Below are 57,671 nucleotides of genomic sequence, written 5' to 3'. Positions count from 1 at the left end.
CCAGCTCCATGTCGTCGGCGGCCTCGACGGCCCGTACCGCCTCGGAACCGATCCGGCCCTTGGCACCGAGGACCGCCACGCGCAGCTTGCTCATGTCTGTTGCTTCCTTACGGGGTGGGTCAGGCGACGGCGTCGTGCAGGCGGGACGCCTGCTTGTCCTTGAGCGGGCCGATGACCGACAGGGAGGGCCGCCGTCCCAGGACGTCGCGGGCGACCGAGCGGACGTCGTCCGGGGTCACCGAGGCTATCCGGGCCAGCATGTCGTCGACCGACATCTGCTCGCCCCAGCACAGTTCGCTCTTGCCGATACGGTTCATCAGCGCGCCGGTGTCCTCGAGGCCGAGGACGGTGGAGCCCCGGAGCTGGCCGATGGCACGCTCGATCTCGTCGTCGGGGAGTCCGTGTTCGGCGACGTGGTCGAGTTCGTCGCGGCAGATCTTCAGCACGTCGTGCACCTGGGAGGGCCTGCAGCCCGCGTACACGCCGAACAGGCCGCAGTCGGCGAAGCCGGAGGTGTACGAGTACACGCTGTAGGCCAGTCCGCGCTTCTCCCGGACCTCCTGGAAGAGGCGGGACGACATGCCGCCGCCGAGGGCGGTGTTCAGCACTCCCAGGGCCCAGCGTCGCTCGTCGGTGCGGGACAGGCCCGGCATGCCGAGGACGATGTGCGCCTGTTCCGTCTTGCGGCCGATGAGCTCGACCCGGCCGGCGGTGCGCAGCGCGCGCGAGCCGCCGCGCGGGGCGATCGGGTCGGCGCCGGGGTTCTTGAGGGCGCCGGCCTTCTCGAAGGCGGCTCGGACCTGGCGTACGACCTTGTTGTGGTCGATGTTGCCGGCGCAGGCGACCACGAGGTGGGTCGGGTCGTAGTGCTTCTTGTAGAAGCGGCGGATGCGGTCGGCGGTGAGGGCGTTGACCGTGTCGACCGTGCCGAGGACGGGGCGGCCGAGGGGGTTGTCGCCGAACATGGTGTGCGCGAACAGGTCGTGCACGCAGTCGCCCGGGTCGTCCTCGGTCATCGCGATCTCTTCGAGGATGGCGCCGCGTTCGACGTCGACGTCCTCCTCCTGGATCAGCGAACCGGTCAGCATGTCGCACACCACGTCGATGGCGAGCGGCAGGTCGGTGTCGAGCACGCGCGCGTAGTAGCACGTGTACTCCTTGGCCGTGAACGCGTTCATCTCGCCGCCGACGGCGTCGATGGCGGAGGAGATGTCCAGGGCGGACCGGCGGGAGGTGCCCTTGAAGAGCAGGTGCTCCAGGTAGTGGGTGGCGCCGTTCAGGGCCGGGGTCTCGTCGCGGGAGCCGACGTGGGCCCAGATGCCGAAGGTCGCCGAGCGGACCGAGGGCAGCGTCTCGGTGACGATGCGCAGGCCGCCGGGGAGGGTGGTCCTGCGGACCGTACCGATGCCGTTCTCGCCCTTGATCAGGGTTTGGGTACGGGCGACGGCCCGCGCCTCCGAGGAGGTGCGGGCCGTCGCCTTGGCGCTACGGGACGTCACTTGTCGGCGTCGTCCTTCTTGTCGTTGTCGGAGGCGCCCTCTTCGCCCTCGATCACGGGGATCAGGGAGAGCTTGCCGCGGGAGTCGATCTCGGCGATCTCGACCTGGACCTTCTGGCCCACACCGAGGACGTCCTCGACGTTCTCCACGCGCTTGCCGCCGGCCAGCTTGCGGATCTGCGAGATGTGCAGCAGGCCGTCCTTGCCGGGGAGCAGGGAGACGAAGGCGCCGAACGTCGTCGTCTTCACGACCGTACCCAGATAGCGCTCGCCGACCTCGGGCATCGTCGGGTTGGCGATGCCGTTGATGGTCGTGCGGGCGGCCTCGGCGGAGGGGCCGTCGGCGGCGCCGATGTAGATGGTGCCGTCGTCCTCGATGGTGATCTCGGCGCCGGTGTCCTCCTGGATCTGGTTGATCATCTTGCCCTTGGGGCCGATGACCTCGCCGATCTTGTCGACGGGGATCTTCACGGTGATGATCCGCGGCGCGTTCGGGGACATCTCGTCCGGCGTGTCGATCGCTTCCATCATCACGTCGAGGATGTGGAGGCGGGCGTCACGGGCCTGCTTGAGGGCGGCGGCCAGGACGGAGGCCGGGATGCCGTCCAGCTTGGTGTCGAGCTGGAGGGCGGTGACGAACTCCTTGGTGCCGGCGACCTTGAAGTCCATGTCGCCGAAGGCGTCCTCCGCACCGAGGATGTCGGTGAGGGTGACGTAGTGCGTCTCGCCCTCGATCTCCTGGGAGATCAGGCCCATGGCGATACCGGCGACCGGGGCCTTCAGCGGCACACCGGCGTTCAGCAGCGACATGGTGGAGGCGCAGACCGAGCCCATGGACGTCGAACCGTTGGAGCCGAGGGCCTCGGACACCTGGCGGATCGCGTAGGGGAACTCCTCGCGCGTCGGCAGGACCGGGACCAGGGCGCGCTCGGCGAGGGCGCCGTGGCCGATCTCGCGGCGCTTGGGGGAGCCGACGCGGCCGGTCTCACCGGTGGAGTACGGCGGGAAGTTGTAGTTGTGCATGTAGCGCTTGCGGGTCACCGGGGAGAGGGTGTCCAGCTGCTGCTCCATACGGAGCATGTTGAGGGTGGTGACGCCCAGGATCTGGGTCTCGCCACGCTCGAACAGCGCCGAGCCGTGCACGCGCGGGATGGCCTCGACCTCGGCGGCCAGGGTGCGGATGTCGGTGACACCGCGGCCGTCGATGCGCTTCTTCTCCTTGATGACGCGCTCACGGACCAGGGACTTGGTCAGCGAGCGGTACGCGGCGGAGATCTCCTTCTCGCGGCCCTCGAACTCCGGCAGGAGCTTCTCGGCGGCGAGCGCCTTGACGCGGTCCAGCTCGGCCTCGCGCTCCTGCTTGCCGGCGATGGTCAGCGCGGAGGCCAGCTCCGGCTTGACGGCGCCGGTCAGCGCCTCGAGGACGTCGTCCTGGTAGTCCAGGAAGATCGGGAACTCACCGGTCGGCTTGGCGGCCTTGGCGGCGAGGTCGGCCTGGGCCCGGCAGAGCACCTTGATGAAGGGCTTCGCGGCCTCCAGACCGGCGGCGACGACCTCCTCGGTCGGCGCCTCGGCGCCGCCCTCGACCAGCTTGATGGTCTTCTCGGTGGCCTCGGCCTCGACCATCATGATCGCGACGTCGCCGTCCTCCAGGGTGCGGCCCGCGACGACCATGTCGAAGACGGCGTCCTCGAGCTCGGAGTGCGTCGGGAACGCCACCCACTGGCCGTTGATCAGCGCGACGCGGACGCCGCCGATCGGGCCGGAGAAGGGCAGGCCGGCCAGCTGCGTGGACGCGGAGGCGGCGTTGATCGCCACGACGTCGTACAGGTGGTCGGGGTTGAGCGCCATGATCGTGGCGACGACCTGGATCTCGTTGCGCAGGCCCTTCTTGAAGGACGGGCGCAGCGGGCGGTCGATGAGGCGGCAGGTGAGGATGGCGTCCTCGGAGGGCCGGCCCTCGCGGCGGAAGAAGGAACCGGGGATCCGGCCCGCCGCGTACATCCGCTCCTCGACGTCCACCGTGAGGGGGAAGAAGTCGAGCTGGTCCTTGGGGTTCTTGGAGGCGGTGGTGGCCGACAGCACCATGGTGTCGTCGTCCAGGTAGGCCACGGCGGAGCCGGCGGCCTGGCGGGCCAGGCGGCCCGTCTCGAAGCGGATGGTGCGGGTGCCGAAGGAGCCGTTGTCGATGACGGCCTCGGCGTAGTGGGTCTCGTTCTCCACTAGCGTTTTCTCCGTTACTTTGTCGTCTTTACGTCCCGCCTCGCCCGTGTGGCGGGGGGACGGGGGCGGAGAAGCGCTCCGCTGGTGCGGGCCGGTCTTCGATCGAAGCTCCCGGGGTTCACTCTCCCGGGGGCCACTACCGAGGACCGGCGGCGGCGAGGTGCGCTTCTCCTCGTGCGTCGTTCGTACCTATTGCGTTGTGCTACCACACTACAAAGGTGCGGTGACAGTCCGCACGTACAGCAAAGGGAGCGGTCCCCTTTTCCCGGGAACCGCTCCCTTCACGGCGTCTTACTTGGCGCCCGCCGCACCGCGGCGGATGCCCAGGCGGTCGACCAGCGCGCGGAAGCGCTGGATGTCCTTCTTGGCGAGGTACTGCAGCAGCCGGCGGCGCTGACCGACCAGGATGAGCAGACCACGGCGGGAGTGGTGGTCGTGCTTGTGGGTCTTGAGGTGCTCCGTCAGGTCGGAGATCCGACGGGAGAGCAGAGCGACCTGGACCTCGGGGGAGCCGGTGTCACCCTCCTTGGTACCGAACTCGGAGATGATCTGCTTCTTCACTGCGGCGTCGAGCGACACGCGTACTCCTCATAGTCTGTGAGTGGCCACCGAGCGCCCCCGGTCTTCGTCTCGGGGGGTCTTCCATGACTCGGAAGGCGGGGATCCGCTGGGCGCGGCCTCCAGGGCGAGATCGCTCCGGGGGTGCGTACACAAACGGCCGTCACTCAGCGTACCAGGCTGTAGCGGGGGCCTTCCCCCCGGTCCGCCGAACCCGCCGGACGGGACGTCGCAGGCCACTAGGGTGAGCGCTCGGACAGTTCGTACGTCGGGAAGGGGTCGCTGCGGCATGGCGGAGACGGCTGAGGAGATCAAGGCACGCAAGGAGCGGGAGAAGGACGAGCTCTACGCCCTCGACATCTCCGGCGTCGAGTGGCACGGCGCGCCGGGCACCGAGGAGCACGAGGAGCGGGTCGAGATCGCGTACCTGCCCGGCGGTGCCGTGGCCATGCGGTCCTCGCTCGACCCGGACACGGTGCTGCGGTACACGGAGGCGGAGTGGCGGGCCTTCGTGCTGGGGGCGCGGGACGGGGAGTTCGACCTGGAGCCGGCACCGGGCGACTGAGGGCTTGCCGCGGCCTCCGAGTGATGTGGAGATATGGCAACGGGCGGTACGCGTGCGTGCCGCCCGTTGGTCTGTGCGCCAACGGGCGGCTGTCCAGGGCGGGTTGATGGCGTCACACATGTGGTGGACTGGGCGGCCCGTCTGTTGACCGTTGCATGGAGGTTGAGCGAGTTTGCCCGCTTAAGCAGCGAAATTCGTACGCCTCTTGACCGCGACGCATGAGGCGGAACGGCCCGTGCCGAGGGGTGGGCGGGGCTGACGGGGTGGGGCTACTGGTGATTAGGCTGGTACCCGGCGCGACGCCAGAACCCGTGAACCGGGCCCCGGCGTCCTACGGGGAGGGCACATGGTCGCCCCCAGCACGCACGAGGGTGCTCGACCACACCAGGAGGAACTGTGAGCAGCGACCGGGACGGGACGCGCGGGGGCTGGGCGACACCCGGCGATGACCAGCCCGACGCGGAGTCCGCCATCGAGACGACGGGCGAGTTCACCATCGACTACGCGCCGCCGGCCTGGTACACGCAGAACGCTTCGGGGAGTTCGGAGTCGGGGGCGTCGTCCGCTTCGTCGCCCTCCGGTCCCTCTCCCTCCTCGCCCGCTTCGGCTCCTTCCTCCCATGGGCCCGTTCCGCCGCTGCCGGGGCTGACTCCGCCGCCGCACGCGGTGGGGGCCGCGGGGCCGTCGTCCCTTCCGGCGCAGCCGCCCGCGCCCGCGCCGGGGGCGCCCTTCGCTCCGCCCGCGCCCGCTCCTGCGCCGGGCGCCCCGTTCACGCCTCCGGCGCCCGCACCCGCCGCGCCGTTCACGCCGCCCGTGCCGCCGTCCGGGGGGCCGGTGGCCGTGCCGAGGCTTCCGGTGGGGAGCGGGTTCGAGCCGCAGCGGTCGGAAGCGGAGAAGGAGCCCGAGGAATCGGGTGCGGCTTCCCCTTCGGCCGTGCCGGACATCCCGGTCGGCGGGTTCCAGGCCGACAACGGTGACCTGGAGAGCGGTGCGACGATCCGCTTCTCCGCCGCCGCGCTGAAGCGGGAGATCGCGGAGCGCGAGGCGGAGGCGGAAGCCGAGGCGGGCGCGGAGGACGAGGCCGGAGCTGAGGCCGAGGCCGAGGCGGAGGTGCGGCTGGAGCCGTCCGACGGTGAGGACGGGACCGACGACGACGCCGAGGGCACCGCGGAGGTGTCCGACGCCGCGGTGGAGCCGTCGGACGCCGAGGAGGCGTCCGGTACGTCCGGCGAGCACGAAGTCGGCGAGGTCTCCGGCTCGGAGGACGTCACACCTGAGGACGCCGAGTCCTCGGTGACCGACGTGGAGGACGACGCCGCGCCGACGGAGCCGGAGGCCGAGACCGAGGACGCGGTGCCCTTTGAGGACGCACCGGTGACGGACGAGCCGACGGCTGCCGAGCCGGAGGACGCCGAGCCGGTGAACGACGCGGTGCCCGCCGACGCGGCTCCCGCGGAAACCCTCGAGGACAGCACGCCCCAGGATGCCGTCCCGGCCGCGCCCGACGCCCCGCCCGCCTGGACTCCCCCGGCGCCGCAGGACGTGCCCCCGGTGCCGTCGGCGTACCCCGCAGCCCCGGCGCCGGCCGGCCAGTGGCCCGCGCAGCCGCAGCAGGCGCCGCAGGCGCCCGCCCAGCCGGCGGACACGGGCGCGCGGCCTCAGCCCGCGGCAGCGCAGGACCAGCCGGCCGTCCCCGCCCAGCAGCCGCCGTTCCAGCCCCAGGCGCCGCAGCCCGCGCCCGCCGCCTGGAACCCGCCGCCCGCCCCACAGGCCGGTTACGGCTTCCCTCAGCCGGGCGCCGCGCCGACTCCCCCGGCCCAGCCCGCCGGTGCCCCCGGCGCGGTGAACCCGCAGGCCGGTTACGGCTTCCCGCAGCCCCCGGCGCAGCAGCCCGAGGGTGCTCCCGCTCCCGACGCGCACGCCGGCTACGGCTTCCCCCAGCCGGGTGCCGCGCCGACTCCCCCGGCCCAGCCCGCCGGTTACGGCTTCCCGCCCGCCGGTACCCCCGGCGCGGCGAATCCGCAGCCCGGCGCGGCAGCCCCCCAGCCCCCCACACAGCAGCCCGAGACCCCGGCACCCAGCGCCCCCGCCGGATACGGCTTCCCCCAGCAGCAGCCGGGTGCCACCCCAGCCCCTCCGGCCCAGCCCGCCGGTTACGGCTTCCCGCCCGCCGGTACTCCCGGCGCGGCGGCTCCCCAGCCCCCGGCGCAGCAGCCCGAGGGTGCTCCGGCTCCCGACGCGCACGCCGGGTACGGGCTTCCCCAGCCCGGCGCGGCGGTTCCGCAGCAGCAGCCCTTCGGGCAGCCCCAGCCCGGCCCGCAGGCCGGTTACGGCTTCCCGCAGCAGCAGCCGGGTGTGCCGCCGCAGCCCGTCGATCCGCGTACCGGGGCTGCCTGGCCGCAGCCCGTTCAGCACGACCAGCGGCAGCCGACCAACCCCGGTGCGGCGCCCCTCGGTTACACCGCCGCCGTGGAGTTGTCCTCGGATCGGCTGCTCAACAGCAAGAAGCAGAAGGCGAAGAGCAGCCGCCCCGCGGCCGGCGGTTCGCGTTTCAAGCTGGGCGGGAAGAAGGAGGAGGCCGAGCGGCAGCGGAAGCTGGAGCTGATCCGTACGCCGGTGCTGTCCTGCTACCGCATCGCCGTCATCAGCCTCAAGGGCGGCGTCGGCAAGACGACCACGACCACCGCCCTCGGCGCCACCCTCGCCACCGAGCGGCAGGACAAGATCCTCGCGATCGACGCCAACCCGGACGCCGGTACGCTCGGCCGCCGCGTGCGGCGCGAGACCGGGGCCACCATCCGTGACCTCGTCCAGGCGATCCCGTACCTCAACTCGTACATGGACATCCGGCGGTTCACCTCCCAGGCGCCGTCCGGTCTGGAGATCATCGCCAACGACGTCGACCCGGCCGTGTCCACGACGTTCAACGACGAGGACTACCGGCGCGCGATCGACGTGCTCGGCAAGCAGTACCCGGTCATCCTCACCGACTCCGGTACGGGTCTGCTCTACAGCGCCATGCGCGGCGTGCTGGACCTCGCCGACCAGCTCATCATCATCTCCACGCCGTCCGTGGACGGCGCGAGCAGTGCCAGTACGACGCTGGACTGGCTGTCCGCGCACGGGTACGCGGACCTCGTCTCGCGCTCCCTCACCGTGATCTCCGGGGTGCGCGAGACCGGCAAGATGATCAAGGTCGACGACATCGTGGCGCACTTCCGGACCCGGTGCCGGGGTGTGCTCGTCGTGCCGTTCGACGAGCATCTGGCCGCCGGTGCGGAGGTCGACCTCGACATGATGCGGCCGAAGGTGCGGGAGGCGTACTTCAACCTCGCGGCGCTGGTCGCCGAGGACTTCGTACGGCATCAGCAGTCGCACGGTCTGTGGACCTCCGACGGCAACCCGCCGCCGGTCGCCGCCCCGCCGCTGCCGGGTCAGCCCTTCCCCGGCCAGCCCGTTCCGGGTCAGCCCATGCCCGGTGGTCAGCCCATGCCCGGACAGCCCATGCCCGGTCAGGCCGCCCCCGGTCAGGCCGCCCCCGGTCAGGCGGTCCCCGGTCAGGCAGTCCCCGGTCAGCCGGGTCCGTACCCCCAGCAGCCGCAGCCCGGGCAGCCCCCGGCCCAGCCCGGTCACCCGTACCCGCAGGCCCCGGGCCAGCCCTATCCTCCTCACCCCGGCCGGCAGTAAGGCACCGCGACCGAGCGGCCCCTTTCGAGGGGCCGCTCTCGCGTGCGGGGCCGGAATCCGCCGTCAGGCCCTGGCCAGCAACGCGTCAGTGATCTGGACCATTGGACGCGCCATGTGCGCCAACTCGTTGTTTTCGCAGGCCACATGGGGTGCTCGCGCCGTTGACGCCCGCAGTGGTCGCTGATAGACACACTCATCACTCATCTGATCAACCCGCCCTTCCCGTGCGAGCGATGACGCGAGGTCAGCGACCATGGAAACGAACGATCAGTACGGCGGTCACCACCGCACCCCGGGCCGCACCCGGCTCGTCATGGCGGCCGGCGCCGCCGCGCTCACCCTCAGCGCCGGGCTCGCCACCCCGCTCAACCCGGCCCCGGAGCAGGCGCGGGCGGCCGACGACGGCACCAAGGTGCTGACCGTCGCGGTGGCGCAGAGCGTCGACTCGCTCAGCCCGTTCCTGGCGGTACGGCTGCTCAGTACGAGCATCCACCGGCTCACCTACGAGTACCTGACGAACTACGACCCCGAGGACAACCACGTCATCCCCGGCCTGGCCACCAAGTGGGAGTCGTCGCCGGACAAGCTGACCTGGACGTACACCATCCGCTCGGACTCCGCGTGGTCGGACGGCGAGCAGGCCACCGCCGAGGACGCGGCCTGGACGTTCAACACGATGATGACGGACCCCGGCGCGGCCACCGCGAACGGCAGCTACGTCGCCAACTTCGAGAAGGTGACCGCGCCGAGCCCCACCAAGCTGGTCATCGAGCTGAAGAAGCCGCAGGCCACGATGACGGCACTGGACGTGCCGATCGTGCCCAAGCACGTGTGGGAGAAGGTCGACGACTACACGAAGTTCAACAACGACAAGGACTTCCCCGTCGTCGGCAACGGGCCGTTCGTCCTCACCGACTACAAGGCGGACAGCTATGTGCGGCTGAAGGCCAACAAGGACTTCTGGCGCGGGTCGCCCAAGTTCGACGAGCTGGTCTTCCGCTACTACAAGGACCAGGACGCCGCGGTGTCGGCGCTGCGCAAGGGCGAGGTGTCGTTCGTCGCCGGGTCGCCGTCCCTGACGCCCGCCCAGACGGAGGCGCTGAAGAAGGAGAAGGACATCCGGGTCAACGACGCGCCCGGGCGCCGCTTCTACGCGCTGGCCACCAACCCGGGCGCCAGGGCGAAGAACGGCGAGAAGATGGGCGACGGACACCCCTCGCTGCTCGACCAGCGGGTGCGCAACGCGCTGTTCATGGCGGTGGACCGGAAGACCATCATCGACAAGGTGTTCCAGGGGCACGCCGTGGAGGGCGCCGGCTACATCCCGCCGCGCTTCTCGCAGTACTTCTGGGAGCCGTCGGCCGACCAGAAGCTGGCGTACGACCCGGCGGAGGCGGCCCGGCTGCTCGACCAGGCCGGCTACGAGAAGAACGGCGACGGCAAACGGGTCGGCGAGGACGGCAAGCCGATCGACTACCGCGTGCTGTGCCATGCCACCGACCCGAACGACAAGGCGATCGGCCAGTACCTCGAGGAGTGGTGGGGCGACCTCGGTATCGGGGTGACGCTCAACTGCCTGGACAACGTGACCGATCCCTGGCTCGCCGGTGAGTACGACCTCGCCTTCGACGGCTGGTCGGTCAACCCGGACCCCGACTTCGTGCTGTCCATCCACACCTGTGCGGCGCTCCCGGCGACCCCGGAGGTGACCGGCGCGACCGACAACTTCATCTGCGACAAGACGTACGACGAGCTGTACGCACGGCAGCTCGCCGAGTACGACGCCGGCAAGCGGGCGGACATCGTCAAGCAGATGCAGTCGCGGCTGTACGACCTCGGGTACATGAACATCATGGCGTACCCGAACGCGGTCGAGGCGTACCGCACGGACCAGATCGAGTCGATCACCACCATGCCGTCGAAGGCGGGCAACATCTACGGCCAGGACGGTTACTGGAGCTGGTGGTCGGCGGTACCGGCGGACTCCGGCGACGGGGGCGGTGACTCGTCGTCGACGGGTGTGGTCATCGGGATCGTCGCGGGTGTCGTCGTCCTCGCGGGCCTCGGGGTCTTCGCGGCCATGCGGCGACGGGCCACGGCCGAGGATCGCGAGTAGGCGGCGAACGGACACTCATGACCGCTGACGCGACATCCGCATCGGCAGGGGGCACGGGGGCCTCCGGTCCGCCGAGGAAGGACGGACCGGAGGCCGCCCACCGGCCACGCGGGCCACGCGGGCCACGCGGGCCACGCGGGCCACGCGACGGCCGTATCACCACCGCGTATCCGCGCTATGTGGCGGGCAAGCTCGCCGGCGCGGCCGTGTCCCTCCTCGCCGTCCTCGTCACCAGCTTCTTCCTCTTCCGGCTGATCCCCGGCGACCCGGTGAAGTTCATGACCGGCGGCCGTCAGGTGTCGGCCGAGCAACTGGCCGCGTACCGGGAGCAGTTCGGGCTGGACCTGCCGTTGTGGCAGCAGTTCACCGACTACTGCGGCAAGGCGCTCACCGGTGATCTGGGGACGTCGTACCAGTTCAACGCGCCGGTGGTCGACAAGATCACGGAGGCGCTGCCGAACACGCTGCTGCTCACCGGCACCGCCTTCGTCCTCTACACGGCGCTCGGAATCGTCCTGGGCACCCGGTCGGCGTGGCGGCACGGGCGGCTCGGCGACAAGCTCAACACCGGCCTGGCGCTGACGCTTTACTCCCTCCCCTCCTTCTGGCTGGGCCTGCTGCTGATCGTCACGCTGTCGGTGGGGATCGGGCCGCTGCCGGGGCTGTTCCCGACCGGTGGCATGGAGTTGGGCGGGGAGGAGGGCTTCGCGTACGTCGTGGACGTGGCGCACCATCTGGTGCTGCCGGTGGTGACGCTGGTGGCCGTGGATTACGGGCAGACGCTGCTGGTGACGCGGTCGGCGCTGCTGGACGAGATGGGCAGCGACTACCTGACCACCGCGCGGGCCAAGGGGCTGCGCGACGACCTCGTACGGCGCCGGCACGCGGTGCCCAACGCGCTGCTGCCGACCGTGACGCTGATCTTCATCAACCTCGGGCGGACGGTGGCCGGTGTGATCCTGGTGGAGACGGTCTTCTCCTGGCCGGGTCTGGGAGGGCTGTTCTACCAGGCACTGAGCGTGCCCGACCTGCCGTTGGTGCAGGGGCTGTTCTTCGTGTTCGCCGCGGCGGTGGTCGTGATGAACACGCTCGCCGATCTGATCTATCCGCTGTTCGATCCCCGGGTGGGCCGATGACGACCGAGAAGATGCCGACCGCGCGCCCCCGCGCCCTGGCGTGGCAGCGGCGCCGGGCCTCGGCCGCGCGGTTCTGGCGGCAGTACCGTACCCACCGGGCCGGTCTCTTCGGCCTCGCCACGCTCGCGCTGTTCGCACTGCTCGCCCTGGCCGCTCCGCTGATCGTCGGATCCGACGTGGCCGACGTGACCGGCGCGCCGGGCAGCCCGTTGGAGCGCCCGAGCGCGGAATTCCCCTTCGGGGCCGACCGGTTCGGGCGGAACCTGCTCGGTCTGGTGATCTGGGGCGCGCGGGTGTCGCTGCTGGTGGGGCTGCTGGCGGCCGTGCTGTCGGTGGCGATCGGCACGGTGATCGGGGTGACGGCGGGGCACTTCCGGGGCTGGTACGCGACGGTGGTGATGCGGATCACCGACTGGTTCCTGGTGATGCCGACGCTGGTGCTGGCGATCGCGCTGGCCACGGTGATGTCCCGCTCACTGCTGACGATCGTCGTGGCGATCGGGGTGACGACCTGGCCGACGACGGCCCGGCTGGTGCGGGCGCAGACGCTGGCGGTGGAGACCCGGCCGTACATCGAGCGGGCGCGGGCGCTCGGCGGCGGGCACTGGCACATCATGTCCCGGCATGTGCTGCCCAATGTGATGCCGCTGGTGCTGGCGCAGACGACGCTGATCATCTCCTCGGCGATCCTGGCGGAGGCGACACTGGCCTTCCTGGGACTGGGTGATCCGACGGTGGTGTCGTGGGGCGGGCTGCTGCAGGACGCCCGGGAGGCGGGTGCGGTCAGCGCCGGGCACTGGTGGTACCTGGTGCCGCCGGGCATCGCCATCGCCGCGGTGGCGCTGGCGTTCACACTGTGCGGACGGGCCGTGGAGTCCGTCCTCAACCCCAGGCTGGGGGTGTCCCGTTGAGTCTGCTCGACGTCAGAGGACTGACGGTCACGTACGCGGGCGGGGCGGCCGCCGTGCGCGGGGTGGATCTACGGCTGGACGCGGGCCGCAAGCTGGGGATCGCCGGGGAGTCGGGCTGCGGCAAGTCCACCCTGGCGCTGGCGCTGCTGCGGCTGCTCCCGGCCGGGACGCGGGTCGGCGGGGAGATCCTGCTGGACGGCGAGGACGTACTGGCCATGAAGTGGGGCCGGGTACGGGCGGTCCGCTGGGCCGGGGCGTCCATCGTGTTCCAGGGTGCGATGCACTCCCTCAACCCCGTGCGGCGCATCGGCGACCAGATCGCCGAGCCGATCCTGCTGCACCGGAAGGCCACCCCGGCCGGGGCGCGGAAGAAGACCGGGGAGCTGCTGGAGCACGTCGGTCTTCCGGCCGCCCGTGCGTCGGCGTACCCGCACGAGCTGTCCGGCGGTCAGCGGCAGCGCGTCATGATCGCCATGGCGCTGGCCTGCGACCCGCGGCTGATCATCGCCGACGAGCCGACGACCGCGCTGGACGTGATGATCCAGGCGCAGATCCTGCGGCTGATCGAACAGCTGGTCGCGGACCAGGACGTGGGGCTGATCATGATCAGCCATGACCTCGCGGTCCTCGCCGGCACCTGTGACCGGCTCGCGGTGATGTACGCGGGCCGGGTGGTCGAGGAGGGCCCGGCGGGAGGGGTGTACGAGGCCGCCCGCCACCCCTACGCCCAGGCGCTGTCGGCCGCGTTCCCGCGCATCGGCGACCCGGCGTCGCGCTTCGCGCCGCGTGGCCTGCCGGGCGATCCGCCGGACCCGGCGGCGCTGCCGTCCGGCTGCGCGTTCCATCCACGGTGCCCGGTGGCACTGGACTCCTGCGCCACGGAGGACCAGCCGCTGCGGAACGCGGGCCCGGACCGGCGGGCGGCGTGCGTACGGGTCACCACGGCGGCCGAACCGGCCGACGAACCGGATTCCCCGCGGGGCGCTCCGGCCGGCGGCTCGGGTGCGCGGCAGGACGCGGCGGACGGTGATCCGGACGCCCACCGGGACACGGCGGACGACACCCCGGATCCCCGGCCGGGCAAGGCAGCCCACGGCCCGGCCCCCCGGCCGGGCGAGACGACCGACGACTCCGGCACCCGGCACGGCACGACGACCGACGGACCCGACCCCCGGCACGGCACGACGACCGACGGACCCGGCCCCCGGCCGAACACCACAGCCGACGCATCGGACGCCCGGCGGAACGCGGCAGACGGTGATCCGGGGTCCCTGGAGGAAGCGAGGCCCTGTACCCCATGACCACTTCCACCACTCCCCTCCTCAGCGCCAAGGGTGTGCGCATCGCCTTCCCGGGGCGGCACGGGGCCCCGGACGCCCGGGCCGTGGACGGTGTCGACCTGGACGTCCGGCCCGGTGAGATCGTCGCCCTGGTCGGCGAGTCGGGCTGTGGCAAGACGACGCTGGCCCGCGCCCTGCTGGGTCTGGTCGAGCCGACCGCGGGCCGGGTCACCTTCGACGGGCGGCCGCTGGAGTACTCCGGCCGCTCCCTGAAGGCGTACCGCAGGCGCGTACAGCTGGTGCTGCAGGACCCGAGCGGCTCGCTCAACCCCCGGCACACGGTGTACGACGCGGTGGCCGAGGGGCTGCGCATCCACGGCCACGGCGGTGACGAGCGGGCCGCGGTCGCCGACGCCCTGTCCCGGGCCGGGCTGCGCCCGCCGGAGCGCTTCTTCCTGCGCTATCCGCACGAGCTGTCCGGCGGTCAGCGGCAGCGCGTGGTGATCGCGGGCGCGCTGGTACTGGAACCCGAACTCCTCGTCGCCGACGAACCGGTGGCCTCCCTCGACGCGTCGGTACGCGGGGAGGTCCTCGCCCTGCTGCTGCGGCTGCGCGCCGAACTGGGCCTGTCCGCGCTGGTGGTCACCCACGATCTGGGGCTGGCGTGGAACATCGCCGACCGGGTCGCGGTGATGTACCTGGGCCGGATCGTGGAGACCGGGGCGGTGGAGCGGGTCCTGACGGCCCCCCGGCATCCGTACACCCAAGCCCTGCTGTCGGTCCTCCCCGAGGCACCGGGCGAGCCGGTGGTCCTCACGGGCGAGCCCCCGGACCCGTCCCGCGTCCCGTCCGGCTGCCGGTTCCACGCCCGTTGCCAGATCCTGGCGGGCGGCGAGGCGGACCGGGCGGGGGTGGCGGAGGCGTGCCGGGGCCTGGATCCGGAGATCCTCGACGGGGGCGGCACGGCCCAGGTGGCGTGCCACTGGGCGCACGCCCGAAAGAGCTGACCGGACGGGCCCTACGGCTTCTCGGCCGCGGCCACGAGGGTCTTGCAGCGCTCGACGTCCTCGGCCATCTGCTCCAGCAGCGCCTCCAGCGTGTCGAACTTCGCCTGGCCGCGCACGAAGGCCAGGAAGTCGACGGCGACGTGGAGGCCGTACAGGTCGAGGCCGACGCGGTCGATGGCGTACGCCTCGACCGTGCGCTCGGTGCCGTCGAACTGGGGGTTGGTGCCGACGGAGATCGCGGCCGGCATGGCCTCGCCCTGGGCGTGCAGCCAGCCGGCGTAGACGCCGTCGGCGGGGATCGCGGTGTGCGGGAGGGTCTCGACGTTGGCCGTGGGGAAGCCCAGGTCGCGGCCGCGCTGGGCGCCCCGGACGACGACGCCCTCCACCCGGTGCGGGCGGCCCAGGATCTCGGCGGCGCCCTCGACCTCGCCCTCGGCGACCAGGCGGCGGGTGAGCGTGGAGGAGAACGGCTCGCCGCCGCCCGCCTCACCGCTGACGTACAGGTCGACGACCTCGACGTCGAAGTCGTAGACCCGGCCCTGTTCGGCGAGGAACTCCACGTTGCCCGCGGCCCTGTGGCCGAAGCGGAAGTTGGGGCCCTCGACGACCGCCTTGGCGTGCAGCTTGTCGACCAGCACCTTGACGACGAAGTCGGCGGCGGACAGCTTCGAGAACTCGGTGGTGAAGGGGAGGATCAGGACCGCGTCGACACCGAGGCCGGCCATGAGTTCGGCGCGCCGGTGGTGCGGGGCGAGCAGCGGGGGGTGGCTGCCGGGGCGGACGACCTCGCTGGGGTGCGGGTCGAAGGTGACGACGACGGCGGGGACGCCGAGCTCCCGGGCGCGGTCCACGGCATGCCGGATGATCAACTGGTGCCCACGGTGGACTCCGTCGTAGGAGCCGATGGTGACGACGCTGCGCCCCCAGTCCTGGGGGATGTCCTCCAAGCCACGCCAGCGCTGCACTGTGCCTGCTCCTTGTCGAAACCTTGTCGAACGAACCCGAGTCCGTGGACTTCTCTGCGCAGCTCTAAGGGTGCCATGCCGCGTGCCGGGGGCCCGCATCGGCATGGGGGCTGTGTGACGGGGTGCACGTGCCGGCCGGGCGGGGTCAGGCGGGGACGACCGCTCCGGCCAGGTTCTCGATGGTCCGGCGGGTGGCGGGCCCGATCAGCGCGGACCACTCGCGCGGGGCGTCCGTCAGCCAGCCGGCCACGGCGGCGGCGAAGCCCGGCACATGGCCGCCCAGGTCGGCCAGGCAGTGGTCGAAGCGGGCGGCGCCCTCCGTGGTGCGCGCGAGGAGCAGCCCGGTGCGGTGGACGAGGACGCGCGGCTCGGGGCCGGTGTTCCGGGCCGCGGCGCGCAGCACCGCCTCCAGGACGGCGGGGTCGGACTCGCGGGCGAGCAGGGTGTCCAGCAGTTCGCGGCGCAGCGGGCGGGAGGCCGGTGTGCCGGGGCCGGCGAGGATGCCGGCGAGGGCCACCCGCAGCGGTTGCGGGCCGCCGTCGAGCAGGCCGGTGAGCAGGGCCCTCAGTACGGCACGGGCGGCGGGGCCGCGCTCCAGCCGCCCGTCGGCGTACGCGGCCACCTGTCCCGTCAGCTCCGGCCGCCGCTCCACCGTCTCCCGTACGAGTGCGGCGACCCGGCGGGCCAGGGCGGGCGGGGCGGCGTCGGCGAGGGCGCGGAACGTCTCGCCCGCGCCGGTCCCGCCGAGCCTGGTGCGGAAGGCGTCGAGGACGGGCTCCGGGTGGGTGGCGAGGGCGGGGGTGAGCGCGCTCGGCGGGAGGTGGGGGTCGCCGGCCGCGAAGCGCTCCAGGGCCCGCGGGAGGTGGCGGTCCCTGCTGTTCGGGTCGCGGACGAGGAGGGCGAGGGCGCCGCCGTGCAGCTCGCGGTCGGCGGTGCGGACGAGGACGGCGAGCGCCGCGTACCTCAGCAGGGTGCGGTCGGTGTCGTCGCGCGCGTACGGCGCGACGAGCAGGCCGTAGGCGATGGCCGTGGCCCGGCGTGCGGGTCGTTCGTCCTTCGCCCACCGGTCGACGGCCCTGCACATCGCGGCGGGTTCCTCCTCCGTCAGCACGGTGAGCAGTTGGTCGGCCCGCCGGTGCGCGCTGTCGGCGAGCGCCTCCGTCAGCGCGTCCGGGGCCGCGTGCCGGTGGGTGTGCAGCAGCGCCTGCGCGGCGGTCGCCACGGTCGCGTGCGGAGTGGCGGGCAGCGGCCGCTCGTCCTCGAACCAGCGGATGAGGTACGGCAGTACGGCGACGGGGTCGGCGGCGAGCAGCCGGGCGGCGGCGTCGAGGAAGCGGGGCCCGTTCTCGCACGGGGGGCCGTCGGCGTGCACGAGCCGGCGCAGCAGTGCGCACCGCGTCTCCGGCGGCAGCCGGAGAGCGGCCCAGAAGGCGGGCCCCAGCTCCGGCGGCACGCTCCGCCGCTGCTCCCGCCAGGCCACGAGACGGTCGGCCAGCAGCCGCAGCACGTCCGTGTACGGCGTCGCGTCGGCCACGCGCGCGAGGGTCCCGCCGAGCAGCCGGGCGGCCCACCAGGAGCCGGGGTCGGCGTCGAGGGCGTGCACCAGATCCGTGAGCCGCGTGGAGAGCCGCCTGCTGCCGTGCCGCCGCGCGAGGAACAGCAGGGCCTCGACGACGACACCGACGCGGTGGTGCGGGACGGGGGTGCCGGCCGGAAGGACGGCTTCGCCGCCGGGGGCGGCCGGGAGGAGGTCGACGGTGGGCGGCACCGGGCGTCCGACTGCCACGCCGGCCCCACCGCCGTCGGCCGTCGCACCGCTGTGGTGGAAGAGGCAATCGTCAGCGGGCCGGTAGTCGGTGTCGGCGACGGCCCAGGGGTCGGGGCCGACAACGGTCCAGGGGTCGAAGGCGACAGCGGGCAGACCACGACGGCCACCGGCCGAACCGGCCCGGCGGCCGGACGGCGGGAGAGACCCCTCAGCGGCGTCCCGGCCTCCGGAAGCGGCGGCGGCCGGCCACGAGGTGCGCCCGTCAGGAGCGACCGGAGCGGCGGGAGCGGCGGGAGCAGTACGGTGCCCGTCCGCCGCACCGGGCCCACGGCCGGACGACGGAAGGGACCCCTCGGCGGCATCCCGGCCGCCGGGCGGCGGGACGTCGTCCTCGGCGGCGGCCGGCCACGGGGCGCGCTCGACAGGAGCGGTGCGGCACCCGTCCGCCACGCCAGTCCCAAGGCCGGACGACGGAAGGGGCTCCTCGGCGGCAGCAGGCCGCGGGGCGCGCCCGTCGGGGGCGACCGGAGTGGCGGGGGCGGTGTGGACCAGGGCGCGCAGGGCGTCGTCCACGTCGAGGTGGGTGCCGTGGAGCCAGTCGGCCAATTCCTCGTCCGCGAACCGGTAGCCGGTCGCCCCGGCCGGGACGAAGAGTTCCTCGGCGAGCACGGCCGAGGCCCAGCCGGTGCCGCCGCCGAGCCGGTCGGGGGCGGGCCCCCGGGGGAACACCACGTCGAACGTCTCCCGGTCCAGTCCGCCCGCGCCGAGGCTGCGCCGGGCGGCCTCGTGCACCTGTCCGGCGACCTTGGCGGCGAGCCGGCGTACGGCGGTGCCGCGGATCCCGTTCCCGTCGGCGAGGCGGACGGCGATCCGCAGGCACATCAGGTCCAGGTGGGCCGAGAAGACGTCGTCGCGGTCGACGGGGGCGTCGGGGGCGGTGTCGGCGAGGGCGGACCGGATGTCCGCGAGCATCCGCAGGGTCAGGGGGTGGCGGGCGTCGGCGTCGGCCACCGCGCCCTCGGGGACTCCGTGGCGGGCGCGCGCCCGGCGGGCCTCCTCGGCGGTGAGGTCACCGAGGACCACACAGGCGGGGAGCCCGTCGGGGCGGGGCGCACCGGCGTGCAGCAGCTCTTGCGGGAACCCCGCCTCCTCCCAGTACTCCGCGCGGCACGCGACCACCAGCCGGGCCCCCGTCGCCCGCAGCCACCGGACGGTCCCGGCGGTCCACTCGGCCGGCCTGTCGAGCAGGGTCTCCTCGGGGCCGTCGAGGAGGAGCAGCAGGGGGTGGCCGGCCGTGCGGGCGAGTCCGGCCAGGTGCTCCGGGCTCACATCACCGAGGGCGTCCGGAGGGGCCGGGAACGGGGCGCGGGAGGCCGCGACGACGACGGCGGCCCGGTCCAGTGCCCGGCGGGCGGCGTCCGCGACCGAGCCGTCGCCCGCGTCCAGGTCTGCACCACGCAGCCGGAGCGTGGGCCGGCCCGCGCGGTACCGGCGGGCGGCGAGCGCCGCGAGCTGCGTCGTACGACCGCTGCCGGGCGGCCCGACCAGCCCCAGCACGGCGGCCTCCCCCCGCTCGAACGCGGCGAACTCCGCGAGCACGGCGGACCGGTCGACGGGTCCCACGTCACCGCCAGACCCGCCCCACCCGCCCGAGGAAACCCCCGCACCCACAGCACCAGCCGACCCGTGCCGCTCGAACGCGGCGAACCCCGCGAGCACGGCGGACCGGTCGACGGGTCCCACGTCACCGCCGGACCCGCCCCGCCCGGCCAAGGAAACCCCCGCACCCACAACAGACCGGCCGACAGACCCCACGCCGCCAGCCGACCCGCCCCGCCCGCCCGAGCCGGCCGTGAGCTGCACCACCCCGGCAAGGTTGAGGTCGGCCCCGTGGGCCGGGACCGTCGCCGCGTTCTCGGCGAGCAGTGCGGCGAGCGGGCCCTCGGCGAGGGCCGGGGGAGGCAGCCGTACGGCGAAGCCCTCGGCGCGGTCGTCCGAGTGGAGCGCGGTGCCGAGGACACCGAGGACGGTGCCGGTGGTGGCGTCGAGGACCGGGCCGCCGGCGGCGCCGCCGCCGAGTCGCAGTGCGTCCCGGCCCGCGGTGCCGACCGCCAGTTCCAGGGCGTCGCCCAGTGCGTGCGCGCGGTCGGTGGCGGTGTAGGTCACGGGGCCCGTCCCCAGCACGCGCGCCTCCCGCCAGCCCGCGGCGGGGATCCGCACGTAGGTGCCGGGCCGGACGGCGCGTCGCGTGGTGACCGGCAGCGGTGCGACGCCGAGCCCCTCGCTGCGGACGAGGGCCAGGCCGAGCGCGGGCAGCGGGGTCACCGCGTCCGCGGTCACCACGCACCGGCGGCCGGCCGCCGCGTGCAGCACGAGCCGGGGCAGACCGTCGACCGCCTCGTGACCGGTGATCACCGTGCCGTGGTGGTCGGCCACGAAGCCGGTGCCGCGCGGCCGGCCGGCGAGGTCGTGCAGGCGGACCAGGACGTCGCACGGGTCCGGAGCGTCGTCCGGGGTCTCCCGTTCGTGACGGGGTTCGTACGCGTAGGGGGACGGCATCGTCGAACCTCCCGTCGCTCATCCGTGCCCTCGGCTGCGACAGTAGGGCCGGGATGATCAGCGGGACAGATCGCCCGGTGAACGCGCCCCCTTCCGCTCCCCCGGTTCACTCCGAGCGCCCGCGCTTACGGGTGAACAGACGGGGGTGGATGGATACACCCTAGGGGTGGGGGAACCGAGGGGGACCGTGGAGCGGCGGCATGTCCATCCCCGTGACGCCGCTCCACGGACGGATCCCCGGAAGGGCGTCAGCCGAAGACGGCCAGGCTCTTCGCCTTGCCCCGCTGCTCCTCGACGAGGGCCAGGAACCGGCGCTCGGGACCGAACACGGCCACCGCTCCGGAGCCGGCGTACTCCTCGGGCATCTCCAGGCGCACCCCGTTGGTGAGCAGCCTGGCCCGCCGGTCGTCGACGTCCCAGCGCGGGAACGCGGCCGTGGCGGCCTCGGCGATCGGCATCACCGTCAGCTCCTGCTGGAGCTGGTCCAGCGTCCTCGCGGAGTCCAGCTTGTACGGGCCGACGCGGGTGCGGCGCAGCGCGGTGAGGTGCCCGCCGACGCCCAGTCCCGCGCCCAGGTCGCGGGCGAGGGCGCGGATGTAGGTGCCGGAGGAGCAGACGACCGACACCACCAGGTCCAGCACGGGGGTGCCGTCCTCGGCGACCGCCTCCCGGACGTCGTACACGGAGAACGAGGAGACGGTGACCGGCCGGGCGGGGATGTCGAACTCCTCGCCCTCCCGGGCCCGCTTGTAGGAGCGCACCCCGTTGATCTTGATGGCGCTGACCCTGGACGGCACCTGCATGATGTCGCCGGTCAGCCCGGCGACGCCGGCGTCGATGCCCTCGCGGGTGACCGCGGAGGCGTCGGTGGAGGAGGTGATCTCCCCCTCCGCGTCGTCGGTGAGCGTGTTCTGCCCGAGCCGGATCGTGCCGAGGTACTCCTTCTCGGTCAGCGCGAGGTGGCCGAGGAGCTTGGTCGCCCGCTCGACGCCGAGGACGAGGACTCCCGTCGCCATCGGGTCGAGGGTGCCGGCGTGGCCGACGCGCCGGGTGCGCGCGATGCCGCGCATCTTGGCGACCACGTCGTGCGAAGTGAAGCCCGACGGCTTGTCGACGATGACAAGGCCGTCGGGCGTGGTGGGCTTCCGGTTCATTCGGCGGTGTCGTCCGTCTCGTCGTCTTCCGGCTTGCGGTACGGGTCGGCCTCGCCGGCGTACGTGGCGCCCGCGGACGCCTCGCGCACCTTCGCGTCGGACTGGCGCGCCCGGTCGAGGAGGTCCTCGATGTTGCGTGCCGTGTCCGGGAGCGCGTCCATGACGAAGGCCAGGGTCGGCGTGAACTTCACGCCGGCCGCCCGGCCCACCTCGGAGCGCAGGACGCCCTTGGCGCTCTCCAGGCCCGCCGCGGCGGCCTTGCGCTCCTCGTCGTCCCCGTACACCGTGTAGAAGACGGTCGCCTCCCTGAGGTCACCCGTGACCCGGGTGTCCGTGATGGTGACGTGCGAGCCGAGCCGCGGGTCCTTGATCCCGCGCTGCAGCTTCTGGGCCACCACCTCTCGGATGAGGTCCGCCAGCCTTTTCGCCCGCGCGTTGTCGGCCACTGGTCCGTCTCCCGTTCTTTCCTGTCTGCGTATCTCTGGGCTGTGATCGTCAGTCGTCTTCACCGTGGAAGCGCCGCCTGACGGACAGCAGTTCCACCTCCGGGCGCCCGGCGACCAGCCGCTCGCAGCGGTCCAGTACGTCGGTCAGGTGCCCCGCGTCGCCGGACACCATGGCCAGGCCGATGACCGCCCGGCGATGGAGGTTCGTGTGATCCACCTCGGCCGCGCTCACCGCGTACTTGCGCTGGAGCTCGGCGACGATCGGGCGGACGACGGAGCGCTTCTCCTTCAGCGAATGCACGTCGCCGAGGAGGAGGTCGAAGGACAGCGTCCCCACATACATGTGTGCAACCGGTTCACCCGCCGGTACGGGATCGATGGCCCCGCCATCCGTGGTGGGCAGGGACATCAGAACCGTACATCGAAGGGGGCGCGGCGATCGACGGATATTGCGCTCCGCCGGCCGCGCCGCGGTGCGTCCGCACACACGCGCCGGCCGGCGGGACCCGGGTGGGTCCCGCCGGCCGGTACACACCGTGGGGTGTTACACCCGCGGCTTCTCGCGCATCTCGTACGTCGCGATGACGTCGTCGACCTTGATGTCGTTGAAGTTTCCGAGGTTGATACCGCCCTCGTAGCCTTCGCGGATCTCGGTGACGTCGTCCTTGAAGCGACGCAGACCCTCGATGTTGAGGTTCTCCGCGATGACCTTGCCATCGCGCAGCAGGCGCGCCTTGGTGTTGCGCCTGACCTCGCCGGAGCGGATGAGCACACCCGCGATGTTGCCCAGCTTGGACGAGCGGAAGACCTCGCGGATCTCCGCCGTGCCGAGCTCGACCTCTTCGTACTCCGGCTTGAGCATGCCCTTGAGGGCCGCCTCGATCTCCTCGATCGCCTGGTAGATGACCGAGTAGTACCGGACGTCCACACCCTCGCGCTCGGCCATCTGCTGTGCCCGCCCGGCGGCGCGCACGTTGAAGCCGATCACGATGGCGTCGGAGCCCATCGCCAGGTCGATGTCGGACTCCGTGACCGCACCGACGCCGCGGTGCAGGACGCGGATGTCGACCTCTTCGCCGACGTCCAGCTGGAGCAGCGAGGACTCGAGCGCCTCGACGGAACCGGAAGCGTCACCCTTGATGATCAGGTTCAGCTGCTGGACCTCGCCGGCCTTGAGCACCTTGTCCAGGTCCTCCAGGGAGACGCGGCGCGTGCGCTTGGCGAACGCGGCGTTGCGCTCACGGGCGGCGCGCTTCTCGGCGATCTGACGGGCCGTACGGTCCTCGTCCACGACGATGAAGTTGTCGCCCGCACCCGGGACGTTGGTCAGACCCAGGACCTGGACCGGCGTCGACGGGCCCGCCTCGGCGACGTTGTTGCCGTTGTCGTCGAGCATGGCGCGCACGCGGCCGTAGGCGTCGCCCACCACCATCGTGTCGCCGACCCGCAGCGTGCCTCGCTGGACGAGGACGGTCGCCACGGCACCGCGGCCGCGGTCGAGCCGGGACTCGATCGAGATGCCCTGCGCGTCCTGCTCGGGGTTGGCCCGCAGGTCGAGCGAGGCGTCCGCGGTGAGGACGACGGCCTCGAGGAGGCTGTCGATGTGCAGACCCTGCTTGGCGGAGATGTCGACGAACATGGTGTCGCCGCCGTACTCCTCGGCCACCAGGCCGTACTCGGTCAGCTGACCGCGCACCTTGGTCGGGTCCGCGCCCTCGACGTCGATCTTGTTGACCGCGACGACGATCGGGACGTCGGCCGCCTTGGCGTGGTTGAGCGCCTCGACCGTCTGCGGCATGACGCCGTCGTTGGCCGCGACGACCAGGATCGCGATGTCGGTCGACTTCGCACCGCGGGCACGCATGGCGGTGAACGCCTCGTGACCCGGGGTGTCGATGAAGGTGATCTTGCGATCCTCTTCGTTGACCTCGGTCGTGACCTGGTAGGCACCGATGTGCTGGGTGATGCCGCCGGCCTCGCCCGCGATGACGTTCGTCTTGCGGATGGCGTCGAGGAGGCGGGTCTTTCCGTGGTCGACGTGACCCATGACGGTGACGACCGGCGGGCGGACCACCAGGTCCTCCTCGCCGCCCTCGTCCTCGCCGAACTCCAGGTCGAAGGACTCGAGCAGCTCGCGGTCCTCCTCCTCCGGGCTGACGATCTGAACGGTGTAGTTCATCTCGCCGGCGAGGAGCTGGAGCGTCTCGTCGGAGACGGACTGGGTCGCGGTGACCATCTCGCCGAGGTTCATCATGACCGCGACGAGCGACGCCGGGTTGGCGTTGATCTTCTCCGCGAAGTCGGTGAGCGAGGCACCGCGCGACAGGCGAATGGTCTCGCCGTTGCCGCGGGGCAGCATCACGCCGCCGACCGACGGGGCCTGCATGGCCTCGTACTCCTGGCGCCTCTGCCGCTTCGACTTGCGGCCACGACGCGCGGGACCGCCGGGACGGCCGAAGGCGCCCTGCGTGCCACCACGGCCACCGGGACCGCCGGGACGGCCACCGAAGCCGGGACGGCCACCGCCGCCGGCGAAGCCGCCACCGCCACCGGGACGACCGGCGAAGCCGCCGCCGCCACCGGGACGACCGGCACCGCCGCCGCCCGGACGGCCGGCGAAGCCGCCGCCACCGGGACGACCGCCGCCGCCGCCGGGACGACCCGCACCGCCCGGACCGCGGCCGCCGGGGCCGGGACGCGGGCCGGCAGCGGGACGCTGCGGCATCATGCCGGGGTTCGGACGCGGACCGCCGGGTCCGCCGCCGGGACGGGGACCGCCCTGCGGACGCGGCATCGAGCCCGGGGTCGGGCGCTGCCCGCCCGGAGCCTGCGGACGCGGACCGCCGCCCTGGCCACCGGGGGCCTGCGGACGGGGACCGGCACCGCCGGCACCGCCGGGACCGCCCGGGCCGGGACGCGCGCCCTGCGGGCGCGGAGCCTGCGGACGGGCCATGCCGGTGGAGCCACCGGAGGTGAAGGGGTTGTTACCGGGACGCGGACCGGCCGGGCGACCGCCCGGACGCGGTGCGCCGCCACCGGGACGCTGACCCTGACCGGCCGGACGGCCCTGGCCACCCTGGCCGCCCTGACCCGGACCACCCTGACCGGCGGGACGACCGCCGGGCTTGGGGGCACCGGGACGCGCGCCACCGGGCTTCGGACCGGACGGAGCCGGAGCCGGGGCCGCCGCCGCGGGCGGGGCCTGGAACTCCGGGGCCGCCGGAGCCGGACGCGGCGCGGGGCGCGGGCCCGGCGTCGGACGCGGACCGGGGGCGGCCGGCGCGGGCGCCGACGGGGCCGCCGGCGGCTGGGCCGCGGCGGGCTTGGGCGCGGCCGGCGGCTTCGGGGCGGCCGGACCCGGACGGGCCGCCTGCGCCGGGGACGGCGCGGCGGGCCTGGGGGCCGCCTTGCGGGGCGCGCCGGGCTTCGCGGCGGACTTGCCGTTGCCCCCGCCCTGCTGGAAGGCGTCGGTCAGCTTGCGTACTACGGGCGCTTCGATGGTCGAAGACGCCGAACGGACGAATTCACCGAGTTCCTGGAGCTTGGCCATGACGACCTTGCTCTCCACACCGAACTCCTTGGCGAGTTCGTAGACCCGGACCTTAGCCACTTCGCTCCTTTGAGGTCCGGGTTGCGTCCGGACCGTCGCTAGTTCATGGGCGTACTCATCGCGTACTCATCGAGTGCTCATCGCAATCTCGACCTGCTTTCGACTCGCGAGGTACCAGACCGCACGGGGGCTTCCGCGCGGCATGTTCTTGCGTGTTGCCTGTCCAGTCGGCGGTCAGCCGCTGCTCAGCAACCTTGTGCCTGCTCGACGTAGAGGCGCAACGCCTTTACGTCGAGCGGTCCCGGGACGCGGAGCGCCCGCGGGAACGCCCTGCGGCGCACCGCCTGGTCGAGACAGACCGGGACGGGATGCACATACGCACCCCGGCCGGGCAGCGTACCGCGAGGATCGGGGACGCACGCGTCCTCGATCACCACGATGCGCAGCAGCTCACTCTTGACCGCTCGCTCCCGGCACCCCACGCAGGTGCGCTCGGGGCATACGCCAGCACGTGTCCGGCCAGACACTCCTTAGTCTACCTCCCCGCGCCGACCTCACCCCTTTGGGGCAAGAATCGAACACTTGCCGCGCGCAAAGCTGTCGTGATCTCAGCGACCTGCGGCTTGGATCTATTCCCCGGCCCGTTCCTCGGCCCGTTCCCCGGTCTGTTCCGTGTCCGGCCGGATGTCGATCCGCCAGCCGGTCAGCCGGGCGGCGAGGCGGGCGTTCTGCCCCTCCTTGCCGATCGCCAGGGAGAGCTGGTAGTCCGGCACGATGACCCGGGCGGACCGGGCGGCCATGTCGACGATCTCCACCTTGGAGACCCGGGCCGGCGACAGCGCGTTCGCCACCATCTCGGCCGGGTCGTCGGACCAGTCGACGATGTCGATCTTCTCGCCGTTCAGCTCGCCCATGACGTTGCGCACCCGGCCGCCCATGGGGCCGATGCAGGCGCCCTTGGCGTTCAGGCCCGAGCGGGTGGAACGGACGGCGATCTTGGTGCGGTGGCCGGCCTCGCGGGCGATCGCGGAGATCTCGACGGACCCGTCGGCGATCTCCGGCACCTCCAGGGCGAAGAGCTTCTTCACCAGGTTGGGGTGGGTGCGCGACAGGGTGACGGACGGGCCGCGCACCCCCTTGGCCACCCGGACGACGTAGCTGCGCAGCCGCATGCCGTGCGGGTAGGTCTCGCCGGGCACCTGCTCCTGCACCGGCAGGATGGCCTCCAGCTTGCCGATGTCGACCAGCACGTTCTTCGGGTCGCGGCCCTGCTGGACCACACCGGTGACGATGTCGCCCTCGCGGCCGGCGTACTCGCCGAGCGTCGCGTCGTCCTCGGCGTCGCGCAGGCGCTGCAGGATGACCTGCTTGGCCGTGGTGGCGGCGATACGGCCGAAGCCGGACGGGGTGTCGTCGAACTCGCGGGCCTCCTGGCCCTCCTCGAGGTCCTCGGGGTCCTCCTTCGCCCACACGGTCACATGTCCGGTCTCCCGGTTGAGCTCCACGCGCGCGTGCCGGCGGCTTCCCTCGGTGCGGTGGTAGGCGATGAGGAGGGCCGATTCGATCGCTTCGACCAGCAGGCCGAGGGAGATCTCCTTCTCCCTCACCAAGAGCCGAAGTGCACTCATGTCGATGTCCACGATTACGCCTCCTCTTCCTTCTCGTTGTCCTTGCGGTTGAACTCGACCTGGACGCGCGCCCTGGTGATGTCGTCGAAGGCGAGTCTGCGCGTGGTGGCCTTGCGGCCCTTCACTCCGGGCACCTCGAGGTCGAGACCCTCGTCGTCGGCCTCGAGGATCCTGGCGACCAGTTCGCCGCCCTCGGCGAGCTGGAACCGGACCAGGCGGCCGGTGGCGCGCACGTAGTGCCGGTGCTCGGTGAGAGGGCGCTCCGCGCCCGGGGTGCCGACCTCGAGGGTGTACTCCGCACTGCCCATCGCGTCCGTCTCGTCGAGCTTCGCCGAGAGCGCGCGGCTCACATCGGCGATCCGGTCGAGGTCCGCTCCGGTGTCGGAGTCGACGACGACGCGCAGCACACGCTTGCGGCCGACCGCGTCCACGGCGATCTCTTCGAGATCCAGGCCCTGGGAGCTGACGAGCGGTTCCAGAAGTTCTCGAAGCCTCTCGCTCTGGGTGGTGCTCATCCGGGTGACTCCTCGGCCGCGTGTGCTGTTGTGGGACGGTGCGCGTGTCTGGTCAAAGGGTATCCGGTCGCGGAGGGTGTTGCTGTCCACCCGGTCACGGAGGGTGCCGCTGGGCGCTCCCGCGCGGGCGCACGGGTACGGTGATCACGGGCTCCGGCCCGCCCTTTTCCGTCGCCCCGTCCGTACGAGCTCCCGAGGACGTCTGCCGTGTCGTTCCCCCTGTCTCCGCGCGCCCGTTCGGGGCCGCGCAGAAGGAGTCTGCTCGCCGTCGCCCCGGCGGCCCTGCTGGTGGCGGGCTGCTCCGCCGGGTCCGAGGACCCCGGCGCCTCCGGCGGCAGCCGTCCCTCGGCCGCCGACCGGGCACGCGCGCGTGCGGCCCGGGACAGCAGGGAACTGGCCGAGCGGTACGACGCGGTCGTGGCCGCGCATCCGAAGCTGGCGGAGCGGCTGCGTCCGCTGCGCGCGGAGGTCGTACGGCACGCGGAGGCGTTCGAGGAGACGGCGGAGCCCTCGCCGTCCCCGTCGCCGTCGCTGTCGCCGTCGTCGTCCGGACCGGGCTCGCCCTCGGTCTCCGCGTCGGCCACCGTGCCCGCCGTGCCCGCGAAGGAGAAGGACGCCCTCGCCGAACTCGCCGCCGCCGAGCGGGAGCTCGCCGACCGGCGCGCGAAGGCGCTGCTCGACGCGCCGGGCGAGCCGGCCCGGCTGCTGGCCTCGGTGGCGGCGGCCGGGGCGGCGCATGTGTACCTGCTGACGGAGGGACGAGGGTGAGCGAGTCGCGCGAGGCGAAGGACCGGGAACTGCGGGCTCTCCAGGCCGCGCTGGCGGCGGAGCACGCGGCGGTGTACGGCTACGGGGTCGTCGGCGGGCGCATCGGCGAGGACCGGCGCACCGAGGCACGGACGGCGTACGACGCGCACCGGGCGCGCAGGGACGCGCTGGTGCGCGCGGTGAAGGACGCGGGGGGCGCGCCCGTCGCCGCCGCCGCGGGGTACGCGCTGCCGTTCCCGGTGCCGGACGCGGCGGCGGCGCTGCGGCTGGCGGCGGAGCTGGAGGACCGGGTGGCCGGGGTGTACGCCGATCTGGTGCGCGCGAGCGGCGGCGAGCGGCGGCGGGGGGCCGCCGAGGCGATGCGGGAGGCGGCGGTGCGGTCGGTGCGCTGGAGCGGCGAGAGCGTAGCCTTCCCTGGGCTCACCGAGCGGGGCGGTACGGCTTCGGGGTCCCCGGCGCCGACGGCGTGACGGGGCGGCGGGCCCCGCGTACAGCAGGAAGGGAACGACTCGCGCATGGTTTTCGAACCGCCGAAGCGTCTGGTGAGGGCGCTCGGTGAGACGGCGCCCGAGGGTGACGACTGGCTGGAGAGGCTGCCGGAGACGGCGCGCGAGGCCGTCGCACAGCGTGAGTTGACCGTGGAGCGGGTGCAGGTGCCGGGCGGGCGCAGCAGCCTGGTCGTGCTGGTGCGGACGGCCGACGGGACGCCCGCCGTGCTGAAGCTGGCGCCGCGCCGGGCGCGCCCGGAGAGCGAGCGGGCCGCGCTGGCCCACTGGGGCGGTCTGGGGGCGGTCCGGCTGCTGGAGCCGGCCGCGGGCGTGACCGAGGGGGTGCTGCTGCTGGAGCGGCTGCACCCGGATGTGTCGGTGCGGTCGTTGCCGGAGGCGAAGGCGTTGCTGGAGGCGGCGGGGACGCTGCGCCGGCTCTGGGTCGACCCGCCGGAGGAGCACGGCTTCGAGACGGTGGCCGAGCGCACGGAGCGGCAGGCGCGGGCGATGCGGGCGAGCGCGGCGGCCGACCCGGAGGTGGCTCCGCTGGTGGAGGCGGCGCTGACGGCCCGCGAGGAGCTGCTGGCGGCGCCGCCCGAGCACCGGCTGCTGCACGGGACGTTCCGGCAGAGCAAGGTGCTGTCCGGGGAGCGCACGCCGTGGCTGGCGGTGGGGCCGGACCCGGTGGTCGGCGAGCACGCGTTCGACCTGGCCCGGCTGGTCCGCGACCGCGTGGAGGACCTCATCGCCCAGACCTCCGGCGCCACGACGACCCGCCGCCGGGTGAAGCGCCTCGCGGAGTCCCTGGAGGTCGACCGCGAACGCCTGAGCGGCTGGACCCTGTTCCGCGCGGTGGAATCGGGCGTACGGGCCCGCCGCGTGGGCCGCGAACAGGACGCGGAACTCCTCCTGGAGTTCGCGAGCTGGCTCTGAGGGTCGCCGTCCGGACCTCGCCGAGGCCACGGGCCCCGGCCACCGCTCCCCCGCGCCCGGCTCCGCTCGAGCGGGGGCCTCACGCACGGGAGGGCCCCCGCCGCCGCGTTGTCGTCGACCGGCAAGGCTCCGCCCTGACGCCCTCCTCCGCATCGGGGCACTCCCCCGACTGTCCGAAGGGCGCGGGGAGGTGCCCCGCCACCGGACCCCGCTCGGCTCGGCGGCAGGGCACCGCTCGCCGGAGCCGACCTGGTCCGCACCACACCCCCCGGACCGGTTCTCGTTCTCGGTCCGGAGCCTCCGTCACACTTTTCCGTCGCGATCCGTCAGGTCGGTGTCAGCGAACAAGACAGTCCCAAGGAGACGGAAATGGAAACGCGTTCGATCACGGCGGAGATCCCGATGGCCCCGCGGATGACCGAGGACCCCGCGGAGCTCGTTCCCGAGCTGGCGGAGGTGTCGGCGGCGCTGTTCAAGGTCACCGGCAACGGGTCGGTGCCGCGCTCCACGATCAGCCTGGTCCAGCTGCGCGCCGGGCAGATCGCCGGCAGCACCTACCTGACCGTCCTGCACACGGGCTTCCTGCGGAAGGCCGGGCAGTCGGAGGAGCGGATCGCCTCGGTGGCGTCCTGGTGGGACTCGCCGTACTTCACCGGTGCCGAGCGCGCCGCGCTGGCCCTCGTGGAAGCCGTGCTCCAGCCGTCCGCGGACGGCGAGCGGGTCTCCGACGCGCTGTACGCCGAGGTGGCCGGGCACTACGAGCCGAAGGCGCTCGCCACCCTGGTGTTCGCGATCGGCCAGGTCAACTTCTTCACGGCCGTCGCGCTCGTCGCCAAGCCGGTGCCCGGCCGGTCGTTCACCGACCCGTGGAAGTGAGACGGGCCGGGTGAGATCCGGGGCCCGTGCGGCGGATGGCCGGCACGGGCCCCGTCACGCCGTCACGCCGTGAGGCGGGCGACGGCCTCGTCGACGGTGAGCTCCTCGCGTTCGCCCGTGCGGCGGTCCTTGAGCTCGACGACGCCTTCCGCCGCGCGGCGGCCGGCGACCAGGATCTGCGGGACGCCGATCAGCTCCGAGTCGGTGAACTTCACGCCCGGGGAGACGCCGGGGCGGTCGTCGACCAGGACGCGGAGGCCGGCGGCGGACAGCTTCTCGGAGACGTCGAGGGCCAGCTCGGTCTGGAGGGCCTTGCCGGCGGCGACCACGTGGACGTCGGCCGGGGCGACCTCGGCGGGCCAGCACAGACCCTTGTCGTCGGCGGTCTGCTCGGCGAGGGCCGCCACCGCGCGGGAGACGCCGATGCCGTAGGAGCCCATGGTGACGCGGACCGGCTTGCCGTTCTGGCCGAGGACGTCGAGCTTGAGGGCATCGGCGTACTTGCGGCCCAGCTGGAAGATGTGGCCGATCTCGATGGCGCGGTCCAGCCGCAGGCCCGTGCCGCACTTGGGGCAGGGGTCGCCCTCCTGGACCACCACGACGTCCACGTACGCGTCGACCTCGAAGTCGCGGCCCGCGACCACGTTCTTCGCGTGCGTGTCGGCCTTGTTGGCGCCCGTGATCCAGGCGGTGCCCGGGGCCACGCGCGGGTCGGCGATGTACGTCACCTTGCCCAGGCCCTGCGGACCGACGTAGCCGCGCACCAGGTCGGGGCGGGCGATGAAGTCGGCCTCGGTGACCATCTCCACCGCGGCCGGGGCGAAGTGCGCCTCGACCTTGTCCATGTCGACCTCGCGGTCACCGGGCACGCCCACGGCGACGATCTCACCGTCCACCTTGACCAGCAGGTTCTTCAGCGTGGCCGAGGCCTCGACGCCGAGCTGGGCGGCGAGGGTCTCGATGGTCGGGGTGTCGGGCGTGGGGATGTCCTCGGCGGCCGGGACACCGGCGGCGTCGACCGGCTTCAGCTCGTAGGCGATCGCCTCGGTGTTGGCGGCGAAGTCGCAGTTCGGGCAGTCCGCGAAGGTGTCCTCGCCGGCCTCGGCGGGGGCGAGGAACTCCTCGGACTTGGAGCCGCCCATGGCGCCGGCGGTGGCCGCGACGATGCGGTAGTCGAGGCCCAGGCGCTCGTAGACCTTCTGGTACGCCTGGCGGTGCAGGGCGTACGACTTCGCCAGGCCCTCGTCCTCCAGGTCGAAGGAGTACGAGTCCTTCATCAGGAACTCGCGGCCGCGCAGGATGCCGGCGCGGGGGCGGGCCTCGTCGCGGAACTTGGACTGGATCTGGTAGAGGATGACCGGCAGGTCCTTGTAGGAGGACGCCTGGTCCTTCACCATCAGCGTGAAGATCTCCTCGTGGGTGGGGCCGAGGAGGTAGTCGCCGCCCTTGCGGTCCTGGAGGCGGAACAGCTCGGGGCCGTACTCGTCCCAGCGGCCGGTCGCCTCGTAGGGCTCACGCGGCAGCAGCGCGGGGAGCAGCACCTCCTGGGCGCCGATGGCGTCCATCTCCTCGCGGACGATCCGCTCGACGTTGGCGAGGACCTTCTTGCCGAGGGGCAGCCAGGTCCAGATGCCGGCGGCGGTGCGGCGCACATAGCCGGCCCGGACGAGAAGCTTGTGGCTGAGGACCTCGGCGTCCGCCGGGTCGTCGCGCAGCGTCTTCGCCATCAACTGGGACATGCGCTGGACCGGTGCGTTCGCCATGGTTTCCGTACTCCTGCTGCGTCTGGGTGATGACAGGAGGTTAGCCGGGCGGGACGGGACGGCGGAAATCCATTGTCCCTATCGGCGGAGGAGGGGCAGCGGGGCGCCCATGACGGCGTACGGCTTGGGGGCGCCGGGGAAGAGGACCTGGCGGGCGAGGTCCTGGTAGCCGAGCGAGCGGTACAGCCGGCGGGCGGGGCTCTCGACGTCGATCGCGGAGAGGATCGAGCGGGGCTGCTCGGCGCCGTCGGTGATCGTGGTGATCAGGGCGCGGCCGATGCCGTGCTTCTGGTGCCGGGGGTGGACGTGCAGCTCGGTGATGACGAAGGAGTCGTCGAGCCAGTCGTCGTGGCCACGGGCGCGCAGATAGGGCTCGACGACGGTGGACCACCAGTGGGCGCGGTCGTTGGGCATGCCGTAGACGAAGCCGGCCAGCCGGCCCTTGACGGTGGCGCCGAAGGCCCGGGCGCCCGGGAGGGTCATGTGCCGCAGCACGATCTGCCGGCGTACGGCCACCTCGTCGGGGCCGAGCCCGAACGCCACCGCCTGCACCGCCAGCGCCTCGTCGACGTGGCCGGGGAGGTCGAGGGGACCGATCACGATGTCGTCGGGGTGGGGGCGGCCGTGACCGGGAAAGCGCACCATGCCGGGGAGACTACAGGGCGTGCCCGCTCAGAACAGCACGCTCATGAAGGCGCCGACCTCCTGGAAGCCCACCCTCTCGTACGTCCTGCGGGCGGGCGTGTTGAAGTCGTTGACGTAGAGGCTCGCCACGGGCGCTATCTCCGTCAGGGCGTAGCGCAGGACGGCCGCCATGCCGGGCGCGGCGACGCCCTTGCCCCGGTGTTCGGGGGCCACCCAGACGCCCTGGATCTGGCAGGCGCGGTCGGTCGCGGCGCCGATCTCGGCCTTGAAGACGACCTTGCCGTCGGTGCCGAAGCGGGCGAAGGCGCGGCCGGCGCCGACGAGCTCGGCGACCCGGGCCTGGTAGAGCAGGCCGCCGTCGCCGGCCAGCGGGGAGACGCCGACCTCCTCGGTGAACATCGCCACGCACGCCGGCATGACCGTCTCGAGTTCGTCCTTGCGGACGCGGCGGACGTAGGGGTCGGGGGCTATGAGGTCGGACAGGCGGTCGGTGACCATGAGGGGCTGGTGGGTGCGGACCTCGCGGGCGGGGCCCCACTGGGGTTCGAGCAGCCGCCAGAGCGCGGCGGTGGGCTCGGCCGGGCCGACGATCGAGGAGCAGCGGCGGCCGGCCCGCCGGGCACGGTCGGCGAAGGCGCGGACGGCCCGGGGGGTGGCGCAGATGGGCACCAGGTTGGCGCCCGCGTAGCACAGGGACGTCAGGACGCCCCCCTCGTACCAGCCCCACATCTCGCCGCCGAGCCGCCACGGGTCCAGGCCCGCGATCTGGACGCGGGCCGTCACGAAGGCGTTCGCGACCGGCTCGCGGTCGAGTACGGCGAGTGCGGCGGCCAGGTCACTCGGTTCGAGGACCCGGGATGTGGTCTGCGTCAACACGTGCGGGGCCTCACACACTGGGGTCTGCTGATTTCTCCGCACTGTACCTTCGCGAGCTGGGGACCGCCGCCCCCAGATCCCCGCTCCGGCCCGGAAAGGGCCTCGTCCTCACGTGCCGGACGGGCCGGATCACGCCGCCCGGCACGGGTGAGGACCCGTCAGCCCGCCACCGAGATCTGCGGTTCGCCCGAGGCCACGCCGTCCTTCTCCATCTCCTCGGCGATCTTCATCGCCTCCTCGATCAGCGTCTCCACGATCTTCGACTCGGGGACGGTCTTGATGACCTCGCCCTTCACGAAGATCTGCCCCTTGCCGTTGCCGGAGGCGACGCCGAGGTCGGCCTCGCGGGCCTCGCCGGGACCGTTGACGACACAGCCCATGACGGCCACCCGCAGCGGCACCTCCATGCCCTCCAGCCCGGCCGTGACCTCCTCGGCGAGCTTGTACACGTCGACCTGGGCGCGTCCGCAGGAGGGGCAGGAGACGATCTCCAGGCCGCGCTGGCGCAGGTTGAGCGACTCCAGGATCTGGATGCCGACCTTGATCTCCTCGACCGGCGGGGCCGACAGGGAGACGCGGATGGTGTCGCCGATGCCCTGGGAGAGCAGCGCGCCGAAGGCGACGGCCGACTTGATGGTGCCCTGGAAGGCGGGCCCGGCCTCGGTGACGCCGAGGTGGAGGGGGTAGTCGCACTGGGCGGCGAGCTGGCGGTAGGCCTCGACCATGACGACCGGGTCGTTGTGCTTGACGGAGATCTTGATGTCGCGGAAGTCGTGCTCCTCGAAGAGGGACGCCTCCCACAGGGCGGACTCGGCCAGCGCCTCGGGGGTCGCCTTGCCGTACTTCTGGAGCAGGCGCCGGTCCAGCGACCCGGCGTTCACGCCGATGCGGATCGGGGTGCCGTGGTCCTTCGCCGCCCTGGCGATCTCCTTGACCTTGTCGTCGAACTGCTTGATGTTGCCGGGGTTCACCCGGACCGCCGCGCAGCCGGCCTCGATGGCGGCGAAGACGTACTTGGGCTGGAAGTGGATGTCGGCGATCACCGGGATCTGCGACTTCTTCGCGATCACGGCCAGCGCGTCGGCGTCGTCCTGCGTGGGGCAGGCGACCCGGACGATCTGGCAGCCGGAGGCGGTGAGCTCGGCGATCTGCTGGAGGGTGGCGCCGATGTCGGACGTGCGCGTGGTCGTCATCGACTGCACGGACACGGGGGCGTCCCCGCCCACCGCCACGGATCCGACCTGGATCTGCCGGCTCTTCCGGCGCTCGGCGAGCTTGGTCGGAACGGACGGCATGCCGAGAGAAATCGCAGTCATCTGCTGTGCAACCCCAAGTCGTGGATCTAGGTCCGGCTCCCCGTGAGCAGCGGGCTCCGGGCTCCGAGATTACGGCAATGGCCAACGCCCGAGCACATCCCGCCCCTAAACCCACTCAAAGGGCGACGGCCCGGAACCAAAGGGTCCCAGGCCGTCGTGAACGGCGGGTGTCGCCTCCCGGGAGTTATGAGATGCGTACCGGATTCACCACGTCCGCGATCAGGACGAGGATGGTGAAGCAGACGAAGACCCCTGCCACCACGTACGCCACCGGCATCAGTTTCGCCACGTCGAACGGGCCCGGGTCGGGGCGGCGCAGCACCCTGGCGATGTTGCGGCGCAGCGACTCCCACAGGGCGCCCGCGATGTGCCCGCCGTCGAGCGGCAGCAGCGGGAGCATGTTGAACAGGAACAGGGAGAGGTTGAACATCCCGAGCATCATCACGAACATGGCCACCTGCTGCGAGGCCGGGATGTCGAGGGTGGCGATCTCACCGCCGACCCGGGCCGCGCCGACGACGCCCATCGGGGAGTCGGGTTCGCGGGGGCCGTCGCCGAAGGCCGCGTCCCACAGGGCGGGGATCTTGGACGGCAGGGCGGCGAGGGAGTCGACGGCGTCGCCGACCCGGTCGGTCATCCAGACCACGGAGTCGCCGAAGTCCTGTTTGACGACTCCGGTGGCCGCGCTGAAGCCGAGGAAGCCGGCCTTGACGTACTCACCCTCGACGTAGGCGCCGTTGGCGTCCTTCTTGGCGACCATGTTGGTCGCGATCTTCGCCTGGAGGGTGACCTCCCGGCCGTCGCGTTCGACGACGATCGGCACGCTCTTGCCGGCGCTGTCGCGGATGAGGTCGGAGAGGACGCCCCAGTCGTCGGTCCTGACCCCGGCGAAGGCGACGATCCTGTCGTCGGCCTTCATCCCCGCGGCGGCGGCCGGGGACTGGGGGTCGGACTTCTTGCAGTCGTCGCGGTTCTCGGTCTGCGCGATCACGCACTGCGAGACCGAGCTGACGGTGGTGGTCTGCTGCTGGATGCCGAAGCCCATCAGCACGGTGAGGAACAGCGCCACCGCGAGGATCAGGTTCATGAACGGGCCCGCGAACATCACGATGACCCGTTTCCACGGCTTGCGCGTGTAGAACAGGCGCTTCTCGTCGCCGGGCTCGAGCTCCTCGAAGGCTGCCGAGCGGGCGTCCTCGATCATGCCGCGCCACGGCGAGGTGGAACGGGCCTCGATGCGGCCGTCGGGGCCGGGCGGGAACATGCCGATCATGCGGATGTAGCCGCCGAACGGGATCGCCTTGACGCCGTACTCGGTCTCGCCCTTGTTCCGCGACCAGAGGGTCGGGCCGAAGCCGACCATGTACTGGGGCACGCGGATGCCGAACATCTTGGCCGTGGACAGATGGCCCAGCTCGTGCCACGCGATCGAGAACAGCAGGCCGGCCGCGAAGACGACTATGCCGAGGATGAACATCAGGGTCGTCATGCACGCGCCTCCGCGCTCGCCGTCCGGACTGTCAGTTCCCGGGCTCTCGTCCGCGCCCAGGTCTCAGCTTCGAGGACGTCCGACACGGTCAGTGAAGTTCCCGACGCGGGGGTGCCGTGTTCCTCGACCACCCGGGTGACGGTCTCCATGATCCCGTTGAAGGGCAGCGTGCCGGCGCGGAACGCCTCCACGCACTCCTCGTTCGCGGCATTGAACACCGCCGGGGCGGTTCCCGCGAGCTCGCCGACGCGCCGGGCGAGGTTCACCGAGGGGAACGCCTCGTCGTCGAGGGGGAAGAACTCCCAGGTGGACGCCTTGCTCCAGTCGAAGACCGGGGCGGCGTCGGGGACCCGTTCGGGCCAGCCGAGGCCGATGGCGATCGGCCCCCGCATGTCGGGGGGCGTCGCCTGGGCCAGTGTCGATCCGTCCGTGAACTCGACCATCGAGTGGACATACGACTGCGGGTGCACGACGACCTCAATGCGGTCGAAGGGAATGTCGTACAGCAGGTGCGCCTCGATGACCTCCAGGCCCTTGTTGACGAGGGTCGCGGAGTTGATCGTGATGACCGGCCCCATGGCCCAGGTGGGGTGCGCGAGGGCGTCCTCGACGGTGACGTCGGCGAGCTGCTCCTTGGTGCGGCCGCGGAAGGGGCCGCCGGAGGCGGTGACGACGAGCCTGCGGACGTCCGCGCGGGTGCCGGCGGCCAGCGCCTGGAAGAGGGCGGCGTGCTCGGAGTCGACCGGGATGATCTGACCGGGCTCGGCGAGGGCCTTGACCAGCGGGCCGCCGACGATGAGCGACTCCTTGTTGGCGAGCGCGAGGGTGCGGCCCGCCTCCAGGGCGGCGAGGGTCGGGGCGAGACCGATGGAGCCGGTGATGCCGTTGAGGACGGTGTGGCAGTCGGAGGCGGCGAGGTGGGTGGCCGCGTCCTTCCCGGCCAGGATCTCGGGCAGCGGCTCCCCCGCCCCGTACCGCGCGGACAGCGCCTCGCGCAGCGCCGGTACGACGTCCTCGCGGGCGACACCGACGGTACGCACCCGCAGCCGGTGGGCCTGCTCGGCGAGGAGGGCGACCCGGCCGCCGTTGGCGGACAGGCCGGTGACCCGGAAGCGGTCGGGGTTGCGCAGCACGAGGTCGATGGCCTGGGTGCCGATCGACCCGGTGGAGCCGAGGATCACCACGTCCTTCGGTCCGTCTCCCGCCACGGGGTCGTAGACGAGGTGCGGGTCGGCGAGGGGGGCTGGAGCGTCGGTCATGGACCCCATTGTGTCGGGTCACGCGCACGGTCCGGGCCCCGCCCCGGCGGGTCGGTCATATGTCCTTCCGCGCGGAGGGACCGGCCGGATTCCCCGGCCGGTCCCTCCCCGCGCCCCGGCGGGGCGGCTGACGTCCCGTGCACGGCCGGCGGACGAACCGCCGCTCGGCCGACGGCCGGATCCGCGGGCGGGACGTCGAAGGCTTGTGCGATCAGCAGGCCGTGGAAACGCGCGTCCGGGGCTCCACGCTCGATCTGCCCGATCCTCCGGGCGCCGCGCCCGGTCGTCCCGCCCGGTTCCTCCCGGCCGGGTTCCCGGGACTCCCGCACCTCGCGGATACGGCCGGCCGGTCGGGCGGGGGATCGGATCGCATGGGCTCCGTCCTGTCCGGTGGACACCTCCGGGGTGGCGTGCGGACCGCGGGCGAGAGGAACCGCGGGTCTCCCCCGTGTCAGCGGATCGGCCGATGGGCGTTCTCCCGTTCGGAGGGGCCCGGGGAGGCGTCGGCGATCCAGGGGCCGTCGTCCGAGGGGTCGATGATGCCCTGCTCCAGCCACTCGTACGTGCCGGAGAGGACGCCCTTGACGACCTTGCGGTCGATGTCGTCGGTGTTGGTCCACAGGCGGTCGAAGAGTTCCTCGACGCGGATGCGGGCCTGGCGGCAGAAGGCGTCGGCGAGCTGATAGGCCTCGCGGCCGTTCTCGCCCCGGCCGCGCAGGAGTTCCGCGCGGACGCAGGCGGCGCTCATGGCGAACAGTTCGGCGCCGATGTCGACGATCCGGCCCAGGAAGCCCTGCTTGGTCTCCATCCTCCCCTGCCAGCGGGACATGGCGTAGAAGGTGGAGCGGGCGAGCTTGCGGGAGGTGCGCTCGACGTAGCGCAGGTGCCCGGAGAGGTCGACGCCGTGCTTGAACCCGCCGTACGTGCCGGGGAGCTGTCCGGGTCCGGCGACGAGCTTCGGCAGCCACTTGGCGTAGAAGAGGCCCGCGCCCGCGCCCGCCTTCGCCTTGTCGCCGAGGGACTTCTCGGGGTCGATCAGGTCGCCGGCGACCGAGAGGTGGGCGTCGACGGCCTCGCGGGCGATCAGCAGGTGCATGATCTCCGTGGAGCCCTCGAAGATGCGGTTGATCCGCAGGTCGCGCAGCATCTGCTCGGCCGGGACCGCCCGCTCGCCGCGCGCCCGCAGGGACTCGGCGGTCTCGAAGCCGCGTCCGCCGCGGATCTGGACCAGTTCGTCGGCCATCAGCCAGGCCATCTCCGAGCCGTACAGCTTGGCGAGGGCGGCCTCGATGCGGATGTCGTTGCGGTCCTCGTCGGCCATCTGCGAGGAGAGGTCGACCACGGCCTCCAGGGCGAAGGTGGTCGCCGCGATGAACGCGATCTTGGAGCCGACGGCCTCGTGCAGCGCCACCGGCTTGCCCCACTGCTCCCGGGCCGCCGACCACTCGCGGGCGATCTTCAGACACCACTTCCCGGAGCCGACGCACATCGCGGGCAGGGACAGCCGGCCGGTGTTGAGCGTGGTCAGGGCGATCTTCAGGCCCTGGCCCTCCTCGCCGATGCGGTGGGCGGCGGGGACGCGGACCCGGTGGAAGCGGGTGACGCCGTTCTCCAGTCCGCGCAGGCCCATGAAGGCGTTGCGGTTCTCCACGGTGACGCCCTCGGAGGCCGCCTCCACCACGAACGCGGTGATGCCGCCCCGGTGGCCCTCGGACTTCGGCACCCGCGCCATGACCACGAGGAGGTCGGCGACCACGCCGTTGGTGGTCCACAGCTTCACTCCGTCGAGGACGTACTCGTCGCCCTCGGGTACGGCGGTGGTGGCCAGGCGTGCCGGGTCCGAGCCGACGTCGGGCTCGGTGAGCAGGAAGGCCGAGATGTCGGTGCGGGCGCAGCGCGGCAGGAACGTCTCCTTCTGCTCCCGCGTGCCGAAGATCTTCAGCGGCTGCGGTACGCCGATCGACTGGTGCGCGGAGAGCAGCGCGCCGATCGCCGGGTTGGCGGAGCCGACCAGGGCGAGGGCCTTGTTGTAGTAGACCTGGGTGAGGCCGAGGCCGCCGTACTTGGTGTCGATCTTCATGCCGAAGGCGCCGAGCTCCTTGAGCCCGGTGATCACGTCGTCGGGGATCAGGGCGTCGCGCTCGATCCGGGCGCCGTCGATCTTCGTCTCGCAGAAGTCGCGGAGCTTGGCGAGGAACTCCTCGCCGCGCTGGACGTGCTCGTCGGCGGGCAGGGGGTGGGGGTGGATCAGGTCGAGCCGGAAGCGGCCGAGGAACAGTTCCTTGGCGAAGCTGGGCTTGCGCCAGTCCTGTTCCCGGGCGGCCTCCGCCACCTGGCGGGCCTCACGTTCGGTGACGGTGGGTCGGGACGGGGACCGGGGTGTCTCGGGTGCTGCGGACATGAGGCTCACCTCGCCGCGAATGGGATGGTGTCATTACATTACTGACTGGTGCTACCCGATCGTATGTACCCGATTCGTAGCCGCCCCGCCACCCTTCGTGCGGCCGTACGGCCGACGCGCCCGCCCCCGGAGGGCGGGCGGGAGTGAGGGACAATTCCTCCGGCGCCCCCTTCGGTCCGGCCCGGCTCCCGAGGAACGGTCCGGCCCGGCTCCGGAGAAAGCTGTCGAAGCGCTTCGACAGCCTATGGACACCCGTCATCCTGTGAGGCTACTGTCGGATCACCCTCACCCACCCCCTGTACATCGAGCGCACTGTCGAAGCGCTTCACAAGCTTGGAGACTGGATGGTCACCCTCGCCGAGGTCGCCCAGCACGCCGGAGTCTCCGCGAGCACGGTGAGCTATGTCCTCAGCGGCAAGCGGTCCATCTCCGTGAACACCCGGCAGCGGGTCGAGCGGAGCATCCGCGAACTCGGGTACCACCCGAACGCCGGGGCCCGCGCCCTGGCCAGCAGCAGGTCCAACATCATCGCGCTGATGATCCCGCTGCGTACGGACATGTACGTGCCGGTGATGATGGAGATCGCCATCGCGGTGGCCACCACGGCCCGCACCCACGGGTACGACGTGCTGCTGCTCACCGGTGAGGAGGGCCCGGACGCGGTGCGCCGGGTCGCGGGCAGCGGACTCGCCGACGGCATGATCCTGATGGACGTCGAACTCGACGACGAGCGCCTCCCGCTGCTGCGGGAGACCGACCGGCCGGCGGTGCTGATCGGTCTCCCCGCCGACACCACCGGCCTGACCTGCGTCGACCTCGACTTCAAGGCCACCGGCGCGCTGTGCGTGGAGCACCTCGCCAAGCGGGGGCACCACGACATCGCCGTCATCGGCGAGGCACCGGCGGTCTACGAACGGCACACCGGCTTCGCCGAGCGCACCCTGGACGGGCTGCGCGGCCGGGCGCGGGAGCTGGGACTGCGGCTGCTGCACCGGCCCTGCGAGGGCGGGTACGACGCGATGGCCGTGACGCTCGCCCGGATCCTCGACGAACGCCCCGGCACCACGGGCTTCGTCGTGCAGAACGAGTCGGCGGTGGAACCGCTGCTCGCCCTGCTGCGGCAGCAGGGCCGGGCCGTGCCCGAGGACGTCTCGGTGGTCGCGATCTGCCCGGAGCAGGTCGCCGTGCAGGCCTCGGTGCGGCTGACGTCGGTCGCCGTCCCCGCGCAGGAGATGGGCCGGCTCGCCGTGGAACAGCTGGTCGCCAAGCTCGACGGGCGGGGCGGCGACGAGGTCGTGCTGATCGCGCCCGAACTGACCGTCCGCGCCAGCTCGGGCCCGGCACCCGCCCAGTAGCTCACCCGCCCGCTGTCACTCGCGGCGCCACAGCGCCGGAACGTTGGGCGGCTCCCAGCCGGCCATCGAGGTGTGGGCCTGCAGACAGCGGTACCCGGCGCCCCCGTAGGTGACCCGGTCGCCCGCCGCGTACGGGCGGCCGGGAGCCCAGCTTCCGCCCGGCGGGTCGGTGGGCGGGTCCGTCGGCGGATCCGTCGGGTCGCCCTCGACGTCGAGCACGAAGTCGAAGGTGGCTTCCTTGCCGCCGCCGACGTCGCGGACGTTCATCAGCAGCGCCGGGTCGTAGATCGTGTCCGTGTTGTTGCGGGGCTCGCCGGGGAAGTACAGCTGGGTGGTCAGGACGGGCTCACCGGGCGCCTGGGCCTTGACGTGGATGTGGCGGGTACGGCCCGGATAGAGACCGGGCACGATCGTCCGCAGGCTGAAGGCGCCGGAGGCGTCGGTGAACTGGTGCCCGCGGAAGGTGTACCCGACGTTGTCGTAAGCGCCCGCGTTGTCGGCCTGCCAGAAGTCGAGCAGGACCCCGCTCAGCGGGACACAGTTGCGGCCGAAGACGTAACCGCTGACGGTGAGCGGGGTGCCCGGGGTGCCCGGGGTCACGAGGTTGCCGCGCAACGGGGAGTTCGGCTTGAAGTAGGGACCCTCCATCTGGGGGATCGTGGGATCGTCGCCGTCGTCGCAGAACGGTGTCGGCGCGAGGTCCCGTCCCTGGGTGCCGGCGTCCCTGGCGAGCGCCACCGTGCCCGTCGCGAGCAACGGGACGGCGGCACCGGCGGCGACGGCCGCCCTGAGCAGGTTCTTGCGGCTGATCGGGCGGTCGGCGCCGGTACCGGGTTCATCGGGGGCGGATGGTGTCATGGCGGATTCCTCGGTCTCCTCGGTGGGGGCGGAAGGACGGGGCGTGCCTGACCTGGAGCGCGCCCGCGAACGCGGGGCGGGCGAACTGTGTCTCGCGGACGCGCTCCACTGTGATCGCCGAAAACGTAGTCGCGCCGGTCACCGCGCCGGAACTCCCGCTCCGGCCCCTGCACGGCGTTATGGCGGCCGGGCGTCGCCGGGAAGCACGAGGCCGCCCGCACCGTGCACCGGTGCGGGCGGCACAAAGACGCGGTGACTAGCCGCCCGACACCGTCAGGTTGTTGGTGCGGAAGTCCAGCCCGCCGGACGACGAGGTGATCTCGTAGCCGAACTGCACGTCACCGATGGTCTCGTTGCCCATCCAGCCCTTGGTGTCCTTGATCCACTTCAGGATCGGGAGGATGTTCACGGTGCCGGAGTTCGAGTCCGAGGTGCGCAGGAACGAGAAGACCTCGTTGTGTCCGTTGCTGCCCTTGTGGACGTTCCAGGTGTGGCCGCCGAGGCTCACGGTGCCCTGCGGGCTGCCGAGCGGGCCCACGGCGCCGTTGTGGTTGACCCAGAGCATGATCTCGTAGTCGTAGTCCGTGTCCCAGATGTCGTACGAGGTGTTGTACGCGCCCGAGGACGGGACGGTGACGTTGTAGCTGCTGGTGAGCGAGGAGAGGGAGGTGATCGACTTGTTGATCACCTTCTTGGCGTTCGGGTAGGACTTGATGCCGCCGGTGTCGGGGTGGTTCGCCCACACGCCCCAGTCGGTGCCGGAGTTGGCCCAGACGCACTGGGCGCCGGCGCCGGAACCCCAGATGTTGTTGTAGAGCGTGTAGCCGTTGAGGCCGGTGTTGCCCCACTGGTCGCAGGAGCTCCAGACGGCGGCGTGCGCGGGGGCGGAGGCGAGTCCGACCGTCGCGCCGAGCGCGAGGGCGGGCGCCAGCAGGACCTTGGTGATCCTGCTCAGGGTGCTTGTTGCCATGGCGTTCCTTCCATGGGTGGGGGGAATTGCGGGGGTCACCGCGTCTTCGGGGTGAGGACGCGGTCTTCTCCGGCGACGAGGTCGAGCGGTTCGACGCCGGCGGAAGTCCACAGGTCGATGCGGTGGGTACGGGTCGGCCGGACGACGGCGGTGACGGCGTCCGGGGACCAGGTGAGGTCGAGTTCGGCACCGAAGCGGGTGCGGATGCCGCGCAGTTCGCCGCTCGGGTACGCCGGGAGGGGTGCCGGCAGCAGGACCAGCCGGTCGGGGGTGGACTGGACGAGCGCCTCGATCAGCACGGCGGGCAGGGTGTGGGCGGCGTCGGCGTTGTAGACGTGGCGGTGCGGGTAGTGCGCGCTCATCAGGGAGGCGTGGAAGAAGTCGCCGTCGAGGACCTGGCCGAGCGCGTGGGTGACCCGCTCGCCGTCCCGGAGGCGGGCCGCGATCAGCGCGTGGTGCAGATGGCCGTGCGCGGAGTCGTTCTCGGCGCCCCGCAGTTCCAGGGCGCGGTGGGCGGCGGCGGCCAGGTCGGGGGTGTCGTAGGGGGTGATCTCGTCCAGTGGCCAGACGCCGTAGAGGTGGCTGAGGTGGCGGTGGTCGTAGGAGTCCTCCAGGCCGGGCCACGCCCATTCGGCGAGCGCCCCGTCGGCGTTGATCCGGTGCGGGGGCAGCCGGTCGGCGAGCGCCCGCCAGCGGTCGGCGTGCTCCGGGTGGTACGCGGCGGCGGTGCGCAGGGCGTGCCGGGCCGCGGAGAGGTCCATGGCCGCGTTGACGGTGCCCCAGCTCGCGTTGGCGGGCCGGTTCTCCGGCGAGTAGGAGGGAACGACGACCAGCCGCCCCTCGCTGTCGGTGCGGGTGAGGAAGTCCTCGTAGAACAGGGCGACCTCGGCGAGCGCGGCGGCGGTGTCCGGGTCGCGTTCGCCGCGGGTGTCGTCGTGGTCGACGAGGGGCTTGAGCAGCCAGTCGGCGCCGGCGGTCCACAGGTGCAGCGGGTACTCGCGGCTGAAGTGGTACGAGTGCCCCGACTCGCCGTCGCTGTGGGCGGGCGCGACGACGCCCCGGGTGCCGAAGACCGCGCGGGCGTTGTCCCGCCAGTCGGGCAACTGCCGCCGGATCAGGGCGGCCAGTGCCTCGGTGACCTCGGGGAGGGCCGCGGCGGCGGCGGAGGCGGTCTGGAGGTTGAGGTTGGCGTCGTTGGTGAAGGCGCCGGACCAGGCGGTGTCCCAGTCACCGGTCCACAGTCCGGTGAGGCGGGGCGGGAACAGGCCGCTGGAGGACAGCAGGTGGTAGCGGCCGGCCGCGAAGAGCCGTTCGAGCAGGGCGGCGCTGCGCGGCCGGGTGAGCAACTCCGAGCCCGGCAGGGCGCGTTCGTCCGGGCCGGCGGCCAGGTCCAGGGTGACGCGTTCGTAGGCGGTGCGGTGCGGGGGGAGGTGACGGGCGAGGAGGCCGTCGTACGAGGTCCCGGTGGCGTCGTCGAGCAGCTCGCGCAGGGCGCGGCCCTCGGCGACCACGTCGAGTTCCCCGGTGTGCCGCCGCACCCGGGTGAGCAGCAGCACCGACCGCGCGCCCTCGGTGCGCAGGCCCGGCGGGGCGAGCGCCGTCCGGCCGCCGGTGACGGCGACCAGGGTGACGCCGGTGCAGGCGAGGCCGCTGCCCGGGTAGCGGGCGCGCAGGCTGAGCAGGGCGCCCTCGGGGGTGAGGACGGCGCCGTGGCCGACGCCCAGGCCGGTGGGGGCGCTCGGGAGCCGGTGGTCCAGGGAGACGTCGAGGGTGAGTCCGGGGCCGGTGACGTGCTGGACGATCACGTCGTCGGCGCGGGAGACGAAGACCCGGCTGGTCCAGTCGGCACGGGTCGCCTCGACGACGCCGGTGGCGAAGTCGACCGTACGGCGGTATCCGTCCCGGCCTTGGTCCTGGTGGCCGTCCGGGCGGCGCAGGCGGACCTGGAAGGCCGGGTGGAAGGGCTGCACCCATTGGAGCCGGCGGCCGTCGGTGAAGCCCTCGGCGGCGGTCGGGTCGCCGGCGAGCAGCCGGTCCTGGAGGCCGGACAGTCCGTCGGCGAGCCGGGGCGGCAGCCGGTTCCGGTCGGCGTCCTCGCCCGGACGGACGAGGGTGTGATGGGTGACGACGGTCCGGTCGTCGTTCGGATCGCCGAACACGAGGGCGCCGTGATGGCCGTTGCCGCTCAGGAAGGCGTCCTCCCAGCGGGCGGCCGGGCGCGGCTCCCAGGTTCCGTGGACGGGCGTGGCGCTCATGGCTTCAGCACCGCCACGCCGTGGCGGCCGAGGGTGATCCGGTCGGTCACGGTGGTCTCCGTCAGCAGGTCGTGGTGGGTTCCCGGGACGTCCACGGTGACCGGCTCGCGGTCGTGGTTGAGCAGGAACAGCAGCTCACCGCGGCGGACCGCCTCGACTCCGTCCGGGAGCCCGTCGAGCACCGGCCGGACGCCCGCGCCGGTGGCGACGCGGGTCAGCAGGGCGCGCAGCGCCTCCGGTTCGGGGAGCGTCGAGACGTACCAGGCGCGGCCCTTGCGCAGCACGGCGGGCAGTCCGTCGAGTTCCCCGCCCTTGTAGGGGACGGTCTCGTCGGCGGTGCCGTCGGGCTCCAGTTCCTCGGACCACAGGGTGCCGCGCAGGCCGCCCTCGCAGTCGGCGGTCTCCCCCGCGTCCAGCGGCCACCACTCGTGCAGGGTGCGGATGCCGAACAGCTCGCGCAGCCGGGCGTCCATGGCGCCGGGCCGGACCCGGTCGTCCTGGTCGGCGACGCCGGTCAGGAAGCCGCAGACGAGGGTGCCGCCGCCGCGTACGTAGGCGAGGAGGTTGTCGACGGCCGCGTCCGTGAGGAGGTAGAGCTGCGGGACGACGACGAGCCGGTAGCCGGTCAGGTCGTGTTCGGGGTGGGCGAAGTCGGTGGCCAGGTGGGCCGCCCAGAGGGCGCGGTGCCAGGCGCTCAGGACCTGCGGGTAGTCGACCTCGTGGGAGGGACGGGCCTCCTGGTCGCCGGCCCACCAGGAGTGCCAGTCGTGCAGCACGGCGACGTCGGCGGTGACCTGGCCGCCGGTGGCGTGCGGGGCGATCCGGGCGAGGTCCGCGCCGAGCTGCTTGACCTCCTGGTACGTACGTCCCCGCTCGCCCGCGTGGCCGACCATCCCGGAGTGGAACTTCTCCGCGCCCTGCCGGGACTGGCGCCACTGGAAGTAGCAGACGGCGTCGGCGCCCCGGGCGACGGCCTGGAGGGACCACAGACGGTTGAGGCCGCGCGGCTTGGGGCGGTTCACCCGGCGCCAGTTGACCGCTCCGGCCGCCTGTTCCATGAGCATCCAGGGGCCGCGGGCCTGGGAGCGGGTCATGTCCTGCACCAGGGCGCCGCTCTGCGCGCCGAGGGGGTCGCGCGGGTCGGGGTAGAGGTCGACGGAGACGACGTCCTCCTCCTCCGCCCAGCGCCAGGCGTCCTGGCCGGCCCACAGCGGCATGAAGTTGGTGGTGACCGGGAGGTGCGGGGTGTGCCGGCGGACGATGTCGCGTTCGGCGGTGTAACACTCCAGGAGCATGTCGGACGTGAAGCGCTTGAAGTCCAGCACCTGGGTGGGGTTCTTCAGGTAGTGCGCGTGGCGGGGCGGCAGCACCTCGGCCCAGTCGCCGTAGCCCTGGCTCCAGAAGGCGGTGCCCCAGGCGGTGTTGAGGGCGTCGAGGGAGCCGTGGCGGTGGCGCAGCCAGTCGCGGAAGCGGGCGGCGGCCTCGTCGCCCCAGTCGTAGGTGCAGTACTCGTTGTTGATGTGCCACAGGGTGAGGGCCGGGTGGGTGGCGTAGCGGGCGGCCAGGTCCTCGGTGACGGCGGCGGCGTACCGGCGGTAGGTGGCGCTGGAGTGCGAGAAGTGCTGGCGTCCGCCCCACCACTCGGTCCGGCCCTCCGCGTCACGGGGCAGGGTGTCCGGGTGGAGGTGCCCCATCCAGGGCGGCGGGGAGGCGGTCGGGGTGGCGAGGACGACACCGATGCCGTTGTCGTGCATCAGGTCCATCAGCCGGTCCAGCCAGCCGAAGTCCCGCTCCCCGGGGCGGGGTTCGAGTTTCGACCAGGAGAAGACGCCGAGGGTGACGGAGTTGACGCCGGCCTCCTTCATCAGGCGGACGTCCTCGTGCCAGACCTCCTCGGGCCACTGCTCGGGGTTGTAGTCGCCGCCGTAGAGGAGGCGGCCGCGGGTGACGTCGCTCAGGTTCGGCATCAGACGGGCTCCCCGTACTGGATGCCGCGCCCGTTGGTGGCGAGGTAGACCCGGCCGTACACGCGCGGGTCGCCGGTGATGGTCTCGCCGGTCCAGCCCCACTGGTGGTCGTCGTCGTTGATCCGCGTCCAGGTCTTCGCCCCGTCGTCGGAGCGGTAGACGGCGGTGATCGCCTCGGTCGAGCCGACCTGGTAGACCGCCGGGTAGTCGGCGCCGTCGGCGGCCTTGCCGAAGCCGAGGGTGTAGGAGGCCCAGCAGCTCGCCACCTTGGCGAAGCTCTCGCCCCCGTCGATCGATCGGTACAACCCGTTCCACTTGGTGCTCAGCCACAGGTCGCCGGTGCGGCCGGGCGCCGCGACCAGCTTGAACTGGCTGTCCCCCGAGGGCAGCCCGGTCGCACGGGCGGTGAAGGAACGGCCCCCGTCGGTGCTGGCGAGCAGCGTTCCCGTGTCGGTGTCGTATGCGTAGAAGAGCGCCGGGTCGGCCGGGTCGGCGACCGGCGTGGCGCCCTTCGGGAAGGAGGGGATCTCGGACCAGGTGGTGCCGTCGTCCGCCGAGCGGTGGGCCGGGTACTTGGTGCCGTCCCAGTGCACGAAGGACCACAGGAGCACGCCGCCGTCGGCGTTGACCGCGATCGGTCCCGGTGCGTCCTTGGCGATGGGGGGCTGGGCCGCGAAGGGCGCCCAGGTCCGCCCGCCGTCGTGGGAGTACGCGCCGTTGCCGTGGTCGCCCCAGCCGGTCCGTACGACGTACTGCGGCCTGCGCGCGGCCTGCGCGAGGCCGGTCGCGGTGCCGAAGACGGGGTCGGTGGCCATGCCGCGCGACGGGGACGCCGTGAGCCGGTCGTGGTACAGCACGCCGATGTCGCCGCAGCCGCTGATCAGGTGCGCCTTCCCGGCCGGGGGCGAGATCAGCTGGCGGGCGGACGTCTCCTCCAGGCCGCGGATCTGCGGGGCCCAGTGCTTCAGGTCGCGGGTGCCGTAGAGGGTCGCGCCGGTGCCGTGGACGAGGTGCCGCGAGTCGTACGGGTCGAGGGCGAGCGCCTGGATCCACCAGCCGAACTTGGGCTTGTCCTCACCCCAGTTCAAATACGGCGTCTCGGACACGTCGAGGACGGCGGTGTCCTTCAGCGAGCGCCAGTTGCGACCGCCGTCGGTGGACCGGTACAGGGTGTCGACCGCCGCCCAGCGGTTGTTGGTGGAGACGACGACGGTGCCGGGACGGCGGGCGTCGATCGCGACCCCGCCGTAGCCGAAGGTGTCGGCGGAGCCGTCCTCAGTTGTTCCGCCCGGCTTCACCGGGGTGACCTCGCTCCACTCGCCACCGACGGTGCGCAGCTTGTGCACGCTGCCGTCGGACTGGCCGTTGGGGCCGGGCGCGTCGGCGTACGTCACGTACAGCTCGCGGGTGTGCCGGTCGTACGCGGCGCGGATCGGTACGCGTGCGGCGGTGCCGGACGGCTGTCCGGGGACCGCCTCCCAGGTGGTGCCGTCGGCCGTGCGGAAGAGGTTCGCACCGCCGCCGTCGCCCCAGCCGGCGTAGACGGTGCGCCCGGCGGCGACCAGGAGGGTGACGCCCTGGCCGGTGGCGGACGGGACGGCCGGGAATCCGCTCACCGGCGCCCAGGTGGCGCCCCGGTCGGTGGACTTGAGCAGCCCGTCGTGCCGGGTGCCGAGCCACAGGGTGTCGCTGTCGCGCGGGTCCACGAGGAGCCGCTCCCCCGCGCCCCGGCCGTCCTCGTTGGCGCCGAGCTTCACGGTGAGGTCGGTGCGCCGCCAGGTGGCGCCGCGGTCGTCCGAACGCAGTACGGCACCGTTGCTCCCCCACGACTGGGCGTAGGTGCCGCAGGCGAGGTACAGCCGGTCCGGGTGGGCGGGGTCGACCGCCATCGCCTCGACACCGAGCAGGTTCCAGTCGTCCCACCCGATGTGATCGAGGAGGGGGACCCAGCGGTCACGCCGGTCGTCCCAGCGGTAGGCACCCCCGATGTCGGTCCGGGCGTAGGCGAGCCCGCGCACACGAGGATGGAACAGCACACCGGTGATGAACCCGGTCCCGCCGATGACGACGTTGCGCCAGCGGTAGGAGGAGGACCCGGCGGCCTTCGCCTGGCCGGCGAGAACGGGAACACCGGCGACGGCGGCGACGGCCGCCGCTCCGGCAAGAACGGCACGCCGGCTCAAGGAGGACGCGAACATGACAGAACCTCGCCTATGAGGGGGGTGAGTGGAGAAACCTGAAGGGGCGCGGGGAACTGCGCGATCAACCACACGAAACCCGCGGCCGAACGACCACGCAGGTTCCCCCACTGCACAGGGCGCTAGCCCTTGACGGCACCGGTGAGCATGCCCTTCTTGAAGTGCTTCTGGACGAACGGCGACAACACGGCCACCGGCAACAACGCCATCACCATGACGGCCATCTGCACCGCAAGACCGGACAGCTCACCGGTCTTGATCGCCTGGCCGAGCCCGACCGGCGCCTCCTGCTTCTGCACGAGCTGGATCATGACGTTCTGCAGCGGCAGCATGTCCTGGTCGTTGAGGTACAGCGAGGCGTTGAACCAGGCACTCCAGTACCCGACGGCGTAGAACAGCGTGATCACCGCGACGACCGCGCGGGACAGCGGCAGCACGATCTGCCACAGGATGCGCAGGTCCCCGGCGCCGTCGATACGGGCGCTGTCGATCAGCTCCTGCGAGATGCCCATGAAGAAGCCGCGCAGCACCAGGACGTTGAAGACGCTGATCGCGCTGGGCAGGATCAGCGCGAGATAGCTGTCCGTCAGGCCCAGGGACTGCACCAGCAGATAGGTGGGGATGAGGCCGGCGCTGAAGAACATCGTGGCCAGCAGCACCATGAGGATCCAGCGGTGGCCGACGGAGCCGCTGCGGGACAGCCCGTAGGCGCACAGCACGGACACCGCCATCGAGAAGAGGGTGCCGACGAGGGTGACGCCGATGCTGACGATCGTGGCGCGGGTGACCTGGCCGCCGCTGAGCAGTTCCTGGTAGGCGATGAAGGTGATGTCCTTCGGGATCATCACCAGTCCGCCGGCCTCGTCGATGGTCTTCCGTGAGGACAGACTGGTGACGACGACGATCCACAGCGGGAACAGGATGGCCAGGCAGGCGAAGAGCAGGACCAGCCCCTTGCCGGCGAGTCCGGCCCGGCTGGGCGCTTCCTCCCACACCGGCCGGGGCGGAGCCGCCCACCGGCCGGGAGTCCGCGCGGGCTTGTCGATCACTGCGGTCACTTCTTGTACACCCCCTGCTCGCCCATGAGGTGGGCCACCTTGTTCGCTGCCAGGACCAGGCCGAGACTGATGACGCCCTTGACGAGACCGGCGGCGGCCGCGTAGCCGAAGTCCTGGTTGCGCACACCGTTCCACCACACGAAGGTGTCCAGGACCTCCGCGGCGCCCGGTCCCACGGCGCCTCGTTGCAGGAGGATCTGTTCGAACCCGACGGTCAGGGCGTCACCGACGCGCAGCACCAGCAGCAGGGCGATCACCGGCCGCAGCGCGGGCAGGGTGACGTGCCACATGCGGCGCCAGCGGTTGGCGCCGTCCATCGCGGCCGCCTCGTACAGGTCGGGGCTGACCGAGGCCAGCGCGGCGAGGAAGACGATGATCCCCCAGCCGGCGTCCTTCCACACGCTCTGCGCGGTGATCAGGAACTTGAAGGTCTCCGGGTCGGTCATGATGTCGAGCCCGTCGTACCCGTGCTGCCTCAGCAGCTGGGAGAGGAGCCCCGCACCGCCGAGCAGCTGCTGGAAGACGGCGACGACCAGCACCCACGAGAAGAAGTGCGGCAGGTAGAGGATGGCCTGCGAGATCGCCCGCACCCGGGGCCTGACCACGCTGTTGATGAGCAGCGCGAGCAGGATGGGGATCGGGAAGTACAGCACCAGCTGGAGGAAGAACAGCACCAGTGTGTTCTGGACCGAGTTCCAGAAGGCGGAGTCCTCGAAGATCCGCTGGAAGTTCTCCAGGCCCACCCAGGGGCTGTGCAGGATGGAGACGACCCCGTTGTCGCTGATGTAGGGGTCGTACTCCTGGAACGCGACGACGTTGCCGAGGATCGGCACATAGTTGAAGAGCAGTACCAGCAGGATGGCCGGCAGTGTCATCAGCAGCAGGACGCGGTCGCGTCTGAGCCTCACCCGGAGGCTGAGCTTCCCGGCGGCTGGCTTCTTCGTGGCCCCGGTGGCGCCGCCGTGCGCCACCGGGGGGTTCTCCTTCGCTTCGGCCTCGGTGTCGGTCCGAGGCACCGTGCTGTGGGACACGGCGGTTCTCCTTGCCTCGGTACCTGGTCAGCCGGCCGCCGAGCCGTTCTCGTCGAGGATCTTCCGGTACCAGTCGCGGAGCTTGTCCCCGCCCTTGCTCTTCCAGTCGGAGACGGCCTGCTGCACGTCGCTGATCTTCTTGCGGCCGCGGACGACGTCGTCCTCCAGCTGCTCGAAGTCGTTGGAGAGGTTGGTCCAGCGGGCGGGCTCGGTGATCTGCATGCCGTAGAAGGACGACTTCTTGGTGAAGGCGCCCATCCGCTGCTGCCACTCCACCTGGCCCTTGGCGACCTCGGGGAAGTCGGGGTGGGCGATGGTCGCGGCGGGGCTCGCGACCATCACGTAGGCGTTCATCACGTCGATGTTGCCCTGGTCGGTCTTGGTGGGCACGCCGTCCTTGACGGTGTAGTGGGTGCCCTCCACGCCGTAGTTGGTGGCCATGTACTCCTTGGTGCCGTACGGCGCGGCGGTGACGTTGGCGACGGCCAGCACGTCACGGATCACGGCCTCGGACGCCTTCTTGTTGACGAAGGCGAAGATGCCGGCCGGGTTCTGCGCCCACAGCGTGGGGTCGCCGCCGTCGTGGCCGAAGATGTCCATGCCCCAGATCTTGAACTCGGGGTTCTGGACGGCCTGTTCGGCGGTGCGGCTCCACCACTGCGAGGAGTCCTGGTTGTAGACGAGGAACTCACCGGCGGCGAACTTGGGCCCGGGGTCGGCGGCGTTGCTCTTGCCCAGCCTGGCGTCGGGGTGCACCACGTCGGCGGCGAACAGCTTGCGCGTCCACTCCAGGGCCTCGAGGTACTCCTCGGTCTCGATGCGGTAGATCAGCTTGCCGTCGACCTCGTTCCAGCCGAGCGACTTCTCGTTGCCGGAGAGCACGCCGAAGGCGTTGAAGGCGGTCCACTTCATGTCCAGGCAGGCCCAGCGCTTGGCCTTGGCGTTGGTGGCGTCCTTGGCCAGTGCCATGAACTCGTCGCACGAGCGGGGGACTTCGTAGCCCTCCTTCTCGAAGATGTCCTGGCGGTAGAGCGGGACGATGCCGGTGACGTACGAGGACGGCATGGGCAGGCCGCGCAGCTTGCCGCCGAAGATGGCACGCTGCCAGGCGTCGGTGGGGATCGCCGCGAGGTTCGGGTACTCCTTGACGGCGTCGCCGGACAGGTACGGGCCGAGGTCGGCGAACTTGCCGATGATGGCGCTGGGGATCTTGCCCGTCATGTTCCAGCCGGGCACGACCACCACGTCGGGCACCTCGCTGGAGGCGAGGACCGCGCCGAGCTTCTGGTCGTAGGTGTTGCCGTCCTGGTTCTGCCAGACCACGTCGACGCCGATGAGGTCGTTCATCGACGTGTAGTAGGCGTTGCCGTCCTTGGGCGGGGAGCCCCAGAACGGCGACATGATGGTGACCTTGCCGCCCTTGCCGAGCTTCTTCGGCACCGACGTCTTCAGGCCCGCGAGGTCGAGCTTGCTGGTGAAGCCGACCGCGGAACCGTTCTTGCTGGGGATGTCGGGCGTGACCACATTGCTCGCCACGTACGCCGGGAGGATCTTCTTGGCGTCCTTGCTCGACGTGGTGCCGTCCCGCGAACCTCCGTCGGACCCACCGCACGCGGCGAGCAGCGGCATTCCTCCCGCCACCGCTGCGGTGGCGACCGCCGTGGAGGCGAGGAAGCTTCTCCGGCTCGGTCCGGAGGAGCTGGGGGCGGCGTTCGGCGTCATTGCGTCAACCCTTCATGGCGCACCAGGACACCCGGCGGTGGCCGTCGGCTGCGGTGTCTTCAGTGGAACTGGCTGAGCCGAAGCGGTGGTTCGGCGGAAGGTGCGCCGGAGTGGCGGGCCTCACAGTCGAAGCGCTTCGATGTTGCTGCGAGGTTAAGTGAACACCCAGGGGCACACAAGAGTCGCATCGAAGATTCCTCGGATGTATGCGCGATTGCGATAGAGGCATACTGCCCATGGATCATCCACGAGGCGTCCGATCCGTGCCCTCGGATCCCTTGACACCCACCCCCACCTCGAATGAGCATCGAAGCGCTTCGAAAGCGCCTCGCCGCTCCATCCCGAGGGGAACTCCACGTGACCGCACAAACGCCGCCTACGCCGCCTTTCCGCGATACGGCTCTGCCGTTCGCGAAGCGCATCGACGACCTTCTGTCGCGGCTCACCCTCGACGAGAAGATCGGATTTCTGCACCAGTTCGCGCCGGCCGTCGAGCGCCTGGACGTCGCCGCCTTCCGCACCGGCCAGGAGGCCCTGCACGGTGTCGCCTGGATGGGCCCGGCGACCGTGTTCCCCCAGGCCGTCGGCCTCGGCGCCACCTGGAACCAGGAACTGGTGCGCCGGGTGGGCGAGGCGGTGTCCCGCGAGACCCGCGCGATGCGCGCCCGTGACGAGCGCGTCGGCCTCAACGTCTGGGCCCCGACCGTCAATCTGCTGCGCCACCCGCTGTGGGGCCGCAACGAGGAGGGCTACTCGGAGGACCCGAAGCTCACCTCGGCGATCGCCACCGCCTACACCCACGGCCTGCGCGGCGACCACCCGGTCCACTGGCGCACGGCCCCCGTCCTCAAGCACTGGCTGGCGCACAACAACGAGACGGAGCGCGACACCACGTCCAGCTCCGTCCGCCCGCGCGTGCTGCACGAGTACGACCTGCGCGCCTTCCGCGACGCCGTCGAGGCGGGCGCGGTGGCGGGCGTGATGCCGGCGTACAACCTGGTCAACGGCCGCCCGAACCACGTCTCCCCGTATCTGCGCGAGCAGTTGCGCGCCTGGACCGAAGAGGACCTGCTGGTCTGCTCGGACGCCGGTGCGCCGTCCAACCTGGTCGACTCCGAGCACTACTTCGACACCCACGAGGAGGCCACCGCGGCGGCCCTGCGGGCCGGTGTCGACAGCTTCACCGACCACGGCACCGACGGCTCGAAGATCATCGGACGTGTCCGGGGCGCGCTGGAGCGGGGCCTGCTGACGGAGGCCGACATCGACACGGCCGTACGCCGCCAGCTCTCGGTGCGGTTCCGGCTCGGCGAGTTCGACCCGGGCGCGGACCCGTACGCCGGGGAGCAGCCCTTCGACACCCCGGAGCACCGGGCGCTCGCCCGGGAGGCCGCCGAGCAGGCGATCGTCCTGCTGAAGAACGACGGCCCGCTGCCGCTCGCCCCGGACACCCGGATCGCGGTCGTCGGGCTGCTCGCCGACGAGTGCAAGCTCGACTGGTACAGCGGCAGCCTCATCCACCGCTCCACCCCGCTGGAGGGCCTCTACGAGCGCTTCGGCGCCGAGCGCGTGGAGTTCGCCGAGGGCATGGACCGGGTGCTGCTGAAGACCTCCGCCGGTACGTTTCTGCACGTTCCGCCGGCCCCCGAGGCGCCCGAGACGGCGCGCGGCGCCGAGGGCGCCCTGGACCCGGCGCTGCTCGCGGGCCGCACCGACCTGCCGCCGCTGACCGCCGGGGCGGACGGCACCGAACTCGCCCTGGCCGACTGGGGCGAGGGCGTGCTCACCCTGCGGGCGCCCGACGGCCGCTATCTCTCGGTCGCCGAGGACGGGTACGTGCGCGCCTCCGCCGACCAGCCGGGCGGCTGGATCGTGCAGGAGACGTTCCGGCTGGAACCGCACGGTGACGGTCACCTCCTCAGGCATGTGGGGACAGGGCGCCATGTGCAGGTCGCCGCCGACGGCGTGAAGGTTGCCGAGGAGGATCCCGAGGTCTTCGAGCTGGTCGTCGTCGAGCGCGGGCAGGACGCGGTCACGCGCGCCGCGGCCGGCGCCGACGTGGTCGTGGTGGTCGCCGGCAACGATCCGCACATCAACGGGCGCGAGACCGAGGACCGTACGACGCTGCGGCTGCCCGCCCAGCAGGAGCGGCTGCTGCGGGCGGCCCGCGCCGCCAACCCGAACACGGTACTGGTGCTGACCTCCGCCTATCCGTACGCGGTGGACGCGGCGGACCTCCCGGCGCTGCTGTGGACCGCGCACGGCGGTCAGGCCGCGGGCACCGCGCTGGCCCGGGTGCTCGCCGGTGACGTCTCCCCCGCCGGCCGGCTGCCGCAGACCTGGTACGCCGACGACGCCGACCTGCCGGACCTCCTCGACTACGACGTGATCGGCGGCCGGCAGACCTATCTGTACTTCGAGGGCACGCCGCTGTTCCCCTTCGGGCACGGCCTGTCGTACGCGGACTTCTCCTACGGGGAGCCGACGGCGGACGTCGACGGGTCGGCGGTGCGGGTCTCCTTCACCGTCACCAACACCGGTGAGGTCACCGCCGACGAGGTGCCCCAGCTCTACACCCGTGCCGTGGACCCCTCGGTGCCGCGTCCGCGCCGTGAGCTGCTGGCGCACCGGAGGGTGACGCTGGCGCCCGGGGAGACGGCCGAGCTGTCCTTCGTGCTGCCGCTGTCCGCCTTCGCGTTCTGGGACGTGGCGGTGGGCCGGTGGCGGGTGGAGCCGGGGGCGTACGAACTGCTGGCCGGTGCGTCCAGCGAGGACGTGCGGGCACGGACCACGGTCACCCTGGACGGCGAGCCGGCCGTCCCGCGTCCCGTCCTCGAACACGGCCTGGACGCGGCCGACTTCGACGAGCAGAGCGGTATCGAGATCGTCGACCGCACGAAGGCGGCGGGCGACGCGGTCACCCCCGTGGCCGGGAAGGAGGGCGAACTCCTCTTCCGGCGCTGCGACTTCGGCGGCGGGGTGACGGAGCTGACCGTGGAGGTGTCCGGCGAGGGCACGGCCGAGGTCTCGCTCGACGGCGGGCCGGTGCTCGCCGGGCTGTCGCCGGAGGCGGCCACGTCCGGCCCGTACGACTACACCACGCTCCGCGCGTCCTTCGCCGTCGCCGACGGCGTGCACGACGTGCGGCTCCGGCTGCGCGGCCCGCTGCGGCTCGCGCGGGTCGGCTTCTCCGGTTGAGGGTCCGGACGCGGCCGACACGATGAAGGGGCCCGGCACCGAGGGCATCGGTGCCGGGCCCCGGTGCTTCGTTTCCGGAGGGCCGCTTCCGGAGGGCCGCTCCGGGAGCGCGGTCCCGAGCCGGGAATCCCCCCTTCGGGGAGGAGGGAAGTCAATATGATGCCGGGGTCGGTTTTAACGGAGGGGAGATCTTTTTCATGTCCGGCAGCAACCCCGTACCCGGTGGGTTCGGGCCGCCGTCACAGCCCCCGCAGCAGCCGGGTCCCGGTTACGGCTATCCGCAGTCCGGCCCGTCCTACGGTTACCCCTCGGGTCCCGCTCCGCAGGGCATGCCCCCCGCGCCCTATCCGCAGGCGCCCGGCTACATGATGCCCATGCAGCCGAGCAACGGCATGGGGACCACCGGGCTGGTGCTGGGCATCATCGGCCTGGTCTGCAGCCTCACCTTCTTCCTGTGGTTCTTCGGTGTGATCCTGGGCATCCTGGCGATCGTCTTCGGCGCCGTCGGCCGGGGGAAGGCGAACCGCGGCGAGGCCACCAACAAGGGCTCGGCGACCGCCGGACTCATCTGCGGCATCGTGGCCACGGTGATCCTGCCGCTGCTCGGCATCCTGCTCTTCGCCAGCGTCATGGGAGGCATCGGCGCGGCGTCCTGAACGCCTGCCCTGGCGGAGGGCCC

The 57,671-nt window shown here is 72.2% G+C and carries 42 protein-coding genes (1 of these 42 only partly in view); 14 read left to right on the top strand and 28 right to left on the bottom strand.

Annotated features, from left to right (window positions below; genetic code table 11):
• The 4 genes from dapB to rpsO all read right to left on the bottom strand — a co-directional run.
• Positions 1-94, bottom strand: the 5' portion of a protein-coding gene (gene dapB, locus ACZ62B_RS22250) for a 4-hydroxy-tetrahydrodipicolinate reductase (protein ID WP_469691804.1). 659 nt of this gene lie to the left of the window's left edge; the window shows 94 of its 753 coding nt (coding positions 1-94); it begins with the start codon at positions 92-94; its stop codon lies off the left edge, out of view.
• Between the two features lie 25 nt (positions 95-119).
• Positions 120-1,499, bottom strand: coding sequence for a M16 family metallopeptidase (locus tag ACZ62B_RS22245; protein WP_382054021.1), 1,380 nt, complete (start codon positions 1,497-1,499; stop codon positions 120-122).
• Positions 1,496-3,721, bottom strand: coding sequence for a polyribonucleotide nucleotidyltransferase (locus ACZ62B_RS22240; RefSeq protein WP_073936935.1), 2,226 nt, complete (start codon positions 3,719-3,721; stop codon positions 1,496-1,498). Before ACZ62B_RS22240 ends, ACZ62B_RS22245 begins: the two co-directional genes overlap by 4 nt.
• A 291-nt stretch (positions 3,722-4,012) precedes the next feature.
• Positions 4,013-4,300, bottom strand: coding sequence for a 30S ribosomal protein S15 (gene rpsO, locus ACZ62B_RS22235; protein ID WP_004924725.1), 288 nt, complete (start codon positions 4,298-4,300; stop codon positions 4,013-4,015).
• Between the two features lie 268 nt (positions 4,301-4,568).
• Here rpsO and ACZ62B_RS22230 point away from each other — a divergent pair, with 268 nt between their 5' ends.
• The 7 genes from ACZ62B_RS22230 to ACZ62B_RS22200 all read left to right on the top strand — a co-directional run bounded on the left by ACZ62B_RS22230 (position 4,569) and on the right by ACZ62B_RS22200 (position 14,981).
• Entirely contained in the window at positions 4,569-4,844 is a 276-nt protein-coding gene (locus ACZ62B_RS22230) for a DUF397 domain-containing protein (RefSeq protein ID WP_469691802.1), read from the top strand.
• A 396-nt stretch (positions 4,845-5,240) separates the two neighbouring features.
• The gene (locus ACZ62B_RS22225; RefSeq protein WP_469691800.1) at positions 5,241-8,531 is read left to right on the top strand and encodes an SCO5717 family growth-regulating ATPase; all 3,291 of its coding nucleotides are present in this window, start codon (positions 5,241-5,243) and stop codon (positions 8,529-8,531) included.
• A gap of 253 nt (positions 8,532-8,784) precedes the next feature.
• A complete protein-coding gene (locus tag ACZ62B_RS22220) occupies positions 8,785-10,647 on the top strand; it encodes an ABC transporter substrate-binding protein (protein ID WP_344564166.1) in 1,863 nt (620 codons plus the stop codon).
• A 17-nt stretch (positions 10,648-10,664) separates the two neighbouring features.
• Positions 10,665-11,783 (top strand): ABC transporter permease, encoded by a 1,119-nt coding sequence (locus ACZ62B_RS22215; RefSeq protein ID WP_469691797.1) that lies wholly within the window; start codon positions 10,665-10,667, stop codon positions 11,781-11,783.
• On the top strand, positions 11,780-12,694 hold the full coding sequence (locus tag ACZ62B_RS22210; protein WP_469691796.1) for an ABC transporter permease: 915 nt from the start codon (positions 11,780-11,782) through the stop codon (positions 12,692-12,694). The genes ACZ62B_RS22215 and ACZ62B_RS22210 overlap by 4 nt, the downstream gene beginning before the upstream one ends.
• Positions 12,691-13,995: an ABC transporter ATP-binding protein gene (locus ACZ62B_RS22205; protein WP_469691794.1), complete on the top strand. Its 1,305-nt coding sequence runs from the start codon at positions 12,691-12,693 to the stop codon at positions 13,993-13,995. Before ACZ62B_RS22210 ends, ACZ62B_RS22205 begins: the two co-directional genes overlap by 4 nt.
• Positions 13,992-14,981, top strand: coding sequence for an oligopeptide/dipeptide ABC transporter ATP-binding protein (locus tag ACZ62B_RS22200; protein ID WP_468879538.1), 990 nt, complete (start codon positions 13,992-13,994; stop codon positions 14,979-14,981). Before ACZ62B_RS22205 ends, ACZ62B_RS22200 begins: the two co-directional genes overlap by 4 nt.
• An 11-nt stretch (positions 14,982-14,992) precedes the next feature.
• Here ACZ62B_RS22200 and ACZ62B_RS22195 read toward each other — a convergent pair whose 3' ends face one another.
• The 9 genes from ACZ62B_RS22195 to rimP form a co-directional block, all read right to left on the bottom strand.
• Entirely contained in the window at positions 14,993-15,946 is a 954-nt protein-coding gene (locus ACZ62B_RS22195; protein ID WP_344564158.1) for a bifunctional riboflavin kinase/FAD synthetase, read from the bottom strand.
• A 145-nt stretch (positions 15,947-16,091) separates the two neighbouring features.
• Positions 16,092-20,273 (bottom strand): serine protease, encoded by a 4,182-nt coding sequence (locus ACZ62B_RS22190; protein WP_469691793.1) that lies wholly within the window; start codon positions 20,271-20,273, stop codon positions 16,092-16,094.
• A 248-nt stretch (positions 20,274-20,521) separates the two neighbouring features.
• The gene (gene truB / locus ACZ62B_RS22185) at positions 20,522-21,427 is read right to left on the bottom strand and encodes a tRNA pseudouridine(55) synthase TruB (RefSeq protein WP_344564152.1); all 906 of its coding nucleotides are present in this window, start codon (positions 21,425-21,427) and stop codon (positions 20,522-20,524) included.
• Positions 21,424-21,873 (bottom strand): 30S ribosome-binding factor RbfA, encoded by a 450-nt coding sequence (rbfA, locus tag ACZ62B_RS22180; protein ID WP_073936958.1) that lies wholly within the window; start codon positions 21,871-21,873, stop codon positions 21,424-21,426. The genes truB and rbfA overlap by 4 nt, the downstream gene beginning before the upstream one ends.
• Positions 21,874-21,922: 49 nt before the next feature.
• The gene (locus ACZ62B_RS22175) at positions 21,923-22,216 is read right to left on the bottom strand and encodes a DUF503 domain-containing protein (protein ID WP_344564220.1); all 294 of its coding nucleotides are present in this window, start codon (positions 22,214-22,216) and stop codon (positions 21,923-21,925) included.
• A 201-nt stretch (positions 22,217-22,417) separates the two neighbouring features.
• On the bottom strand, positions 22,418-25,483 hold the full coding sequence (gene infB / locus ACZ62B_RS22170) for a translation initiation factor IF-2 (RefSeq protein WP_469691791.1): 3,066 nt from the start codon (positions 25,481-25,483) through the stop codon (positions 22,418-22,420).
• A gap of 185 nt (positions 25,484-25,668) precedes the next feature.
• On the bottom strand, positions 25,669-25,950 hold the full coding sequence (locus tag ACZ62B_RS22165) for a YlxR family protein (RefSeq protein ID WP_073936961.1): 282 nt from the start codon (positions 25,948-25,950) through the stop codon (positions 25,669-25,671).
• Positions 25,951-26,052: 102 nt separating this feature from the next.
• Positions 26,053-27,063, bottom strand: coding sequence for a transcription termination factor NusA (nusA, locus tag ACZ62B_RS22160; RefSeq protein WP_344566150.1), 1,011 nt, complete (start codon positions 27,061-27,063; stop codon positions 26,053-26,055).
• Between the two features lie 2 nt (positions 27,064-27,065).
• A complete protein-coding gene (gene rimP, locus ACZ62B_RS22155) occupies positions 27,066-27,566 on the bottom strand; it encodes a ribosome maturation factor RimP (RefSeq protein ID WP_344566152.1) in 501 nt (166 codons plus the stop codon).
• Between the two features lie 207 nt (positions 27,567-27,773).
• Between rimP and ACZ62B_RS22150 the strand changes: the two genes are divergently transcribed.
• The 4 genes from ACZ62B_RS22150 to ACZ62B_RS22135 all read left to right on the top strand — a co-directional run bounded on the left by ACZ62B_RS22150 (position 27,774) and on the right by ACZ62B_RS22135 (position 30,631).
• Positions 27,774-28,334, top strand: a complete 561-nt coding sequence (locus ACZ62B_RS22150) for a hypothetical protein (protein WP_469691789.1) — start codon at positions 27,774-27,776, stop codon at positions 28,332-28,334.
• Entirely contained in the window at positions 28,331-28,804 is a 474-nt protein-coding gene (locus ACZ62B_RS22145) for a ferritin-like domain-containing protein (protein WP_469691787.1), read from the top strand. The genes ACZ62B_RS22150 and ACZ62B_RS22145 overlap by 4 nt, the downstream gene beginning before the upstream one ends.
• Before the next feature lie 45 nt (positions 28,805-28,849).
• Complete coding sequence (locus ACZ62B_RS22140) at positions 28,850-29,755, top strand: aminoglycoside phosphotransferase family protein (RefSeq protein WP_344566165.1); 906 nt, start codon at positions 28,850-28,852, stop codon at positions 29,753-29,755.
• Positions 29,756-30,124: 369 nt separating this feature from the next.
• Positions 30,125-30,631: a carboxymuconolactone decarboxylase family protein gene (locus ACZ62B_RS22135; protein ID WP_344566167.1), complete on the top strand. Its 507-nt coding sequence runs from the start codon at positions 30,125-30,127 to the stop codon at positions 30,629-30,631.
• Positions 30,632-30,693: 62 nt separating this feature from the next.
• On the opposite strand, the gene ACZ62B_RS22130 is transcribed toward ACZ62B_RS22135, so the two are convergent.
• From ACZ62B_RS22130 to ACZ62B_RS22100, 7 genes are all read right to left on the bottom strand, one after another.
• Entirely contained in the window at positions 30,694-32,394 is a 1,701-nt protein-coding gene (locus tag ACZ62B_RS22130) for a proline--tRNA ligase (RefSeq protein ID WP_344566169.1), read from the bottom strand.
• A gap of 78 nt (positions 32,395-32,472) precedes the next feature.
• Positions 32,473-33,039, bottom strand: a complete 567-nt coding sequence (locus ACZ62B_RS22125) for a GNAT family N-acetyltransferase (RefSeq protein ID WP_344566171.1) — start codon at positions 33,037-33,039, stop codon at positions 32,473-32,475.
• A 27-nt stretch (positions 33,040-33,066) separates the two neighbouring features.
• The gene (locus tag ACZ62B_RS22120) at positions 33,067-33,915 is read right to left on the bottom strand and encodes a GNAT family N-acetyltransferase (protein WP_344566173.1); all 849 of its coding nucleotides are present in this window, start codon (positions 33,913-33,915) and stop codon (positions 33,067-33,069) included.
• Between the two features lie 158 nt (positions 33,916-34,073).
• Positions 34,074-35,231 carry a flavodoxin-dependent (E)-4-hydroxy-3-methylbut-2-enyl-diphosphate synthase gene (gene ispG / locus ACZ62B_RS22115; RefSeq protein WP_344566175.1) on the bottom strand — a complete coding sequence of 386 codons (1,158 nt, stop codon included), beginning with the start codon at positions 35,229-35,231 and terminating at the stop codon, positions 34,074-34,076.
• A 184-nt stretch (positions 35,232-35,415) separates the two neighbouring features.
• Positions 35,416-36,708 (bottom strand): M50 family metallopeptidase, encoded by a 1,293-nt coding sequence (locus ACZ62B_RS22110; protein WP_344566227.1) that lies wholly within the window; start codon positions 36,706-36,708, stop codon positions 35,416-35,418.
• Positions 36,709-36,716: 8 nt separating this feature from the next.
• Positions 36,717-37,979, bottom strand: a complete 1,263-nt coding sequence (gene dxr, locus ACZ62B_RS22105; RefSeq protein WP_344566177.1) for a 1-deoxy-D-xylulose-5-phosphate reductoisomerase — start codon at positions 37,977-37,979, stop codon at positions 36,717-36,719.
• Positions 37,980-38,430: 451 nt separating this feature from the next.
• Positions 38,431-40,380: an acyl-CoA dehydrogenase family protein gene (locus tag ACZ62B_RS22100; protein ID WP_344566179.1), complete on the bottom strand. Its 1,950-nt coding sequence runs from the start codon at positions 40,378-40,380 to the stop codon at positions 38,431-38,433.
• Positions 40,381-40,724: 344 nt separating this feature from the next.
• Between ACZ62B_RS22100 and ACZ62B_RS22095 the strand changes: the two genes are divergently transcribed.
• Entirely contained in the window at positions 40,725-41,735 is a 1,011-nt protein-coding gene (locus ACZ62B_RS22095) for a LacI family DNA-binding transcriptional regulator (protein ID WP_344566181.1), read from the top strand.
• 15 nt (positions 41,736-41,750) lie between these two features.
• Here ACZ62B_RS22095 and ACZ62B_RS22090 read toward each other — a convergent pair whose 3' ends face one another.
• The 8 genes from ACZ62B_RS22090 to ACZ62B_RS22055 all read right to left on the bottom strand — a co-directional run bounded on the left by ACZ62B_RS22090 (position 41,751) and on the right by ACZ62B_RS22055 (position 53,794).
• Positions 41,751-42,593: a dioxygenase family protein gene (locus ACZ62B_RS22090; RefSeq protein WP_344566183.1), complete on the bottom strand. Its 843-nt coding sequence runs from the start codon at positions 42,591-42,593 to the stop codon at positions 41,751-41,753.
• A gap of 256 nt (positions 42,594-42,849) precedes the next feature.
• Entirely contained in the window at positions 42,850-43,563 is a 714-nt protein-coding gene (locus tag ACZ62B_RS22085; protein ID WP_468719570.1) for a glycoside hydrolase family 12 protein, read from the bottom strand.
• A 35-nt stretch (positions 43,564-43,598) separates the two neighbouring features.
• Positions 43,599-45,818: a glycosyl hydrolase family 95 catalytic domain-containing protein gene (locus ACZ62B_RS22080; RefSeq protein WP_468719572.1), complete on the bottom strand. Its 2,220-nt coding sequence runs from the start codon at positions 45,816-45,818 to the stop codon at positions 43,599-43,601.
• The gene (locus ACZ62B_RS22075) at positions 45,815-47,785 is read right to left on the bottom strand and encodes a beta-galactosidase (RefSeq protein WP_469691781.1); all 1,971 of its coding nucleotides are present in this window, start codon (positions 47,783-47,785) and stop codon (positions 45,815-45,817) included. The genes ACZ62B_RS22080 and ACZ62B_RS22075 overlap by 4 nt, the downstream gene beginning before the upstream one ends.
• Positions 47,785-49,983: a WD40/YVTN/BNR-like repeat-containing protein gene (locus ACZ62B_RS22070; RefSeq protein WP_469691779.1), complete on the bottom strand. Its 2,199-nt coding sequence runs from the start codon at positions 49,981-49,983 to the stop codon at positions 47,785-47,787. The genes ACZ62B_RS22075 and ACZ62B_RS22070 overlap by 1 nt, the downstream gene beginning before the upstream one ends.
• A gap of 122 nt (positions 49,984-50,105) precedes the next feature.
• Positions 50,106-51,041, bottom strand: coding sequence for a carbohydrate ABC transporter permease (locus tag ACZ62B_RS22065; protein ID WP_344566191.1), 936 nt, complete (start codon positions 51,039-51,041; stop codon positions 50,106-50,108).
• Entirely contained in the window at positions 51,038-52,072 is a 1,035-nt protein-coding gene (locus ACZ62B_RS22060) for an ABC transporter permease (protein WP_344566192.1), read from the bottom strand. Before ACZ62B_RS22060 ends, ACZ62B_RS22065 begins: the two co-directional genes overlap by 4 nt.
• A gap of 27 nt (positions 52,073-52,099) precedes the next feature.
• Entirely contained in the window at positions 52,100-53,794 is a 1,695-nt protein-coding gene (locus ACZ62B_RS22055) for an extracellular solute-binding protein (RefSeq protein ID WP_469691777.1), read from the bottom strand.
• Between the two features lie 357 nt (positions 53,795-54,151).
• Between ACZ62B_RS22055 and ACZ62B_RS22050 the strand changes: the two genes are divergently transcribed.
• Complete coding sequence (locus ACZ62B_RS22050) at positions 54,152-56,992, top strand: glycoside hydrolase family 3 C-terminal domain-containing protein (RefSeq protein WP_469691775.1); 2,841 nt, start codon at positions 54,152-54,154, stop codon at positions 56,990-56,992.
• A 197-nt stretch (positions 56,993-57,189) separates the two neighbouring features.
• On the top strand, positions 57,190-57,648 hold the full coding sequence (locus tag ACZ62B_RS22045; RefSeq protein WP_344566198.1) for a DUF4190 domain-containing protein: 459 nt from the start codon (positions 57,190-57,192) through the stop codon (positions 57,646-57,648).
• The last annotated feature ends 23 nt before the right edge of the window (positions 57,649-57,671 follow it).

Source organism: Streptomyces sp. NPDC053426 (assembly GCF_055585405.1).
This window is presented reverse-complemented; position numbering and strand designations above follow the sequence as displayed.

What these genes read in the sequence shown, in the direction of transcription:
- ACZ62B_RS22230 (WP_469691802.1), top strand. Translation starts at nt 4,569, where the DNA reads ATGGCGGAGACGGCTGAGGAGATCAAGGCACGCAAGGAGCGGGAGAAG.
- ACZ62B_RS22220 (WP_344564166.1), top strand. Translation starts at nt 8,785, where the DNA reads ATGGAAACGAACGATCAGTACGGCGGTCACCACCGCACCCCGGGCCGC.
- ACZ62B_RS22215 (WP_469691797.1), top strand. Translation starts at nt 10,665, where the DNA reads ATGACCGCTGACGCGACATCCGCATCGGCAGGGGGCACGGGGGCCTCC.
- ACZ62B_RS22210 (WP_469691796.1), top strand. Translation starts at nt 11,780, where the DNA reads ATGACGACCGAGAAGATGCCGACCGCGCGCCCCCGCGCCCTGGCGTGG.
- ACZ62B_RS22200 (WP_468879538.1), top strand. Translation starts at nt 13,992, where the DNA reads ATGACCACTTCCACCACTCCCCTCCTCAGCGCCAAGGGTGTGCGCATC.
- ACZ62B_RS22190 (WP_469691793.1), bottom strand. Translation starts at nt 20,273, where the DNA reads ATGCCGTCCCCCTACGCGTACGAACCCCGTCACGAACGGGAGACCCCG.
- truB (WP_344564152.1), bottom strand. Translation starts at nt 21,427, where the DNA reads ATGAACCGGAAGCCCACCACGCCCGACGGCCTTGTCATCGTCGACAAG.
- ACZ62B_RS22175 (WP_344564220.1), bottom strand. Translation starts at nt 22,216, where the DNA reads ATGTATGTGGGGACGCTGTCCTTCGACCTCCTCCTCGGCGACGTGCAT.
- rimP (WP_344566152.1), bottom strand. Translation starts at nt 27,566, where the DNA reads ATGAGCACCACCCAGAGCGAGAGGCTTCGAGAACTTCTGGAACCGCTC.
- ACZ62B_RS22140 (WP_344566165.1), top strand. Translation starts at nt 28,850, where the DNA reads ATGGTTTTCGAACCGCCGAAGCGTCTGGTGAGGGCGCTCGGTGAGACG.
- ACZ62B_RS22135 (WP_344566167.1), top strand. Translation starts at nt 30,125, where the DNA reads ATGGAAACGCGTTCGATCACGGCGGAGATCCCGATGGCCCCGCGGATG.
- ACZ62B_RS22130 (WP_344566169.1), bottom strand. Translation starts at nt 32,394, where the DNA reads ATGGCGAACGCACCGGTCCAGCGCATGTCCCAGTTGATGGCGAAGACG.
- ACZ62B_RS22125 (WP_344566171.1), bottom strand. Translation starts at nt 33,039, where the DNA reads ATGGTGCGCTTTCCCGGTCACGGCCGCCCCCACCCCGACGACATCGTG.
- ispG (WP_344566175.1), bottom strand. Translation starts at nt 35,231, where the DNA reads ATGACTGCGATTTCTCTCGGCATGCCGTCCGTTCCGACCAAGCTCGCC.
- ACZ62B_RS22110 (WP_344566227.1), bottom strand. Translation starts at nt 36,708, where the DNA reads ATGTTCATCCTCGGCATAGTCGTCTTCGCGGCCGGCCTGCTGTTCTCG.
- dxr (WP_344566177.1), bottom strand. Translation starts at nt 37,979, where the DNA reads ATGACCGACGCTCCAGCCCCCCTCGCCGACCCGCACCTCGTCTACGAC.
- ACZ62B_RS22100 (WP_344566179.1), bottom strand. Translation starts at nt 40,380, where the DNA reads ATGTCCGCAGCACCCGAGACACCCCGGTCCCCGTCCCGACCCACCGTC.
- ACZ62B_RS22095 (WP_344566181.1), top strand. Translation starts at nt 40,725, where the DNA reads ATGGTCACCCTCGCCGAGGTCGCCCAGCACGCCGGAGTCTCCGCGAGC.
- ACZ62B_RS22090 (WP_344566183.1), bottom strand. Translation starts at nt 42,593, where the DNA reads ATGACACCATCCGCCCCCGATGAACCCGGTACCGGCGCCGACCGCCCG.
- ACZ62B_RS22085 (WP_468719570.1), bottom strand. Translation starts at nt 43,563, where the DNA reads ATGGCAACAAGCACCCTGAGCAGGATCACCAAGGTCCTGCTGGCGCCC.
- ACZ62B_RS22080 (WP_468719572.1), bottom strand. Translation starts at nt 45,818, where the DNA reads ATGAGCGCCACGCCCGTCCACGGAACCTGGGAGCCGCGCCCGGCCGCC.
- ACZ62B_RS22075 (WP_469691781.1), bottom strand. Translation starts at nt 47,785, where the DNA reads ATGCCGAACCTGAGCGACGTCACCCGCGGCCGCCTCCTCTACGGCGGC.
- ACZ62B_RS22070 (WP_469691779.1), bottom strand. Translation starts at nt 49,983, where the DNA reads ATGTTCGCGTCCTCCTTGAGCCGGCGTGCCGTTCTTGCCGGAGCGGCG.
- ACZ62B_RS22055 (WP_469691777.1), bottom strand. Translation starts at nt 53,794, where the DNA reads ATGACGCCGAACGCCGCCCCCAGCTCCTCCGGACCGAGCCGGAGAAGC.
- ACZ62B_RS22045 (WP_344566198.1), top strand. Translation starts at nt 57,190, where the DNA reads ATGTCCGGCAGCAACCCCGTACCCGGTGGGTTCGGGCCGCCGTCACAG.